This is a genomic window from Hymenobacter plasmatis, from assembly GCF_020711255.1.
Lineage (GTDB): Bacteria > Bacteroidota > Bacteroidia > Cytophagales > Hymenobacteraceae > Hymenobacter.
The window spans coordinates 56937-114607 of the sequence record NZ_JAJFAW010000017.1 but is presented as its reverse complement, the minus strand read 5'-3'; the positions used below and the strand labels follow the sequence as shown (position 1 = coordinate 114607).

The 57671-nt window shown below is 62.0% G+C and carries 46 protein-coding genes (2 of these 46 cut by a window edge); 14 read left to right on the top strand and 32 right to left on the bottom strand.

Annotation, left to right across the window (positions count from 1 at the left end; all coding sequences use genetic code 11):
* From LJ738_RS13565 to LJ738_RS13550, 4 genes are all read right to left on the bottom strand, one after another.
* Positions 1–1538, bottom strand: the 5' portion of a protein-coding gene (locus tag LJ738_RS13565) for a DHA2 family efflux MFS transporter permease subunit (protein WP_227786942.1). Its footprint begins 34 nt before the window's first position; 1538 of the gene's 1572 nt are visible here — the first part of the coding sequence; the start codon lies at positions 1536–1538; its stop codon lies off the left edge, out of view.
* Positions 1539–1651: 113 nt separating this feature from the next.
* Complete coding sequence (locus LJ738_RS13560; protein ID WP_227786940.1) at positions 1652–2767, bottom strand: HlyD family secretion protein; 1116 nt, start codon at positions 2765–2767, stop codon at positions 1652–1654.
* Positions 2768–2835: 68 nt separating this feature from the next.
* Positions 2836–3285 (bottom strand): universal stress protein, encoded by a 450-nt coding sequence (locus LJ738_RS13555; protein ID WP_227786938.1) that lies wholly within the window; start codon positions 3283–3285, stop codon positions 2836–2838.
* 151 nt (positions 3286–3436) lie between these two features.
* Positions 3437–4771: a TolC family protein gene (locus LJ738_RS13550; RefSeq protein ID WP_227786936.1), complete on the bottom strand. Its 1335-nt coding sequence runs from the start codon at positions 4769–4771 to the stop codon at positions 3437–3439.
* Between the two features lie 257 nt (positions 4772–5028).
* Between LJ738_RS13550 and LJ738_RS13545 the strand changes: the two genes are divergently transcribed.
* Together LJ738_RS13545 and LJ738_RS13540 are read left to right on the top strand one after the other, a co-directional pair.
* Positions 5029–7158, top strand: a complete 2130-nt coding sequence (locus tag LJ738_RS13545; protein ID WP_227786934.1) for a sigma-54-dependent Fis family transcriptional regulator — start codon at positions 5029–5031, stop codon at positions 7156–7158.
* A 444-nt stretch (positions 7159–7602) separates the two neighbouring features.
* Complete coding sequence (locus LJ738_RS13540) at positions 7603–8502, top strand: KGG domain-containing protein (RefSeq protein WP_227786932.1); 900 nt, start codon at positions 7603–7605, stop codon at positions 8500–8502.
* A gap of 186 nt (positions 8503–8688) precedes the next feature.
* On the opposite strand, the gene LJ738_RS13535 is transcribed toward LJ738_RS13540, so the two are convergent.
* From LJ738_RS13535 to LJ738_RS13485, 11 genes are all read right to left on the bottom strand, one after another.
* Complete coding sequence (locus LJ738_RS13535; RefSeq protein WP_227786931.1) at positions 8689–9108, bottom strand: DoxX family protein; 420 nt, start codon at positions 9106–9108, stop codon at positions 8689–8691.
* 122 nt (positions 9109–9230) lie between these two features.
* Positions 9231–9473: a hypothetical protein gene (locus LJ738_RS13530; RefSeq protein ID WP_227786929.1), complete on the bottom strand. Its 243-nt coding sequence runs from the start codon at positions 9471–9473 to the stop codon at positions 9231–9233.
* Between the two features lie 48 nt (positions 9474–9521).
* Positions 9522–12407 carry a DNA polymerase I gene (gene polA / locus LJ738_RS13525; protein WP_227786927.1) on the bottom strand — a complete coding sequence of 962 codons (2886 nt, stop codon included), beginning with the start codon at positions 12405–12407 and terminating at the stop codon, positions 9522–9524.
* Between the two features lie 246 nt (positions 12408–12653).
* Complete coding sequence (locus LJ738_RS13520; RefSeq protein WP_227786925.1) at positions 12654–15080, bottom strand: MSCRAMM family protein; 2427 nt, start codon at positions 15078–15080, stop codon at positions 12654–12656.
* 33 nt (positions 15081–15113) lie between these two features.
* Positions 15114–16316, bottom strand: a complete 1203-nt coding sequence (locus tag LJ738_RS13515) for a DUF4249 domain-containing protein (protein WP_227786924.1) — start codon at positions 16314–16316, stop codon at positions 15114–15116.
* Between the two features lie 15 nt (positions 16317–16331).
* Entirely contained in the window at positions 16332–17498 is a 1167-nt protein-coding gene (locus tag LJ738_RS13510; protein ID WP_227786923.1) for a DUF4249 domain-containing protein, read from the bottom strand.
* A gap of 59 nt (positions 17499–17557) precedes the next feature.
* Positions 17558–18742: a DUF4249 domain-containing protein gene (locus LJ738_RS13505; protein WP_227786921.1), complete on the bottom strand. Its 1185-nt coding sequence runs from the start codon at positions 18740–18742 to the stop codon at positions 17558–17560.
* Entirely contained in the window at positions 18743–21511 is a 2769-nt protein-coding gene (locus LJ738_RS13500; protein WP_227786919.1) for a TonB-dependent receptor, read from the bottom strand.
* 60 nt (positions 21512–21571) lie between these two features.
* On the bottom strand, positions 21572–22273 hold the full coding sequence (locus LJ738_RS13495; RefSeq protein ID WP_227786917.1) for a hypothetical protein: 702 nt from the start codon (positions 22271–22273) through the stop codon (positions 21572–21574).
* Positions 22274–22734: 461 nt separating this feature from the next.
* Positions 22735–23454: a LytR/AlgR family response regulator transcription factor gene (locus tag LJ738_RS13490; protein WP_227786915.1), complete on the bottom strand. Its 720-nt coding sequence runs from the start codon at positions 23452–23454 to the stop codon at positions 22735–22737.
* Positions 23455–23527: 73 nt separating this feature from the next.
* A complete protein-coding gene (locus LJ738_RS13485; protein WP_227786913.1) occupies positions 23528–24907 on the bottom strand; it encodes an FAD-dependent oxidoreductase in 1380 nt (459 codons plus the stop codon).
* Positions 24908–25211: 304 nt separating this feature from the next.
* On the opposite strand from LJ738_RS13485, the gene LJ738_RS13480 reads away from it, so the two are divergent.
* The 3 genes from LJ738_RS13480 (at position 25212) to LJ738_RS13470 (ending at position 28285) form a co-directional block, all read left to right on the top strand.
* A complete protein-coding gene (locus tag LJ738_RS13480; RefSeq protein ID WP_227786912.1) occupies positions 25212–25373 on the top strand; it encodes a hypothetical protein in 162 nt (53 codons plus the stop codon).
* 116 nt (positions 25374–25489) lie between these two features.
* Positions 25490–25666 (top strand): carboxypeptidase-like regulatory domain-containing protein, encoded by a 177-nt coding sequence (locus LJ738_RS13475; RefSeq protein WP_227786910.1) that lies wholly within the window; start codon positions 25490–25492, stop codon positions 25664–25666.
* 45 nt (positions 25667–25711) lie between these two features.
* On the top strand, positions 25712–28285 hold the full coding sequence (locus LJ738_RS13470) for a TonB-dependent receptor plug domain-containing protein (protein WP_227786909.1): 2574 nt from the start codon (positions 25712–25714) through the stop codon (positions 28283–28285).
* Positions 28286–28356: 71 nt separating this feature from the next.
* On the opposite strand, the gene LJ738_RS13465 is transcribed toward LJ738_RS13470, so the two are convergent.
* The 7 genes from LJ738_RS13465 to LJ738_RS13435 all read right to left on the bottom strand — a co-directional run bounded on the left by LJ738_RS13465 (position 28357) and on the right by LJ738_RS13435 (position 35668).
* Positions 28357–28950 (bottom strand): alpha-ketoglutarate-dependent dioxygenase AlkB family protein, encoded by a 594-nt coding sequence (locus tag LJ738_RS13465; RefSeq protein WP_227786908.1) that lies wholly within the window; start codon positions 28948–28950, stop codon positions 28357–28359.
* 59 nt (positions 28951–29009) lie between these two features.
* Positions 29010–29693 carry a hypothetical protein gene (locus LJ738_RS13460; RefSeq protein ID WP_227786907.1) on the bottom strand — a complete coding sequence of 228 codons (684 nt, stop codon included), beginning with the start codon at positions 29691–29693 and terminating at the stop codon, positions 29010–29012.
* An 86-nt stretch (positions 29694–29779) separates the two neighbouring features.
* Positions 29780–31060: a kynureninase gene (kynU, locus tag LJ738_RS13455; protein WP_227786906.1), complete on the bottom strand. Its 1281-nt coding sequence runs from the start codon at positions 31058–31060 to the stop codon at positions 29780–29782.
* A gap of 71 nt (positions 31061–31131) precedes the next feature.
* Positions 31132–32166, bottom strand: a complete 1035-nt coding sequence (locus LJ738_RS13450; protein WP_227786905.1) for an amidohydrolase family protein — start codon at positions 32164–32166, stop codon at positions 31132–31134.
* 29 nt (positions 32167–32195) lie between these two features.
* Positions 32196–33497, bottom strand: coding sequence for a glycosyltransferase family protein (locus LJ738_RS13445; protein WP_227786904.1), 1302 nt, complete (start codon positions 33495–33497; stop codon positions 32196–32198).
* Positions 33498–33508: 11 nt separating this feature from the next.
* Positions 33509–34039 carry a 3-hydroxyanthranilate 3,4-dioxygenase gene (locus LJ738_RS13440; RefSeq protein WP_227786903.1) on the bottom strand — a complete coding sequence of 177 codons (531 nt, stop codon included), beginning with the start codon at positions 34037–34039 and terminating at the stop codon, positions 33509–33511.
* A gap of 60 nt (positions 34040–34099) precedes the next feature.
* Complete coding sequence (locus tag LJ738_RS13435; protein WP_227786902.1) at positions 34100–35668, bottom strand: hypothetical protein; 1569 nt, start codon at positions 35666–35668, stop codon at positions 34100–34102.
* A 236-nt stretch (positions 35669–35904) separates the two neighbouring features.
* Between LJ738_RS13435 and LJ738_RS13430 the strand changes: the two genes are divergently transcribed.
* Complete coding sequence (locus tag LJ738_RS13430; protein WP_227786900.1) at positions 35905–36696, top strand: SDR family oxidoreductase; 792 nt, start codon at positions 35905–35907, stop codon at positions 36694–36696.
* A gap of 86 nt (positions 36697–36782) precedes the next feature.
* The gene (locus tag LJ738_RS13425) at positions 36783–37508 is read left to right on the top strand and encodes a glycosyltransferase family 2 protein (protein ID WP_227786890.1); all 726 of its coding nucleotides are present in this window, start codon (positions 36783–36785) and stop codon (positions 37506–37508) included.
* A 12-nt stretch (positions 37509–37520) separates the two neighbouring features.
* Here LJ738_RS13425 and LJ738_RS13420 read toward each other — a convergent pair whose 3' ends face one another.
* From LJ738_RS13420 to LJ738_RS13380, 9 genes are all read right to left on the bottom strand, one after another.
* Positions 37521–39371, bottom strand: coding sequence for a hypothetical protein (locus LJ738_RS13420; RefSeq protein ID WP_227786889.1), 1851 nt, complete (start codon positions 39369–39371; stop codon positions 37521–37523).
* 84 nt (positions 39372–39455) lie between these two features.
* Positions 39456–40001, bottom strand: coding sequence for a carbohydrate binding domain-containing protein (locus LJ738_RS13415; RefSeq protein ID WP_227786887.1), 546 nt, complete (start codon positions 39999–40001; stop codon positions 39456–39458).
* 70 nt (positions 40002–40071) lie between these two features.
* Positions 40072–41481 carry a hypothetical protein gene (locus tag LJ738_RS13410; RefSeq protein ID WP_227786885.1) on the bottom strand — a complete coding sequence of 470 codons (1410 nt, stop codon included), beginning with the start codon at positions 41479–41481 and terminating at the stop codon, positions 40072–40074.
* Positions 41482–41508: 27 nt separating this feature from the next.
* Complete coding sequence (locus tag LJ738_RS13405; RefSeq protein ID WP_227786884.1) at positions 41509–42846, bottom strand: hypothetical protein; 1338 nt, start codon at positions 42844–42846, stop codon at positions 41509–41511.
* 10 nt (positions 42847–42856) lie between these two features.
* Positions 42857–43444 (bottom strand): hypothetical protein, encoded by a 588-nt coding sequence (locus LJ738_RS13400; protein ID WP_227786882.1) that lies wholly within the window; start codon positions 43442–43444, stop codon positions 42857–42859.
* Positions 43445–43594: 150 nt separating this feature from the next.
* Positions 43595–44953: a glycoside hydrolase family 16 protein gene (locus tag LJ738_RS13395; RefSeq protein WP_227786881.1), complete on the bottom strand. Its 1359-nt coding sequence runs from the start codon at positions 44951–44953 to the stop codon at positions 43595–43597.
* A gap of 20 nt (positions 44954–44973) precedes the next feature.
* Complete coding sequence (locus tag LJ738_RS13390) at positions 44974–46569, bottom strand: hypothetical protein (RefSeq protein ID WP_227786878.1); 1596 nt, start codon at positions 46567–46569, stop codon at positions 44974–44976.
* Positions 46570–46714: 145 nt separating this feature from the next.
* Entirely contained in the window at positions 46715–47524 is an 810-nt protein-coding gene (locus LJ738_RS13385) for a dolichyl-phosphate beta-glucosyltransferase (RefSeq protein WP_227786877.1), read from the bottom strand.
* A 103-nt stretch (positions 47525–47627) separates the two neighbouring features.
* On the bottom strand, positions 47628–48353 hold the full coding sequence (locus LJ738_RS13380; protein WP_227786875.1) for a class I SAM-dependent methyltransferase: 726 nt from the start codon (positions 48351–48353) through the stop codon (positions 47628–47630).
* A 268-nt stretch (positions 48354–48621) separates the two neighbouring features.
* Here LJ738_RS13380 and LJ738_RS13375 point away from each other — a divergent pair, with 268 nt between their 5' ends.
* The 7 genes from LJ738_RS13375 to rfbA all read left to right on the top strand — a co-directional run bounded on the left by LJ738_RS13375 (position 48622) and on the right by rfbA (position 56480).
* Positions 48622–50064: an aldehyde dehydrogenase gene (locus LJ738_RS13375; RefSeq protein WP_227786874.1), complete on the top strand. Its 1443-nt coding sequence runs from the start codon at positions 48622–48624 to the stop codon at positions 50062–50064.
* 94 nt (positions 50065–50158) lie between these two features.
* A complete protein-coding gene (locus LJ738_RS13370; protein WP_227786872.1) occupies positions 50159–50785 on the top strand; it encodes an acyltransferase in 627 nt (208 codons plus the stop codon).
* A 4-nt stretch (positions 50786–50789) separates the two neighbouring features.
* Positions 50790–52085 carry a nucleotide sugar dehydrogenase gene (locus LJ738_RS13365; RefSeq protein ID WP_068190618.1) on the top strand — a complete coding sequence of 432 codons (1296 nt, stop codon included), beginning with the start codon at positions 50790–50792 and terminating at the stop codon, positions 52083–52085.
* A gap of 56 nt (positions 52086–52141) precedes the next feature.
* Positions 52142–53176: a UDP-glucose 4-epimerase GalE gene (gene galE / locus LJ738_RS13360; protein WP_227786870.1), complete on the top strand. Its 1035-nt coding sequence runs from the start codon at positions 52142–52144 to the stop codon at positions 53174–53176.
* A 129-nt stretch (positions 53177–53305) separates the two neighbouring features.
* Positions 53306–54361 (top strand): dTDP-glucose 4,6-dehydratase, encoded by a 1056-nt coding sequence (gene rfbB / locus LJ738_RS13355; RefSeq protein ID WP_227786869.1) that lies wholly within the window; start codon positions 53306–53308, stop codon positions 54359–54361.
* A 97-nt stretch (positions 54362–54458) separates the two neighbouring features.
* The gene (locus LJ738_RS13350) at positions 54459–55466 is read left to right on the top strand and encodes an SDR family oxidoreductase (protein WP_227786867.1); all 1008 of its coding nucleotides are present in this window, start codon (positions 54459–54461) and stop codon (positions 55464–55466) included.
* 135 nt (positions 55467–55601) lie between these two features.
* Complete coding sequence (gene rfbA, locus LJ738_RS13345) at positions 55602–56480, top strand: glucose-1-phosphate thymidylyltransferase RfbA (protein WP_227786865.1); 879 nt, start codon at positions 55602–55604, stop codon at positions 56478–56480.
* Between the two features lie 86 nt (positions 56481–56566).
* Here the strand turns inward: rfbA and LJ738_RS13340 are convergent, their stop codons facing one another.
* On the bottom strand, positions 56567–57671 hold the 3' portion of the coding sequence (locus LJ738_RS13340) for an NAD(P)/FAD-dependent oxidoreductase (protein WP_227786864.1). Its footprint extends 554 nt past the window's final position; only the last 1105 of its 1659 coding nucleotides appear in the window; its start codon lies off the right edge, out of view; the stop codon is at positions 56567–56569.

The window sequence follows — 57671 nt, the reverse complement described above, 5'->3', positions numbered from 1 at the left end:
GGCTTGTTGCGCTTGATGAGAAACACCAGCGGCAGGCAGCCCAGGAAGAAGAACCCCAGGCCCGAAAACACCTGGGCGTAGGTGATAATGGATACCTGCTTCATCAAAATGCCTTCCAGCGCGGCGTAGGCCTGCTGGCGGGCCTGCTCCAGTGGGAAGCCGCGCGACATAAAGTTCTGGGTGAAGGCCTGGATGCGCTGCACCGTGGCGGGGTCGTAAAGCGAGATGTGCGGCAGCAGCCCCACCCGGTTTTGGGCAATGCTGCGCTCCAGGTACGTACCCACGATGGCCACGCCAAACGAGCCGCCGAGCTGGCGAATCATGCCGGTAAGGCCCGCGGCCTGGCCTGCATCTTTGCCCTGCAGGCCGGCCAGGCTCATGGTGGTGATGGGCAGGAAAATCAGGCCCAGGCCCACGCCGCGCACGATAAGCGGCCAGAAAAAGTCACTTTCGCCGGCTGTGGGCGAGATGCGCGAGGCTATCCAGAACGTGAAGAAGAAGAAGATGGTGAAGCCTACCGGAATCATGAACTTCTGCGGCACGCCGTTTTGCAGCGCCTTGCCGATAATGGGCATCATGAAACCCGAGGCCAGAGCGCCCGGCAGCAGCAGGTAGCCCGTTTGGGCGGCCGAGAAGCCCAGAATCCGCTGCGTGAAGATGGGGAACACAAACACCGACGCGAACAGGCCAAAGCCCAGTACAAACGACAGGAACGCGCCCACGGCCAGGTTGCGGCTCTTGCCCAGCACGCGCAGGTCCACGATGGGCTGCTTGGCCGTGAGCTCGCGCCAGATAAAGCCCACGATGCCGATAACCGACAGCGCGGTGAAGAACATGATGTACGTGCTGTCGAACCAGTCCTCGGTTTCGCCTTGCTCTAGCACCAGCTGCAGCGAGCCTACGCCCAGAATCAGGAGGCCAATACCGGCCCAGTCAATCTCCCGCAGCGGCCGCGGAATGGCGTTTTTGATGCGCTCGGGGTCGCGGATGAACAGCAGGGTAAAGATGGCGGCCAGGATGCCCACCGGCACGTTCACGTAGAAAATCCAGGGCCAGTCGTAGTTGTCCACGATGTAGCCGCCGAGCGTGGGGCCGATGGTGGGGCCGATAATCACGCCCATGCCAAACAGGGCCTGGCCCAGCGGCAACTGCTTGGGCGGGAACGTATCGATGAGAATAGACTGCGACGTCGCCATCAAGGCGCCGCCGCCAATGCCCTGGATGAAGCGAAATGCCACCAGCTCCCAAATGTTGGTGCTTTGGCCGCAGGCCATCGAGGCGATGGTGAAGATGAGCACCGACACGAAGTAGTAGTTGCGCCGCCCAAACTGCTCGGCCAGAAAGCCGGTCATCGGGATGACAATAACGTTGGCGATGCCGTAGGAGGCCACCACCCAGCTCACTTCCTGCTGCGTAGCCGAGAGATTGCCCATCATCTGGGTCAGGGCCACGTTCACAATGCTGGTGTCAATCAACTCCAGCAAGCAGCAGAGAACCACCGTGATGACGATAATCCACTTGGTAAATCCGGTTTCCATTCTTTTCTATCATTATAGCTTTCCTGTCCTGCTGGCGGAGGAAGCATCTTATCGCCGCTGAACGAATCCGGCGTGAGAAGATGCTTCCTTCGTCAGCAGGACAGGAAGCCTGTTTACTTCACCTGCACGGTGGCATTTACGCTCATGCCGGCGCGCAGCGGGTGCTGGGGGTCCACTTTGTCGATGGCAATTTTCACGGGCACGCGCTGGGTTACTTTCACGAAGTTGCCGCTGGCGTTGTCGGGGGGCAGCAGCGCAAAGCGGGCACCGGTAGCGGCCGACAGCGACTCGACGTGGCCCTGGAACTCCTCGTGAGGGTAAGCATCTACTTCAAGTTTCACGGGCTGGCCCACTTTCATGTCTTCCAGCTGGGTTTCCTTGAAGTTGGCGATAACCCAGGTTTTCTCGCTGGCTACCAAGCCCATGAGCTGCTGGCCGGGGGATACTACCTGGCCGGGTTGCACATTTTTCTTGCTCACAATACCGTTGCCAGGGGCCACGATGGTGGTGTAGCTCAGCTGCAGCTTGGCGTTGTCGAGGTCGGCTTGGCGCTGCTTCACCACGGCCTGCGCCACGGCAATCTGCTGCTGGGCCGCCGCTACTTGCTGGCGGGCCACGCCCACCTGCTCGGAAGCGGTGGCGCGCTGGGCGCTGGTGGCGCGCAGGTTGGCTTGCACGGCATCGTACTCGCTCTGCGGAATGATATCCTGCTTGCGCAGAAAGGTGCTGCGCTTGAGGTCCTTCTGCAGCTTGGCCTGGTTGGCCTCGCTTACGCCGATGCTGGTTTGGGCGGAGCGCACGTTGGCGCTAGCCGTAGCCACGCCGGCACGAGCGGCGGCCACCTGTGCCCGAGCAGCTGCCAAGGCCGCTTCAGCGGCGTTCACGCGCTGTTGGTAGTCGGCAGCGTCCAGGGTCACCAGCACGTCGCCTTTTTTCACGGGTTGGTTGTCTTCCACCTTCACCTCGAGCACCGGCCCGCCCACGCGGGGCAGAATCGGGTACACGTCGCCTTCTACCTGGGCGTCGTCGGTGCTTTCGTGGGCTTTGGCGTACTGGTAGCGGGTCCAGCCGTAGTAGGCGCCGCCCAGCAGTATCAGCGCCAGCACAATCATAATAAGCGGGTTGCGCCGCTTGGGCTCCTCCATGGGCACGCCGGTGTCGGTAGTGGTCGCGTTGGGGTACGGAGCGGGGTCGTTTTGCACAGCGGGAGTAATTTCAGTCTGGGCCATCTTGGTAAGTATCAGGTGTCGGTGTTGAAGGAAAAGGGGAGGCAGAAGCGCGGGCGGGCAGCAGGCCCTTATTTCCCGTTTTCTGGTTGGTGAGAGGCGCGCACCAGCAGGGTGGCGCACGGGGCGGTGCGCAGCACGATTTCGGCGGTGCTACCCATCAGGAAGCGCGTCAGGCCCGTTTGGCCGTGCGCTCCGATAACAATTAAGTCGGCTTTCTGCCGGCTGGCTTCGGCTATAATTTCGGAGGCGGCTTCGCCCTGCACAATGCCGGTGTGCACGTGGGCCGCGCCGGCCTGCTCGGCATCGGCCCGAAAGCCCGTCAGCCGCTCAATGCAGGGCACGGGGCTGGCCGAAGCCGGGGCGCCAGGCAACCGGCCCGCCAGGTCTTCCTGCGGCTCGCACACGTGCAGCAGCCGCAGCTCGGCCCCGGTAGCCACGGCCAAGGCCGCTGCATACGCCACCAGCCCCGACGACGCAGCCGAGAAATCGAGCGGACAAAGGATGGTGGAGAGGTTCATTGCTGGGTGGGGTATTGGATGTAATCGGGGAGGATGTCATGCTGAGCTTGTCGAAGCATCTCGCGTGCAGCAGTAATCAACTTTGCTCAACGAAGCGGGCGAGATGCTTCGACAAGCTCAGCATGACGGGTTTTTTAGCTCAATTCAGCGTTTATTGCCAAATCTGCTCGCCGGTGGCGCGCTTGAGCTGGAACTGACCGAGGGTGTAGTTGTAAATGGCCTGGGCGCGGGCGAGGCGGGCCTGGGCCAGCTGGGTTTCAGCGTCGAGTACGTCGAGGTTGGTGCCTACATCGTAGCGGTAGCGGGCCCGGGCGCGGGTGAGAGCGTCGGTGGCTTGCGCTATTTGCCGCTCGGCGTTGTCGTAGCGGGCTTGGCTGAATTCCATGTTGTTGGCCGCTTGGCGCACATCGGCGCGGATTTGCTCCTGCGTGTCCTGCGTGCGGGCCACTGCGCTGCGGGCGTTGGCGAGGGCCTCCACGCGCTGGTTCTTGTTCTTATTGCCGTCGTAGATAGGAACTGACAGCTGCACCACGCCCACCGTGTTGGGTTTGATTTGGTTGAGCTCGGGCAGGTAGCCGTTTTTGGCACCTACCTGCGCCCCTATGCCCAGGCTGGGCATGTTGCTGCGCTCTACGAGGCGCTGCTGCAGGGTGGCGGTATTCTCAGCATCGCGGGCCAGCTTGATTTCCGGCCGGTTCTCGTACGCCTTGGTCAATTCGGCATCCACATTCACCGACTGGGGCTGAAAGGCCAGGCGGCCCTTCACCGGAATGTCGGCCTGCGTGGGCTTGTGCAGCAAGCGCGCCAGCTGCACCTGCTGGTTGCGGAGCTGGTTTTGCAGGTCAATTTTCGTGTTTTGGGCCTGCGTGATGCGCACGTCGGTCGTGGTCACGTCGAAGCGCGTGCTCACGCCGCCCTGCACCCGCTTCTCCATCTCGTTGCGGTGGGCCTGCAGCGAAGCAATCTGGGCATCCTGCACCTTAATGCTCTCACGCATAAACAGGATGTTGTAGTACACCTGCGCGGCGTTGAAAGCCAGGTCGCGCCGGGCCACGTTCACGTTGTCCTGCGCGGTTTGCACCTGCGACTCGGCCACCTTTACCGTCGCGGCGCTTTTGCCAAAGTCGAGCAGCAGGTACTGGGCCGTGATGTGGGCGTCGTAGTTATTGTTAGGCGCCAGCTGCAGCGTTTCGCCGCCAAAGGGCAGCTTCACTACGGGGTCGATGCGGGTGTAAGTGGCGGTGCCGGTAATCTGGGGCAAGAAACCGGTGCGCGTCTGGGCCAGGCGGCCGCTGGCCGCGTTGGCCAGCTCGGTGAGCGAGGTCACGCCCGGATTGGCTTCGAGCACGGAGCGGAGGGTGCCGTCCAGCGTCAGCGAATCAGAAATGACATCGGCGGCCGGGGCAGTCTGCGCAGCGGCCGAGCCAGCGCTCAGCAAAGCCAGCGCAAAGACAACGGCTGCTGGTGATGAAAAAGGAGAAGACATAAGAAAGTGCAGGTGTGTATCGCTGCCCCCCTTACCTAATGCTGTGCCAATGGGTATTGATGAGGTGTTTGAGCTTTAATAAGTCTGTAAATTAATAATAATGAATCGCTTGCGGTTTTATCTGCTTCCGGGTAAACAATGCGGCTACAAGGCTGTCTTCCTGAAATATTAGGAATTACTGTAAATTTGTTCCTGTTATTTCAGGAAAATGAGGTATTCACAAGTGCTTTAGCCAAGCAAGCTCCCTGCTCATACCCATGCCCGACCAAGACGAATCGCTGCTGCTAAACCTCAACGAAGCCATCGCGACCATGCGCGATAAGGACTCGTTGTTCAAGGTGGTCACCACCAAGTTGCGGCTGATTTTCCCTTTCGACCTCATCGGCATCAACGTGTTCGACGCCGAGCTGAAGACCAAGCGCCTGTTTCTGCGCGACTACTACGGGGCCGAGGACCCGCAGCCCGCCGTGCCGGGCAGCATGGCCAATTTCACGCCCATTGCCAATTCCCCCATCGAGCAACTGGTGGCCGACCCCCGCGTGCGGCAACTCACGCTGCAAGACTACATGGGCGCCTACCCCGACTACGAGCCGTTTGCGCGGATGCGGCAGCAGGATATTGGGCAGCTCACAGCCGTGCCGCTGCGCATCGGGGGCCACCTCACGGGCTTTCTCACGCTGGCCTCGCGCCGGGCACCCAACCTCACGCCGGCCGACGAAAAGCTACTGGAAAAAATCGGCTCGCTCATCGCCGTGGCCGTGGCCAACACGCTGGCGTTTGAGGAAGTGGCCCGCCGCGAGCAGCAGCGCACCCTGCAGCTCAACATCAACAATGCCCTGCTCAGCATCAAGCAGCGCGAGCCCTTGTTTCGGGCCGTGGCCGAGGAATTGAGCCGTGTGGTGCCGTTCGAGTACTTCGGCATTCGGGTGCAGCGGGCCGAGCAAGGCGAGGTATTTCAGGCCTTTGCCGAGTTCTCGCGCCCGGCGCCCGGCGCTCCGCTCGAAGCCCGCGACCCCGACCGTGACCAGGACGAAGGCCTGCGCGATAGTGAAAGCATCTACCGGCAAAGCACCGACTTGTTGCAGGCCGCGGCCGTGTACTCCGGCCCCGAGTTTAAGGCCCTGGCCGTGCGCTACCCGCGCCTGCGCTACGTGTACGAGCACTATCACACCCGCGCGCTGCTGGTGGCGCCCATCTGGCAGCGGCCCGACGGCGCGGCCGTACTCACGCTGTCGGCCGCCGAGCCCGACGCGTTCCAGCCCGAGGACCTGGCCACGGTGCTGGCCCTAGTGCCCCAGATTGGGCTGGCGCTCGAAAACCTCTTCGCCTTCGAGCAGATTGAGCAGCTCAAGGCCCAGGTAGAACAGGAGCGGACCTACCTGGTGGACGAAATCAACACCTCGGCTCGCTTCGGAGCCGACTCGGGTGCGTTCATCGGCAGTGGGCCGGCCCTGCAGCAAACCCTGCGGCGCATCGGCCAGGTGGCCCCGACGGATACGACGGTGCTGATATCGGGCGAAACCGGCACCGGCAAGGAGCTGGTGGCCCGCGAGCTGCACAACGCCTCGCCCCGGCACGCCCGCGCCCTCATCAAGCTCAACTGCGCGGCCCTGCCAGCCCAACTCATCGAAAGTGAGCTGTTTGGCCATGAGAAAGGCGCTTTCACGGGCGCAGTGGAGCGGCGCATCGGCAAATTTGAGCTGGCCAACGGCGGCAGCATTTTCCTCGACGAAATCGGCGAACTGCCCCTCGACCTGCAAGCCAAATTGCTGCGTGTGCTGCAGGAGCGGGAATTCGAGCGCCTGGGCGGCACCAAGGTGCTGCACTCCGATGCCCGCGTGATTGCGGCCACCAACCGCGTGCTGGCCGACGAAGTAGCCGCCGGTCGCTTCCGGGCCGATTTGTACTACCGGCTCAACGTATTTCCCATTGAGCTGGCCCCGCTGCGCGAGCGGCGCGAAGACATTGAGCCGCTGCTGCGCCACTTCGTACAGCGACTGAGCAAGCGCCTAGGCAAGCCCGTGCGCCAGGTGCGCCCCGCCGACCTAGCCGCCCTGCAGGCCTATAGCTGGCCTGGCAACATCCGCGAGCTGGAGCACGTGCTCGAGCAGGCCATCATCGTCAGCCAGGGGCCGTTTCTGGAGTTTGCGGGCTTTGCCGCCGCGCCGCTGGTGGCCGGGGCGGTGGCTGGAGCCTCGCCGGCTTCCGCGCCTATCAAAACCTTGCGCGAGCAGGAGCGAGACCATATTTTGGCGGCCCTGCAGCGCACCGGCGGCCGGGTGAGCGGGGCGCAAGGAGCGGCCTTGCTGCTCGATATCAACCCCAAAACACTGGAAGCCCGCATGAAAAAACTGGGTATTCGGCGCACGGTGGGCCTGGAGAGCTAGCGGGGCACTTGTGCCGGTGCTCTCGTCTTACTGTACAGATAGCCTTATGCACTGGAAGCGGCTTAGGCGCCAAGGGCTGCTACTTGACGAGGCTGTTAGCCTTTGCTTACTGTAGACACCAATGCCTCCGCGTGCCGTTTGTGCAGTAGCCTGTGCACAGCTCCGGCTCCCGTTAACCTTAAAAAGCGCGCCTTCTCAAAACGGATTTTACTGTTGACTAACCGTTCTCGGTACGGTAAAAAAGTAAAAAAAAATTGCGGTGGGACAGCCCGGCGTTATCGCCTTTTATCTCGCTGATTCTGTAAATGCGATGCCTAAATCGGGGCTATGCTTTCCTTGCTAAGGGCTGAGGCTAGCAGGACCTCGGCCATAACTGCCTAAATAACAATGCGTAACTTGATGGAGTCATTCCCATCCATTTATCATTCTCATTTATTCAACGTTATGGCAAACAGAGGAAATTCCAGCCAACACGAGGAAGCTGGCCGTAAAGGCGGCCTAGCCAGCCACAGCCACCGCCAAGCTGCCAGCCACCACAGCGAGGCGGCCCGCCATCACCATGCGGCCGCCGACAGCTACGACGAAGGCAACACCGAGCGCAGCGCCATGCACGCCCAGATGGCCCGTGGCCATGCCAGGGAGGCCCGTTCACAAAGCAAGCAAGCCAACCGCAGCTACGTGAGTGCCCACGGCGTCGGGCGCGGCTTTGCCGGCATGGACCCCGAGCGGCAACGCGAGATTGCATCGATGGGCGGCCGGGCCAGCCAGGGTGGTAACCGCGACTACGACGAGCGCGACGAAGACCAGCGGGGCAGTGGCCGCGGTTTTGCCAGCATGGACCGCGACCGGCAGCGGGAAATCTCGGCCATGGGCGGCCGCGCTAGTCAGGGCGGTAACCGCGACTATGACGAGCGCGAGAACGACAATCGGGACCGCGACCGGGACTACGACGAGCGCGACGAAGACCAACGCGGTAGTGGCCGCGGTTTTGCCAGCATGGACCGCGACCGGCAACGCGAGATTTCGTCGATGGGCGGCCGGGCTAGCCGCGGCGGCAACCGCGACTACGACGAGCGCGACGAAGACCAGCGGGGCGGCCGCGGCTTCGCGAGCATGGACCCCGAGCGTCAGCGCGAAATCGCCGCCATGGGCGGCCGCGCCAGCCACGGCGGCCGGGAGAATGAGCGGCGGGGCAGCACCCGCGTCCGTGACCGCGAGGAAGAGCAGCGGGGCAACGGCCGGGGCTTCGCCGGCATGGACCCCGAGCGCCAGCGCGAGATTGCAGCTATGGGCGGCCGCGCCAGCCACGGCGGCCGTGGCTCCGACCAAGGCGATGGCCAGTAGAATGCTGCCGGCTAGCTAGGACTGCTGCCTACTGCTGCGGGGTCTTGCGAGCATGGAAAAGCCCGGAACGTCTGACGTTCCGGGCTTTTGTGTTTTGAAAGTAGCTATGGAAACAAGATGGTTTTTAAGCGCTGCTTATAAGTGTGGTCCAAGCGGCTCTACTCTACAAGGCGTACCACAAGGGGCTTACTTTTTCCGTTGCAGGGCCTGCAAGGCGCCGGTAGACCACAGGGCCCAGCCCATCAGTACGGGCTGGAAAAACAAGCGGCCCAACCGCTTGGCATCGGTGTCGAGGCCAAAGGCGGAAATATGGTGGGTGTATTGGTGCACGTTGCCGGGAAACACTGCCGCGTAAAACGCAGCTAGGCCCAGACCCATTGCGACCCGGCGCCGCTTTACGAGCAGCAGCGCCAGCCCCAGCCCAATCTCGGCCACCCCCGATAGCAGCACCACGGTGTCTTTGTTCAGCGGTACAAAATCGGGCACTTGGGCCTGAAAATCCTGCCGGGCAAAGGTGAGGTGCCCCGTGCCGGCCACTACCATAAAGGAGCCCAGCAGCCCGCGGGCCACGTTTTGCCAAGTTGTCGTGTGCGTTTGGTTGAGCATGGCTTTCTGAGTGGTTAGTCGAAAGCTTGGCTATACGGTGGGCAGGCGAGTGCGGACAGTAAAAGGGAATGGTGGCTAAGGCGTCTCGGCTACCCGATGGCCGGGCAAGCATACCATTGCAGTTACGAAAACGCCTCGCTGTAATACTGCATATTCCACAGGGGAATATAGGTCTTAGCGAACTCACTCTTCCCAATCACGTACTTGGCCAGCAGTCGCTTTCCAACGATAGTGGGATGGTAGACAAACACGTAAAGCATGAGCAAAACCGTGAACACGGTAGCGTCTATCAAGCCCAATTTGCTCAGTAGAGCAAGAATCAGCAAAGGCGCTACCAGGAGCGAGTAGAAGGAGAAGGTTTTCATGCCGCCAAGGTAGTGGAAGTAACTGAAGTTGTGAGTATTCAGCTCAATTTAATGGGCCTCCAGCCAGTTATTGCCGGTGCCCACTTCCACTTCCAGCGGCACGCCGCGGGGCAGCAGCAGCGCATGGGTCATCAGCTCCTTGATTTTGGGCGTGATGTATTCCACTTCCTCTTTCACGGCATCGAACACCAATTCGTCGTGCACCTGCAGAATCATACGGGTCTGGAGCTTCTCCTCGCGCAGCCAGTGGTAGATGTTAATCATGGCCATCTTGATGATGTCGGCGGCCGTGCCCTGGATGGGGGCGTTGATGGCGTTGCGCTCGGTGTAGCCGCGCAGCGTGGCGTTGCGCGAGTTGATGTCGCGCAGGTAGCGGCGGCGCTTGAGCAGGGTTTCGGCGTATTCCAGCTCGCGGGCCTTGTTGATGCTCTCGTCCATGAACTGCTTCACCGACGGAAACTCCTGGAAGTACGTCTCGATGATGTCGGTGGCTTCCTTCCGGCCAATGCCGATGCGTTGAGCCAAACCAAAGGCCGAAATGCCGTAGATAATGCCGAAGTTGACGGTTTTGGCCTTGCGCCGCATGTCGCTGTCCACTTCCTCAATCGGCACTTTGAAGACCTTGCTGGCCGTGCTGGCGTGAATGTCGAGCCCCTGGCGGAAGGCCTCAATCATGGTTTTGTCGCCCGAGAAGTCGGCCATGATGCGCAGCTCCACTTGCGAGTAGTCGGCCGCGAGCAGCACGTGGTTTTCGTCGCGCGGCACGAAGGCCTTGCGGATTTCCCGGCCCTTTTCCGTGCGGATGGGAATGTTCTGCAGGTTGGGGTTAGTGCTGCTCAGGCGGCCGGTGGCCGTCACGGCCTGGTTGAAGTTGGTGTGCACGCGGCCATCGGCCACGCACACCAGTTGGGGCAGCGCCTCCACGTAGGTCGAGCGCAGCTTGGTGAGCTGGCGGTACTCCAGAATCAGGGCCACGATGGGGTTGTCGGCAGCCAGCAAACTCAGGATTTCCTCGCCGGTGGCGTACTGGCCGGTCTTGGTTTTCTTGATTTTGCCGCCGCCAATCTGCATTTTGTCAAACAGCACCTCGCCCAACTGCTTCGGCGAGCCGATGTTGAACTCCTGCCCGGCTTCGCGGAAAATCTGGGTTTCGAGCTCCGAAATGTAGCCTTGCAGCTCGGCCGAGTACTCGTTCATGGCGTTGGAATCAATCCGCACGCCCTCGTACTCGATGCTGGAGAGCACCGGCACCAGCGGGTTTTCCACGTCGTTGAGCAAGCCGAGCAGGCCCAGGTCCTGCAGCATGGGCTCAAACACGTGTTTGAGCTGTAGGGTCACGTCGGCGTCTTCGCAGGCGTAGTCCTTTACCTCTGCGGGCGGGATGTCGGCCATGGTTTTCTGCTTCTTGCCCTTGGGCCCAATCAGCTCAAGAATGGACACTGGCGAGTAGTGCAGGTAGGTTTCGGCCAGCACGTCCATGTTGTGGCGCATGTCGGGCTCGATGAGGTAATGCGCCAGCATGGTGTCGAACAGCTTGCCGCTCACTTCCACGTTGTAGTGCCGCAGAATCGTGAGGTCGTACTTCACGTTCTGCCCAATTTTCAGAATGTGTTCAGCCTCGAAAAACGGGCAGAATTCGTCCACAATGGCCTGGGCGGCTTGCTCATCATCCGTAGGCACGGGCACGTAGTAGGCCTCGCCCGGCAGCCAGCAGAAGCTCAGGCCCACGAGCCGCGCCGTCATGATGTCGAGCCCGGTGGTTTCGGTGTCGAAGCTGACTTCGGTTTGCTGCAACAGGAAGCCCAGCAGCATCTTCCGCAGCTCCGGGGTGTCAATCAAATGGTACTGGTAGGGCACGTCTTCCAGGCGCTTGCGCGGGCCGCTGGGCGCGCCGTAGCGGCCGGTTTCGCCTTCCTCAGCGGCGATGGCCACGGCTTCGTCGCCGGGGTTGGCAAAGAGCGAGGCCTGGCCGGCCGCCACCCGCGGGCGCCGGGCGCCGGTAGTTCCCGGCTTGGCCACGCTGGCCGGGGTGCGGGGCGGGCCGCCGCTGAGCACGCGGGCCGCCAGCTGCCGGAATTCCAGCTCGTCGAACAGTTCGCGCAGCTTGGCTTCGTCGGGGGCATCCAGCACAAGCGCGTCCGGCTCGAAGGGCAGCGGCACGTTCACGTGGATGGTAGCCAGCTCCTTGCTCATCAGACCCTGCTCGGCAAAGTTGCGCACGTTTTCTTGCTGCTTGCCTTTGAGCTCATCCACATGGGCCAGCAGGTTTTCCACCGAACCATACTTCTGAATCAGCGTCTTGGCCGTTTTCTCGCCGATGCCCGGAATGCCGGGAATGTTGTCGCTGGCGTCGCCCTGCAAGCCCAGAATGTCAATCACTTGCTCCACCCGCTCAATTTCGAAGCGGGCCAGCACGTGGTCCACGTCCAGAATCTCGGCTGCGTTGCCCATGAAAGCCGGGCGGTAGATTTTGATGTGCTCCGTCACCAGCTGGCAGTAGTCCTTGTCGGGCGTCATCATGTACACCTCAAAGCCCTGGGCCTCGGCCCGCTGCGCCAGCGTGCCAATCACGTCATCGGCCTCGAAGCCGTCCAGCATCAGCACCGGAATATGGAAGGCCTGAATGATTTTCTTGATGTAGGGAATGGCGATGCCGATGTCTTCGGGCATGGCCTGGCGCTGGGCCTTGTAGGCAGCAAACTGGTCGTGGCGAAACGTCTTCTTCGGGCCATCGAAGCACACGCCAATGTGGGTGGGCTTCTCCTTTTGCAGCACCTCCACCAGCGTGTTGGTGAAGCCGAGCACGGCGCCCGTGTTCATGCCCTTGGAGTTGATGCGCGGGTTTTTGCTGAACGCAAAGTGCGAGCGGTAAATCAGCGCAAAGGCGTCGAGCAGGAAGAGCTTTTTGGCAGGAGCGGCGGGTTGTTCAGGCATAGTGCGAAGGTACGGGCGGCGGCTGTAGAAGGGTACAGCTTATCGAAACCGAACGGATGAAAAGCGTCCGGCCGCGCGTTGCTTTTATGCAGTAGCACGTCATGTTGAGCAGCACGAAGCATCCGGTTGGCTTGCTAATCCAATCGTCCGTTATGCTGACGCAGGAAGCATCTTATCAGGTTAGCTCAATTCGTTCGAACGTGATAAGATGCTTCGCAGGCTCAGCATGACAGACGATTGATTTGCTTACAGTACCGGTTTCACCTCCAGCACGAAGCTGGTGCTGCCCGATAGCCCGGAAGAAGCAAGGCCCTGCAACACCACTAGGTAGCGCCCGGCCTGGTCGCCGGTGTAGAAATACTGCGTGTTGGGCTGAGATGCCGTCGTGTTGATGTTCGGATTCCAGTAGAGCAGGTTGCGCAGGTCGGGCAGGCGGCTTTGCTTTTCCTGGGGCGTATCGTAGCGCGGGGCGTAGAACTCCCGCTGCCGCTGCACGCCTTCGTACTGCTGCACCAATACCCGCGGGTCGAGTGAGAAGCCTTCCAGGTCGCCTTTGTAGGTGGTGAAGCTCACGATGCCGTCGTAAACGGCCAGTCCCTGAAAATAATGGCCATCGATAACGTCCAGCTTCCGAATCTTGAGCGGGTTCATGGCCATGATTTTGTTCATGTTGAACACCGGCACGCCATCCAACAGCACCAAGGGGTTGTCCTCGAAAACCGTTTTGTTCAGCTTGTCTACCACCTGCAGGTGAAAGCCATCCTTCCGGATGCGCACCACCACGCCGGGCACGTACTCGCGCAGTACCTCCTCCATCACCTTAAACCGGGTGTACTTGTCGAGCAAATACGTTTCGTTGGGCTTGCCGAAAAACGGCAGGCTGTCGACGGGCTGCGCGGCAAAGCGGCTGCGGTACTTGCCCGAAAACACGTTCTGCACCTGGGCCTGCAGGTTGCGCTTGGCGTAGTCGTTTTGGAAGCGCGCCGTGAGGCCAAACGAGGGCAGCGGCGCGCCGGAATACTGCGCGGAGAACGGGTCGAAAATGGTGAGCTGGCCGGTGCTGTCCTGCTTGGGGTCGGTTTGCACCACGATTTCCTGCGCGCCCACAAAATTGTTCAGCTCAAACTGCACCCGGCCGTCGGCGTCGCTCTGCGAGTTGCTGAGCTGGGTGATGCGGCTCGGCGACGACAGGAACGTCATCACGCCCGGCTTGGGCTGGTTGGTGCCGGGCCGGGTGAGGCGCCCCCGAACAAGCAGGCCGTTGGGCTCCGGTAGGAACTCGAATGGCTTGGGCGAAGCGGCCAGCACGTCTTCCCACCGAAACCGGCTCCAGCCCTGCGTAAGCATCAGGTTATCGGCCGCTTCGGCGGCCTCCGGGCTGGTGGTCGTGAAGTAATAGTCTGGATTTTCTACGGTGCCCTTCAGGTCCGACGTGAGCCAGAGCGAACGGTCGATGGCGGGTGGCAGCGCGGTATTGAGCGAATCGAGCCGGTAGACGGCCATGGATAAGCTGGCCGGCAGCGGGGTTTGCTGGTCGGCGGCGGCTATCTGCACGCTTACTTTATCGCGGGTGGTGTACTGCGCCTTATCGGGTTGAGCTGAAATGGCGAGCCGGTGCTGGGGCGCCTGGAAATACAGCCGCTCGCACAGCGGCTGCTGAGCCGCATTAAACAGCGTGAAGTGCGAAACACCCTCCAGCAGCTGGGCTTTGCTCACCACAAACGAGGCCTGGCCGTTGACCAGCTGCGCCTGCAGGGCCACGGGCGCTTTTTGGCGGGAGTGGGCCAGCAGAAACACGGTTTCGGGCTGGGAGTTAGTGGCGTTCACCGTCACGGTGAGTTGGTCGGGGCTCGTGTTTTCCAGGCGCAGCACGTAGCCTTGCGCGTACACCCGGGGCAGCTTGCGGCGGATAGCCGGCGCCTTGCCCGGCGCAACCACCGCCGTGTAGACTTCCTGGTCCGACGCGGGCGTGAACGCGAAGCTGCCCATGCCCAGCCGGAGCGTTTTGAACGTGGCCACCACGGCCCCGCTTTGGTTCAGCACCTTGCCATCGGCGGCGATGCCTTTGCCGGACTTGTCGGTGATTTTAAAGGCCACTTTGCTGCGGAGGCCCTTCACAAGGTTGCCGCCTTCCGGGAAAAACTGGGCCTCGTACGTGGCCGAATCCTTGCTCCCCGCTCCTGAGGCCGTGAGCGTGTTAATCACCGTGATGGCGCTGTGGAAGTAGCCTTCGGGCCCGAAGTTTTTCATCCAACTGGTGTAGGCCCGCACCGTGTAGCTGCCGGCCGCCAGCGAAGCCGGCAGCAGAAAGGAGCCCTGGCCGGAGGCGTTTTTCAAGGCCACTTTGGTTTGCAGCACGGGCTGGTGCTCGGCATCCAGCACCTCCACGTAGGCCACGCTGCTCAGGGCCAGGGTCCGGGAGTAGGTGCCCTCCACCGCATAAACTTTAAACCACATGGTTTCGCCGCTCAGGTACACGGGCCGGTCCAGGTGCAGGAAAAGTTTTTCGTGGGGGCCGCGCTGCTGGTAGGCGGTGAGCTTCCCGGCCAGACTGCCTGCGGCATCGGCTTGGGCGGCTGCACTGCCGGCGCCGGCCACCCAGAGCAAAAACAGCAGCCCCAGCAGCTGAGTGGGGCGGGCACCTACCGAAGCCCAGCGTAAAAATGCAGCCATGTTGAAGCAGCGCATAAGATTGACTTAGAATAATTAAGGCCAGAAAGACGGCTTCGCCACTGTGCCCCGCAGGCGGCAATCGAGGCAATTGGGCACGGCGACGAAAATGCCGATTTCTCCGGTAAGCGGGTGCTTGCCTTCTACCACAGGCAGGTAGTCGAACTTGCCCAAAACCCTTTCCTGTATCTGTGCAATGGTTTCACCGGGCACATCATAGCTAACGAATTCTGGGGGAATACATTTCTCGTATCCAGAGAGCGGGTCGGTACCGGCTGGCAGGTCGGCGCGGGCAATGAAAATGCGTTTTTCCGTGACCGTATGGGCGCCCACAAAGCCCAGAACCGGCTCGGCTGGGTTGCTCACACAGTGCACGTTGCCGGTAAGTTGAGCTGGCTGCGGGTCGAAGAGCGTGCCGATGCTTTCCGTGTTTTTGCGCAGCAGGTCCCAGTAAGCGTATTCCTCCTTCGTCAGGGCATATTGACGCACCAGGATGCTGTAGCGAGTGAACAGACGCTCCGTATTGGCCGGCAGCACCCGCAAGCGGTGTTCGGCCACCACATCCTGCGCCAAGGACGTGGTTTTGTCGATTTGAACCGTTTTGGCGATATCGGTGCCCCAGCAAACCCGGGGCAGGGGCACTGCCCGAAATCGCAGTGCGTGATTGGTGTATTCCAGTCCGGTATCGTAGGCGGGCCTGATTTCCCAGGTTTCGTCGTAGTCCCAGCGGTAGTATTGGGTGCTGTTTGTGGCGTCGTGGGCACTGACCAAAACCCTGAATTCGGAGTTCTCGAATTTCCAGGTGATGGCATCAATGGGCGGGGTGAGCTTGTCCGGCACAAAGTCCGAAGCGTACTCTTTGCCCCCCGCAGTGGTTAGGTGCAGGCGGTATTTCTTGGCCGGGTTCAGGGCCAGCGCGGCCGAGGAGTAGGTGCCTGCCGGCGCCTCGCGCAGGGTGTAGCGCGGGCCGTTCTCTTCTTCTACGTACGCCGTGGCCTTGGTCTCGGGCGGTGGAGCCAACGCCGAGCCGATGGCGTAGGTGCGTGAAAGCTTGATGGAACTGATGCCTTGCGGGTTGATAAAGCCATCCACGACCAAGTAGCTCGGCGGCGCCTTGATGGCGGCCGGCAGGTACGGGTCGGTGCAGCCCGACAGCAATAGCACGGCCAGCCAGCCCAGGCAGGCGCACAGCCCAACGGGAACCGAATGGTTAGAAAGTGCTAGGTTGGTGCGAAGCATGGAGCTGGAAAAAGATTACCAGAAGCTGGGCTTCACGGCCGAGCCCCGCGTGCGGCAATCGACACAATCGCGCGGGGCGGCGTCGTACCCAACCACGTCATTGGCCGAACCATACACCTCGCCAACCGGCAGGTAATCGGGTTGGCTGAAAGCTATTTCCATTATCTCGGCCGGACTGGGAGGCATGAAAATCTTTGGGTACAAGTCAATGAAGTCCGGAGGCACGCATTTCTCGTAGCCCGAGAGTACGCTCATGGTCCGGGGCAGGTCGGCACGGGCAATGAAGAGGCGCTTTTCCATCACGGAGTGTGCTCCGACAAAGCCCAGAACCGGCTCGGCGGGGTTGCTCAGGCAGTGCACGTTGCCGGTAAGTTGAGCTGGCTGCGGGTCGAAGAGTGTGCCGATGCTTTCTGTATTTTTGCGCAGCAGGTCCCAGTAAGCGTATTCCTCCTTGGTAAGAGCCAGCTGGCGCGCCAAGATGCTGTAGCGGGTGAACAGGCGCTCCGTGTTGGCCGGCAGCACCCGCAAGCGGTGGTTGGATACCACGTCTTGGGTCAGGGACGTGGTCTTGTCAATTTGCACGGTTTTAGAGCCTTCAGTTCCCCAGCACGCGCTTGGAAAGGGCACGGCTCGCGCTTTCATCGCATGGTTGATGTACTCGAGCGAAGTACTATAAGCCGGCCTTATTTCCCAGGTTTCCTCGAACTCCCAGCGGTAGTAGCGCGTGGCGTTGGTGGCATCGTGGGCATCGACCAGAATGTTGAGCTCCGCATTATCAACCCGCCAACTCAAGTTGTCGATGGGCGGGGTGAGCTTGGCGGGCACATAGTCCGAGGCGTATTCCTTGCCGGCTTGCGTGTTGAGGTGCAGGCGGTATTTTTTGGTCGGATTCAAGGCCAGCGCGGCCGAGGTGTAGGTGCCCACCGGCGCCTCGCGCAGCACGTAGCGCGGGCCGCCATCTTCCTCGATGTACACCGTGGCTTTGGCCTCCACGGGCGGGGCTTTGGCCGAGGCAATGGCGTAGGCCTGCGTAAGCTTGACGGTGCTCACGCCTTGGATATTGATAAAGCCATCCACGACCAGGTAGCTCGGCGGGGTTTTAATAATATCCGGCAGGTACGGGTCGGTGCAGCCCGACAGCAATAGCACGGCCAGCCAGCCCAGGCAGGCATACAGCCTCATCGGAAGCTGATGTTTAGATAATTCTGAGAGGGCAGGAAGCATTGAAAGGAGAAAAACGATTACCAGAAGCTGGGCTTCACCGCTGAGCCCCGCGTGCGGCAGTCAACGCAGTCGCGCGGCTTGGCCAACACATATTGTCCGCTGTTATCCTGCTCTATCGTGATGGGCAAATACGCTGGCGAGCCAAACATTGCCTCCAGCACTTCTGCCGGTTTGGGCGGTGGAAAGACTCCCTTGGGCGGCAACCGCACCGTATCGGGGGGGAGGCACTGCTCGTAGCCAGAGAGCAGGTCCCGGGCATTGGGCAGCTCGGCGCGGGCGATGAAGAGGCGCTTTTCGGTGGTCGAGTGGGCGCCCACGAAGCCCAGAACTGGCTCGGCGGGGTTGCTCACACAGTGCACGTTGCCGGTAAGTTGAGCTGGCTGCGGGTCGAAAAGCGTGCCAATGCTTTCTGTGTTTTTGCGCAGCAACTCCCAGTAGGCGTATTCCTCTTTCGTCAAGGCGTGCTGCCGCGCTAAAATGCTGTAGCGCGTGTAGAGGCGCTCGGAATTGGAGGCTAGGGCCTTGACCCGAAAGTCCGCTACGACGTCCTGAGTTAAAGCCGTGGTTTTGCTTATAAACACCGAAGAAGGACGTTCAAAGCCCCAGCACAAGCGAGGAAACGGTGTCCTGATGTAAATGAGGAGGGGTTTAACGTACTCGTGGGTGGGCTGGTAAGGAGGGGTGATTTCCCAGGTTTCCTCGGTTTCCCAGCGGTAGTACTGCGTGCTCTTGGTGTCGTCGTGGGCATTCACGTAAATATTGACCCCATCAGGGGCAGCGCGCCACGTCAGGGCATCAATGGGCGGCGTGATTTTCACGGGCACAAAGTCGGACACGTACTCCTTGCCAGCCAATGTATTGAGGTGCAGGCGGTACTTGCGGGCTGGGTTCAGCGTGAGGGCGGCCGAGGCATAGGTGCCCTTGGAGCTGCCTTCCACCAGCAACAAGCGCGTGCCGGCATCGTCCTCGATGTACGCCGTGGCCTTGGTTTCGGCCGGCGGAGCGGTGGCCGAAGCAATGGCGTAGGTGCGCGAGAGCTTAATGCTGCTGATGCCCTGCGGGTTGATAGAGCCATCCACTACCAAGTAGCTGGGTGGGGTCTTGATAATGTCCGGCAGGTACGGGTCGGTGCAGCCCGCCAGGCAAAGCAGCCCAACGCACCAATACACGACCCGCAAGTGGGAGGAAAAGCGCGGGAGCATCTAGAACTTGAAGTTGTAAGTAACCGTGGGAATGGGCTCACCAAAAATGGACAGCTGGTAGCCCTTGATTTGCCCGTTCACCGACTTGAAGTAGATGGAGTAGGGGTTGCGGCGGCCGGTGAGGTTGTACACGCCCACCGTCCAGGAGCTGTGGGCCAGCTTCTTTACCTTGTGGCCGCCCTCGATGTTGAGGGCCAGGTCCATGCGGTAGTAGTCGGGCACGCGGTAGGCGTTGCGGTCGGAGTAGAACACGCGCAGCGAGTTGCCCACGTAGTACTTGGCCAGCGGCAGCGTAATGGGGCGCCCGGTGCTGTAGTTCAGGTTCAGGGAGGTGCTGAAGCGGTGGCTGAAGCGGTAGTTGCCCACCAGCGTAAAATCGTGGGGCTTGTCGAAGTTGCTGGGGTAATAGCGCCCGCCGTTTATCATGTCGGCCGGGGTACCGGCGTTCACCTGCACCAAGGAGCGGGAGTAGGTGTAGCTCACCCAGCCGTTGAGCTTGCCGGTGAGCTTCTTCACGAAGAATTCGGTGCCGTAAGCCTGGCCCTGGGCGTTGATGATGTCGGTTTCGATGTGGTGGTTGAGCACCAGCGTGGCGCCGCTTTTGTAGTCCACGAAGTCGCGCAAGGACTTGTAGTAGGTTTCCACCGACGCTTCAATCGTGTTGTTCTTGAAGTTGCGGTAGTAGCCCACCGACACCTGGTCGCCGACCTGGGGCCGGATGTTGGCGTCGCTCAGCTTCCAGATATCGGCTGGCGATACCGATGCCGTGTTGGTGAGCTGGTGAATGTACTGGCGGGTGCGGGTGTAGCTGGCCTTCACCGACGACCGGTCATTAAGCGAGTACCGCATCGACACGCGGTATTCCGGGCCGTGGTACGTGGCCAGCACCTTGCCGGCGGCGTAGCGCACCGTGTCGGTGAGGGAGGCTTCCGTGCGCGACTCGCCGGGGGTGTACTGGTACACATCGCGCGGCCCCAGCGCCTGAAACAAGGAGTAGCGCAAGCCCACCGAAAGCGAAAAGCGAGGCGTGATGTCGAACCGGTCCGAAGCGTACAACGCGCTTTCCAGCGCTTTTTCCGGGGCCAGCACGTCGGGCTTCACCAGCGAGGCGTCGCCGCGCGGCAGGAAGCTGCCGGGAGCAATGTTGTAGAGCTGCGAGCTGCCCCCGAAGTCGATGGTGTGCCGCGAATTGGGGAAGTAGCTGAAGTCGGCCCGCAGGTTGCTTTGCGTAATGGCATACTTGAGCTGCGAGGCCGTCTTCTCGTTGCTGTCGCTGGTGATGTCGTAGTCGTAGTGGCTGATGGTGCCGGTGAGCACGCCGTACAGCTGGTTGTTGAAGTTGTGCCGCCACTTCAGGCTGGCGTTTTGGTTGGTGTAGTGGTAGGTGGTGTCGCTGGCCAGCCGAAACCGGTCGGTGCTGTAATAGCCCGTGGCGTACACCGAGTTCTTCTCGTTGATTTCGTGGCTGACGTGGGCCGTGACGTCGTAGAACGACGCCGCGCTTTGCTTGAAGTTCTTGTCGGACAGCTGGTGCAGCAGCCAGTCGGAGTAGCTGGCCCGGCCGCTGATGATGAAGGAGCTGCGGTCTTTGAGCAGTGGCCCTTCCAGCGTGAGGCGGCTGGTGAGCGGCCCAATGCCGCCCGAGCCTGCCAGCTTCTTCTTGTTGCCCTCGCGCGTGGTGATGTCGAGCACCGACGATAAACGCCCGCCGTACTTGGCCGGAATGGCGCTTTTGTACAGCTCCACGCCCTGCAGAATGTCGGGGTTGAAGGCCGAGAAAAAGCCGAACAGGTGGGACGGGTTGTAAATGGTGGCGTCGTTGAACAGAATCAGGTTCTGGTCGGTGGCGCCGCCGCGCACGTTCAGGCCGGTGCTGCCCTCGCCCACGGTTTTCACGCCGGGCAGGGTCATCACCACCCGCAAGATGTCGGTTTCGCCAAAGGCCGTGGGCACCTGCCGCATGGTCTTGATATCAAGCTTCTCCAGGCCCATCTGCATGCCCGATACGTTCTTGTCTTTCTCGGCTTCCACCACCACTTCCTTGAGCTGCACCACGTCTTCTTCCACCTCAATTTCCAGCTTGCCATTGCCGCGCAGCACCACCTGGCGCTTGGTGTTTTTGATGCCCACGCCGCGCACTTTCAGGTCGTAGCGGCCCACCGGCAGCGTGAGCGAGTAGTACCCAAACTGGTCGGTGCTGGCCCCGATGTTCGGCGACTCTGAGTAGATGGAGGCGCCAATCACGGGCTCGCCTGTTTTCTGGTCGCGGATGTGACCGGCCAGCGTGGCCTTGCTGCCCGCCTCGCCGCCGGCTCCCACTTCGTACACCTTGTATTCGGATGCACTCACCAGCCGGGAGCGGCCGGTGGGCCCGGCCGCCACGGGCTCCTCGGCCTGGACTACCGTGGCAGTGGCCGCCTTGGGCTGAAAGAAGTCGCCGGGCAGGGCCGGGTTGATGATGCCGGCTGAAGACACAAATACACGGTTCTCGTCGTCGATAGCGAAGTGAAACGCCGTGTTCTGCAGGGCCTGCTCCAGCACCGCGCGCACCGGCTGGTTCTGCACCTGAAGCGTCACAAAGAGGCTGTCAACGGCCTTGGAATCAAAGTAGAACCGGTAGTTGGTCTGGGCCTCCAGCTGGCTCACGAACTGCTCGAAACGCATGTGGGCAAAGGTGCCGCTTACTGCTTTTTCTGCCTGCTGCCCGTAGCCGGTGAAGCCCAGCAGCATGAAAACCAAAAGGAAAACCGATGAATAAGCGTACTTCATGAACGGAACGGCGGCAAAAGGAAGGCGAAAGGCGGCGCAGGCGCGGGCAGCGCGCCGGGGCTACTGCGGCAGGCTGCAGTAGTACCGGGTTAGCTGGACAATGGAGGCTTCCAAAGGCAGCTTATTGAGCGTCTGCTTATTCTGCTGAATAAACTTCTGCATCTCTTTATTCTTGTCGGCGAATAGCCGCAGGGCGTTGCTCTTCCGCTTGATGGCGTAGTAGCTGCCCCCTTTCTGCATAAACAGCCGGTCGGTAGCCGTAAACTCCACGGCGATGTTGGGCGTCACGATGCGCTCCTGCAAGCGCTTGGCGCGCTTAGCCAGCACCTGCACGCTGCTATCCACCAGCACTTCGTAGAAGCCCGTGCGAATAACCCGGCTCGAAGCACTATCGGCCACCAGCCGCCGGAAGCGGTGGTTGTTGAGGGTGAAGTACTCCAGCTTCTCGGGAATGAGCCGGAGCAGCAGCGGGCTGGTGGGCTGCGATAGCACCACTTGGTCGAGCACCACATCGTACGCCAGCTGCAGGTTGCCAAATGCCTGGCCGTTGTAATACACGCTCCCGCTTTGCTTGTCCGGCCACAAGAAAAACTGGTGCCCCGTGCGCGGCTGGTAACGCTTGGCATAGTCCACATATTCAGGCCCGTTGTAAAGCTGCGGGAGCCCGGCAAAAGAGGCGGTGTACTGTTGTTGAGCTGCGTTGATGGCAGACGCCAACTCCGGCGCCGATTGGCTGAACGCAGGCCGCCCGAGCGCGAGCATACCCAGCATGGCAAGAAGCGTGGTACCGAGTATCTTCATCAGGGGTAGATGCGCCAGTTTTCGTGGATTAACTGAGCGCAGGCTTATTTAGTATCAGGCGAAGATAAGGCAATGAATATAATGAATACTAGGTTAGTTTGCAGACTTCAGCTACTGGATTTTATGATTTCAAACGGCCCGATTGCAAAGGCCCACCTCAGCCCAATAAGGCAAATGGCCCCGCACTGTCTTGTTTTTTAGCTCAACTCCAGCCCAACCTCCGCCAGCAATTAGTGTCTACAATTAGTAGAACAGTGTAGAGACGCCACACTTGGCGTCTCGTCGTTGAACGATGGTTAGAGCGGATTGCTAACGGCGCGGACGATGAGACGCCAAGTGTGGCGTCTCTACACTGTTCTGACATCCCGATAATAAACTTGAACAGCTTCCCAACTGCAGGCAATGGGAAAAGCCCGCCGCGCTTAAATGCGCTGCAAGCCCTTGTAAAACGCTTCCTGGTACGACTTGCCGATGGGCACAAAGTGGCCGCCGCGCAGGTTGGCCGTGTTGTCTTCGATGGACTCGATGTGCTGGGTATTGAGCAGGTAGCTGCGGTGCACCCGAATGAAATTGGGGAAGGTGCTCAGGCGGGTTTCCAAGGCCTTTAGCGTAGTGTACACGATGTACTTGTGCTTGGATGTCACGATGTTGACGTAGTCGGACAGCGCCTCCACGTACAGCACGTCGTCGAAGTTGATGCGCACCATGCGGCTATTCACCTTCACAAACAAGTCCGTGTTGGCGGGGCTGTCGGCGGCCGCAGGGGCGGCAGGGGCGGGGCTGGTGGCCCGGCGCGACTGCACCCGCTCCACGGCCTGCGTAAAGCGCCCAAACTCGAAGGGCTTTACCAGGTAGTCGGTCACGCGCAGCTCAAACGCATCCACGGCAAAGTCCTGGCGGCCGGTGGTGATGATGACCTCCGGCGGGTCGGTGAGCACCCGCAGCAGGTCCAGGCCGCTGAGGTGGGGCATCTCAATATCCAGAAACAACACGTCTACCTTGTGGCCCTCCCGGAAGTAAGCCAGCCCGGCAATGCCATCCGCCAACGATACCTCCAGCTTGAGGTTGGGGGAGAGCTCGATGTAGTGCTCGAGAGTCAGACGATTAATCTCGTCATCATCAATGATGGCGCATGTTAACATAGGAAGGAAAGAAGAGCGAGTAGAACACAAATATGGCAGCCGTTGAGTTAACTCTTGGCCATACTGTTAAGGTTTAATTCTGGGCGGCCATTTCCTGCCGCACCAGCTCCTGCACGGCGGGCTGGTCGAAGTCGGCTTCGGTTTGAATATGCGGCATGAGGCGGGCCATGATGGCATCCTGGCGCTGGCCGGCGGCCCAGGCCTCGGCGTAGGGCGTGTGTGAAAACGTAACCTGCGAATACAGCGGCGTCCAGCGGCCGGGGTACTGGCTCGAAATCCGGGCCTCAATCTTCTTCTGCAGCAGAAAGCGCGGGTCGGCCACGCGGTCGCGCATTTCGGTGAAGTTGTACAGCGCCAGGTCGGCCATGGCGTCGGTGTTGGGCTTGCGCTGCGCCTGAAACTCGTTGAAAATGGTGGGCCAGGCCGCATCGCCGTACTGGTCGAGCAGGGCATTGAGCACGCTGCAGTCTTCGAAGCCGGCGTTCATGCCCTGCCCGTAAAACGGCACAATGGCGTGCGACGCATCGCCGAGCAGCAGCACGTCATCGTCGTACTTCCACGGAAAGCAGCGAATGGTGACCAGCGAGCCGGTGGGGTGTTCAAAAAACTCCTGCGTGAGCGCCGGCATCAGCGGCACGGCATCGGCAAACACGCGGGTGAAAAAGGCCGTCACGTCGGCCGGCGTTTGCAGGGCGGCGAAGCTCTCGGGCCCTTCGTAGGGGAAAAACAGCGTGCAGTTGAACGAGCCGTCGAGGTTGGGCAGCGCTATCATCAGGTACTGCCCGCGGGGCCAGATGTGGAGGGCGTTTTTCTCGAGCTGCCACGTGCCCTGCGGGCCGGCTTCGATGGTGAGCTCCTTGTAGCCGTACTCCAGGTAGTCCTGTGAGTAATCGTAGCGGTCGGTTTTCTGCAGGGCGCTGCGCACCGCCGAAAACGCACCGTCGGTACCAAACAGGCGGCTGTAGGGCTCTGTGTGCTCCTGCTGCGTGGCCGTGTCGAGCAGGTGCAGCTGCTGCGCCTTCAGGTCGATGCCCAGGCACTGCTGGCCGAAGTGCAGGCGCACGTTGGGCTGGGCCTCGGCCAGGTCGAGCAGGCGGCGGTTGAGGTGGCCGCGGTTGACGGAGTAGATGGCCTGGTCGGCCTGGCCGTAGGGCTGCCGGGTGAGGTTGCCCTGCACGTCGTGCATCACCCGGCCGGTCATCGGAATGCCCACCTGGCGAATGTCATCGGCCACGCCCACGCCCTCCAGGGCCCGCCAGCCGCGGTCCGACAAGGCCAGGTTGATGGAGCGGCCTTCCTGAAATCCGGCCCGGCGCGGGTCGGCGCGGCGCTCAAATACCTGCACCGGGTGCCCGCGCCGCGCCAGGTACAACGACAGCAGGGAGCCCACCAGGCCCGCCCCCATCACGGTAAGCGGTTCGGCGGTGGGCAACGAGGGGGCAACAGCAGACATAAGCAAGGAAAAGTTGGGACAGCGAAGCTACTACGCGCACTGCGCCCGGGCTGTTGAATGTTAAGACAATTGCATATTCAAGTGCCTAAGAAAAGCGCTGCCATTTTGTTCGTCGCGCACGCAGCCTTGTTTGTCGAGTGCATGGCAGTTTTTGGCGGAAATGGCACGAATGAAGCAACCGTACGTTGACCTTTGACGAATTGGGATTAAATAAAGTATAGCCATGACACATTTTCGGTTCCGTTTCAAGCGGATGGGGTACATGCGGTGGCGCTTACGCACCGGGAACCGCCAAGCTATTGCGGTGGCAGCTGCTTATCCCGTTTCCACCACAGCGCCGTGGTGGCGCACGGTGCCGGTAGTGGTAGCGTTTGGGCCCGAAAGCAAGGTGATGGAAGTCGGCGGCCTGATGATGTGCAAGGGCGACGCCCCGCAGTTGGGCGGGCATCCAGATATTAGATACTAACTATTTATTAATTAGAAATTTATCAAGTCGATAAAGCGGCGGTTAGAACAATAATAGATGGGGATATGCGGGAATAAAAAGGTAGTTTTGCAGCCTACTTTTTTAAAATTCCCCCAATGCGCCACATTTACATTCTTTTATTTCTATGTCTTTTACTGCCGCTTGGTAGCCGGGCCCAGGGCCCGCAAACCATCAGCGGCACGGTGCAAACCGAAGCCGGAACGGCCCTGCCCGGGGCAACGGTCATTATCAAGGGTACCTACACCGGGGGCAGCTGCAACGAAGAAGGATAGTTTCAGATTAAAGCGGATTTTTCGAAGGGGCCGCTGGTTTTGTCTGTGTCATTTATCGGCTACGAAACCCAAGAGCTGCCGCTCACTGAGCCCGACAACGCCCTGACCGTCACGCTCCGGCCCAGCGCCGTGCTCGACCAAGTGGTAGTGGCGGCTTCCCGCGTGGAAGAAAACATTGGCCAGGTGCCCGTAACGGTGGAAAAGCTCAACCAGCGCCAGGTAGAGCAAATCACCACCCCCGACCTGGTGGCTGGCCTGGGCCGCTTCAAGGGCATCGACATCAGCAGCTCCAGCCTGCTCACCACCAGCTTCAGTACCCGGGGCTTTAACTCTTCCCGCTCGGAGCGCGTGATTCAGCTGGCCGATTACATGGATACCCAGGTGCCCAGCCTGAGCAGCAACTTCGGCAACCTGCTGGGCATGCCGGTGCTCGACGTGGCCAGCGTAGAAATTGTGCACGGCCCGGCCTCGGCTCTCTATGGCGCCAACGCCTTCAACGGCGTGCTGCTCACCAACTCCAAAGACCCTTTCAAAGACCCCGGCCTCACGGTGCGCCTGCGCGGTGGCAACCGCAACCTGCTGGATGGCCAGCTGCGCTACGCCGTGAAAATCGGCGAACGCGTGGCCTTCAAAATTTCGGGCGGCGCCACCGTGGCCGATGATTTCTTTGCCGAAAACCAAGACGCTACTTCCTCACTGATTGAGCCGGCCAACAACCCCGCCGGCTCCGTGGCCGGCTACGATGCCGTGAGCCGCTACGGCGACGTGGGCGCCATCACCTTTGGGCAGGTGCTCATCAACCCCGCTACCGGCGCGCCCTACCGCGATGGCAACGGCAACTCCATTCCGACCCCGACCGCGCTGGTCGGCAAAACCTTGTTTTTGCCCGGCTACACCGAGCGCGAACTCGTGGCCGGCGACAACAAAACCCATTCGTACAAAGTGGCGCCCAGCCTGGCCGTGCTGCTGAGCAACTCGGTGAAGGCCACCATCGACTACAAGTACACCGAGGCGAGCACCACGTACCAGAGTGCCAGCCGCTACCGCTTTCTGAACGGCGGCGCCCATCAGGGCCGCGTGCAGGTAGAAGGCCGCAATTGGTTTGTACGGGCCTTCACCACCCAGGACTTCTCCGGCGCACGCGACCCCCTAAAGACCGGCTCCTACAATCTGGGCTTCCTGGGCGGCTTCCTGCAAAACCAGCTCATTCCCGGCTCCACCTCTACTACTTACGCCCAGCGCTACGTGGGCACATACCTGGGCACTCTGGCGGCCCGGCTGGCCGGGGGCCAGGCGCCCGATGCGTCGGTACAGGCGGCCATTGGCGCCGCGGCGCCTACGCTGCTGCAGCCCGGCACTGCCGAGTTTGATGCCGCCCGCAACCAGATTATCCACGACCCCACACCGGGCAAAGGCGCCCGCCTTATCATTCGCTCCATCCTCAACGAAGGCAGCGGGCAGTACACCTACCGCAACAACTTCGCCGACCTGACGATGGGCGCCGCCTACCGCCAGTTTTTGCTGGGCTCCGACGGCAGCTTGTTTGAAGACAAAAAGGACGGCGACCGCATCGTGAACTACGAGTACGGCGCATATGCCCAGGCCAGCAAAACCCTGCTCGACGACCACCTGAAGCTCGCCGCCGCCGGCCGCGTCGACCGGTTTCAGAACTTCGGCACGGCGTTTTCGCCTCGCGCCTCGGCGGTGTATTCGATGGGGGCCGACAAGCAGCAGAACTTCCGCCTCAGCTTCAGCCGCGCCTTCCGGGCTCCTACCCAAAACGACCAGTACATCCGCCTCGATGTGGGCCGCGCCATTTTGCTGGGCAACGTGCGCGGCGGCTTCGAGGGCTACAGCACCGCCCTGGGCGCCAAGCTGAGCGCCGACCCCGGCATCCTGGCGCCGAGCCGCAGCGCCGACCTGGCCGCCTACCGCTACAGCAGCGCCGGCCTGAAGCTGGAAGAAGTAAACAGCACCGAAGTGGGCTACCGCGCCCAGTTCGGCAAGAACGTGTACGTCGACGTTGATTACTTCTACAATACCTACAACAACTTCATTGCCACCCAGAACTTTATCGGCAACATCGACGGCAGCCAGCCCACCACGGCCCAGATTGGCGCCGCGGCCGGTGGGCGCTTCCAGAACAGTGCCCTCAACACGCGCGTGATTCAGATTGCCAGCAACGTCGACCAGCGCGTGCAAAGCCACGGCGCGGGCCTGACGCTGGCCTACGCCGTAGCTCCGGCCCTGACGCTGAACGGCAACTACAGCTACAATGACCTCATCACAAAAGAATTCAAGGCCGGCACGCAGTCGTTCTTCAACACCCCCCGCCACAAGTTCAACCTGGGCTTCGACGGCCAGGCGCTGGACCGCAAGTTGAGCTACAACGTGAACTACCGCTGGGTTGCGGCTTTCCTGTACGAGTCGACTTTCGCCACTGGCACCGTGCCTCAGGCCCAGACCGTGGACGCGCAAGTGGGCTACACCCTCAAGAGTCTGCACACCACCCTGCAGGCAGGTGCCACCAACTTGTTCGATGCCCCCAACCTGCAGGTATACGGCGCGCCCAGCATCGGCCGCATCGGCTACGTTGGGCTGCTGTTTGACATCAAATAGTTAATCCCTGCGCTTCACAAAAAGCCCCGGCCTGATTGCAGGCCGGGGCTTTTTGTTTGTTGAGCCAGAGGTCAAGCGGCCTCTACCCAGCGAAAGGTCAGGTTGAGCCGGGGGCCTAGCGGGCGGGCCGTTTTGGGCAAAGCATGCTGCCAGTGCCGCTGGGTGGCTCCCCGCATGAGCAGCAGGCTGCCGCTGTGCAGGTCCAGGCCCAGGGGTGCATGTGCCAGCCCGGCGCGCGGCCGCAAGCGGAAGCGCCGGGTAGCGCCCAGGCTAAGCGAGGCAATAACCGGGGCGGGGCCCAGCTCCGGCTCATCGTCGGCGTGCCAGCCCATGCTGTCGCGGCCGTCGCGGTAGTAATTCAGCAGCACGCTGTTGAAAGTTGAGCTGGTGGCGGCCTCGATGCGCTGGCGCAGGCAGAGCAGGACGGGCGTCCAGGGCCGCGGCTCCCAGCTCAGGCCCGAGTAGGTGTAGCGGGCCGCGGGGTCGCCGTACCAGGCCGTGAGCCGGGGCTGCGGCACTTCCTGCCCAAATAGCCTGATGGCGCGCTGCTCCCAGGTCACCTCCGCCGTGAGCTGGGTGAGCAAGGTATCGGCTTCCGCCGTCGGCAAAAAAGCGGGGTCAAACAGCAGGTCGGCCTGGGGCAGGAGCAAGGGCAGCAGGGCCATGGGCAAGAGGCAAAAAGCGTTGGAAACCGCTGGGTGATTAGACGGTTTTATAGCGCCGGCTACTTGGGCATCATTTTCTCCAGCTGCTCGCGTACTTCCTTGGGCTGCTTCTGCATCAGGTAGTTATTGAGCTTTTGAATGCCAAACAACAGCGCAAAACACACCAGCAGGGGCGGGAGCCAGCTGCGGTTGCGGTAGCTCACCGCGCCCACGTAGCGGGGCCAGAACCACAGCACATAAGCCAGAATAGCGGGCAGGTTGAACAGGGGCCCGTACCACGCGCTCAGGCCGTAGCGGGGCAGCGCCCACTGCAGCGCCAGCGCACCGGCCAGCATGTAGGCCCCAATGAAGAGCAGCAGCCCGAGCAGGGCGCGCTTGCGGTCCAGCCGCCACAGGTTGATGGCCAGCAGCGTGCCGCCGGCCAGCAGGGTGAAGGGCAGCGAAAACAGCACAATGGTAATCGGCGAATACAGCGCCGGGCCGGTGGGCGCCGCGCTGGGGTCGGCGGCCACGGCGGCTTGCTCGCGCTCGGCCTCGGCGGCTTCCTCGAGGGCGCGTTGCGCGGCCGCGGCCTCTTCCAGGCCAGGGCGCAGGGCAGCTTCTTCGGGGGCAGGCTGCCCGCGGCGGCGTAGTTCATCGAAGGCCGCTAACACGGCGGCTTCGCGGTACTGGACATGGCCGGTCACGTATTCGCGCAGGGCCGCGTCGGTCTTGAGCAGCATCTTGGCGGCGTAATCTTCCATAGCAATTGAGGAATTAGGAAAGTAGAAGGGGTGTGGGTGGGGCATCGAGCAAGGGGCGGAAGAAGCTGTTCTTCCGGCCTCTTTCTTCATTCCTCAGTGAAGAAGCGCGCCAACGCCTCGCCCACCCGGCTTACATCCTCAAACGAATTATAGAGCGGCACGGGTGCCAGACGAATGACGTTGGGCTCCCGCCAATCGGCGATGATGCCCCAGCCGGCCAGGTAGTCGAACAGCTCGCGGCCCCGCAGGTGCACCAGCACCGAGAGCTGGCAGCCGCGCTGGGCGGGGTCCGTGGGGGTGATAATTTCCAGCTGGGTGGTGGGCAGCCCCAGCCCGCGGATAAGGGTTTCGAGGTAGCCGGTGAGCTGCTCGCTCTTGCGGCGCAGGGCGGCCATGCCCCCAGCGCGCTCCACGATATCCATGCTGGCCCGGTGAATGGCCATTGGGAAAATCTGGGCATTGGAGAGCTGCCAGCCCGCCGCGCCGGGCATGGGCCGGAAGCCTTTTTTCATCTGAAACCTATCGGAGGGGTCGTGGCCCCACCAGCCGGCCAGCCGCACCAAATCGGGTCGCTGGGCAAACCGCTCGTGCACATACACGCCCGACGTGCCGCCGGGGCCCGAGTTCAGGTACTTGTAGGAGCACCAGCAGGCAAAATCCACGTCCCAGTCGTGCAGGTGCAGCTCCAGGTTGCCGGCCGCGTGGGCCAGGTCGAAGCCCACCAGCGCGCCCACCGCGTGGCCGGCCCGCGTGATGGCGGCCATGTCGAAGGCCTGCCCGGTGTAGTAGTTCACGCCCCCGATGAGCACGGTGGCCAGCGAGGCACCCAGCTCCTGAATGGTGGCTTCAATGTCGGCGGTGCGCAGGGTATGCTCGCCGGGCCGGGGCACCAGCTCCACTATCACGTCGGCGGGGTCGAGGCCGTGCAGGCGGGCCTGGCTCTCTATGGCGTACTGGTCGGACGGAAAGGCGCCGCCTTCCATCAAAATCTTGTAGCGCGTGGCCGTGGGGCGATAAAACGACACCAGCAGCAGGTGCAGGTTGACCGTGAGGCTGTTCATCACCACCACCTCAATGGGCCGGGCGCCCACCAGGTGGGCCGATGCCGTAGTCAGCGTTTCGTGGTAGTGCATCCAGGGCGAGGTGCCGTGGAAGTGGCCTTCCACGCCCAGCCGTTCCCAGGCCTCAAACTCCTGCTCTACCGCGGCGCGGGCCGCCTTGGGCTGCAGGCCCAGTGAGTTGCCGCAGAAGTAGGCGCACGGCCGGCCATCGGGGCCGGGCGGAAGGTGAAACTCCTGGCGGAAAGCCGCTAGCGGGTCGTTGGTGTCGAGTTGGGCAGCGGAGATAGGAGCGGGGGCGTAGGTCATGAAGGCGCAAATATCGGCGGTAGGCAGCGCGCCCCGTTGCGGCCGGCCGGAAAGATTCGGGCAATGGCCGCCTACCGGCCGGCCAGCAGAGAGGGTGCCGTGATAAATCGCTCCTGGGCCAGCCCCAGCCAGTCCAGCGCGTTCTGGCCCAGCATCTGCGCCTTGATGTCATCCGAAAACGGCATAGACTTGATGAGCTGGCCGGGTTCCAGCTCGCCCAGCGGGAAGGGATAGTCCGAGCCCAACGTGATTTTGTCGGCCCCGAGGGTCTTTACCAAGTAGTCGAGCATCAGCGGGTCGTGCACCAGGGAGTCGACCCAAAACTTGCCCAGGTAGTTGCGCGGGTTGTGGGGGTTGTCCACGGCGCAGAGGTCGGGCCGCACCTGCCAGCCGTGCTCGATGCGCCCGATGGTGCTGGCAAACGAGCCCCCGCCGTGGGCCACCGCCACGCGCAGCCGGGGCAGCCGCTCCAGCACCCCGCCAAAGATGAGCGAGCAAAGCGCCAACGTGCTTTCGGCAGGCATGCCCACCAGCCAGGGCAGCCAGTACTTGGGCATTTTCTGCTGGGCCATCATGTCCCAAGGGTGCACAAATACGCAGGCGCCCAACTCCTGGGCGGCGGCAAAGACTTCGAATAGCTCCGGCTGGTCGAGGTTCCAGTCGTTCACGTGCGAGCCGATTTGCACGCCTGCCAGCCCAATTTTCATGCAGCGCTCCAGCTCCTGGATGGCCAGCTTGGGCGCCTGCATCGGGATGGTGCCCAACCCCACGTAGCGCGTGGGGTAGCGGTGCACCACGTCGGCAATGTGGTCGTTGAGCAACTGGCTCAGGTCGAGGCAGTCGGCCGGCTTGGCCCAGTAGCTGAACATCACGGGCACGGTGCTGAGCACCTGCACCTGCACCCCAAACTGGTCGTACTCGCGCAGCCGCACGGCGGGGTCCCAGCAGTTGTCCTGCACTTCGCGGAAGAACTTGTCGTCCTGCATCATGCGGGCGCAGCAGGGCTTGTGGTGCTCCAGCCGGATGAAGCCCCCGTAGCCGTAGCGCTCGGCTAAGTCGGGCCAGCGCTCGGGCAGGATGTGGGTGTGGATGTCGATGCTCAGCACGGGGTGGGACAGGCGAGAAGTGAGGAAAACTACGGGGCGTAGGGGGTGTGGAAAAAGTTGCGTCGGTACATCTCCGGCGTGTTGTTATCGTACATCAGCAGGCCGCTGGCGTACTGCCAGGTCTGCCACAGGTTCAGGCCAATACACAGCAGCACGGCCAGGTGCAGCCCCTGGCGGCGCCAGCTCTCCCAGCGCTGGCGAGCCCGCAGCAGCAGGGCCGCCAGGGGCAGGGCCAGCAGCGGGTAAAGGCTCACCAGCGGCCGGGCACTAAAGCCGCCGCCGTACCACCAGGCCTCCCAGCTAAAGGTGACGTAGAGCAGCACCGGCAGCAGCACCAGCGCGGGCACCACCACGGCCGGCACCGCCCGCCGCGCCGCGTTCAGCCCCAGCAGCATCAGCAAGGCCAGCGGCGTGTAGAGAAACCACCCCTTGCGGAAGCTGAACAAGCCATTGAACACGTGCGGGTGCCGGAAATCGAACCGCTCCGTGCTGTAGGCGTCAACCAGCCAGTGTCCGGAAGTAGCTTTCCAGAACAGGAACTGCAAACTCAGTACGGCTGCCCCAATGGCCGCCATCAGCGCGAGCTGCCCGGCGTGGCTGGCCAGCAGCGCCCCGCGCTGGCGCAGGGCGGCTAAGGAGGTAATGCCCCAGGTAAGGGGAATGAGCACGTATAGCATTTCGGTGAAGCGGCACAGCACTGCCATTCCCAAAAACAGCCCAATGCCTGCGGCCCACCGCCAGCGGAAGGTTTCATGCCAGCGCACGGTGCAGTAGAGCGCGGCCGCCTGCCACATAAACAGCGCGCCGTGGGCCATGGGCGCATCGAAGGTGGCGTAATTATAGAAGTTGGTGCCGAGGCCTACGCCGGCCAGCGCCCAGGCCGCGGTGCGGTCGTCGAAGTAGTGCAGCAGCAGCTTGCGCACTACCCACAGGCCCAGCAGCCCATAAGCCAGCCCGGCCAGCACCATGCTTTGCTGGTAGGGCCGCGAAAACCCATCGGGCAGGTCGCTGTGCGCTTTCGCGTAGAGGTGCGCGCCCCAAAACCACGGCAGCTCGCCCACGGCCAGCCCCAGTGGATACTTGGAAATGGCGCGGCCGTTGGGCAGCGTGTAGATGCCAAGCACCGGTGTCTTTTCCGGGCCATACTTTTCCACCAGGTGCTGCAACGAATCGGCCCGGCCCAGGTCGTGGTAAATAAAAGCCGACGGCAGGTAGGCATAGTAGCCGCCGGGGTCCCAGCTGAATACTTTCAGCCGGTTCCAGGGTTGGTCCTGCACCAGGGCCGCCACGGCCAGGGCTGCCGTCAGCAGCCACACGTAGAAGGAGCGCATCGGAGGTGTGCTTAGCTGGCCACAGGCGCTGGGGCCTCCATGTAGGTGCCGCACACTTGGCAGGTGCGCTTGGCGTCGTCCTGCCAGAAAGCATTCATGATGGGCGGGAGCTGGGCCACGATGTCGGTGATGACGGCAAACTCCTCGTACAGCTTGTGGCCGCAGTTTTCGCAGTACCACTGAAAGCCGTCGAGCTCGCCGGGCTCGCGGTAGCGCTCCAGCACCAGGCCCACGGTGCCGGCCGGGCGGCGCGGCGAGTGGGGCACGTTGGGCGGCAGCAGGAAGATCTCGCCGGGCCCGATGGTGATGTCCACCGGCTGGCCGTCTTCGATGATTTTCACGGTCATCGTGCCCTCGAGTTGCCAGAACAACTCCTCGCCGGCGTCCACGTGGTAGTCTTTGCGGGCGTTGGGGCCGCCCACCACCATCACGATGAAGTCCTTGTTGTCCGTGAACACCTGCTGGTTGCCCACCGGCGGCTTTAGCAAATGGCGGTGTTCGTCAATCCACTGTTGAAAGTTGAAGGGGCGGGCAATGGGCATGGGTGGAGGGGCTGAAAAGTTGCGGGCGCCGTAAGATACGGGCAGAACCGCGTCCGGAACTCAGCGCGTCACACGGGCCACTGCCAGCCGGCGGTGCACGTAGAGCCGCGCCAGGCCGGTGCGGGAGCGGTACACAGGGCAGTAAAAGCTGTCGAGCTGGGCCAGGGCGCGGCGGCGGTTGGCGCTGGGCACGGCGGTGGTGTCGGCAAGGGCCCACAGCAGCACGTAGTCGGGGGCCGGCGAGCCGGGGCGGGGCGTCACGTCGAGGCGTTGGGGCAGGCTGTCGCGCTGGCTGAGGCGCTCCTGCCCGGCCCGCCATATCAGCGGGAAGTAGCCAGTCTGGGCTTCGTAGTTCTCGTAATCCACCAAGTTGCGTTCCACGGCCAGGTAGCCGGCGGTGTGCCCAAAGGCGTCGATGGACACGGCCGGGTCGTGGCTGGCGGGCATGTCGGGGGTTTGCGCAAACTGCAGCGGGGCCAGCGTGCTGCCGGGCTGGATGTAGGCCGCCGCCGAGCGGTATTCATCCAGCCCGGCCTGCAGCATCTGGTAGCGCCCAAAGCGAAAGCCCAGCAGCACCCCGGCCGCCCCAAACCCGCCCAGCAGTAGCACCCAGCGCACCGCCGGACGGTACGCCACGGTGGCCAGCCCGCCCAGTGCCACGAGGTAGCAGAGCAGGCCCAGCCGCGGCCGGATGACGCTGCCGCCCGCCAGTGCATCGGGCACCAGCAGGTAGCCCAGAGCCAGCAGGCCGCCGCCCGCCGCCCAGCCCCAGGCAGGCGCCAGCGCCCGGCCGCGCCAGTGCCGCCGCGCGGCGTAGCCCAGCGCCAGCAGCAGCACCAGTGCCACCAGCACCCGGTAGGGGCGCTCGGCCGGGCCCATGTAGCGCAGGGGCTCCAGCTCCAGCAGGTCGGTGGCGTAGCGCGCCAGGCCCAGGGGAGCGGGGGCGCCGTTGCCTTCGCCGCCCTTGCGCCAGAAGTACCAGCCCAGTAGCGGCAGCGTGGGCAGAAACGCCAGCAGCAGGGCGCCGGCTTGGGCAATAATTGGGGCCAGCCCCCTCCTGCCGCCGCGCGGGGGGGCAGTCAGCAGCTGCTCTAGCAGCAACAGGCCCAGCAGCAGGCCCGCCGTGAGGTAAGCCAGCGGGTGGGCCAGGTACAGCAGCGTAACCAAGCCCACGAGGCCGGCTATGTGCCGGGCCCCAGGCCGCGCCACGCCGGCCAGGTGCCGCTTCCAGTAGCCCAAGGCCAGCAGCAACACCACCATGCTCAGGCAGAAATTATAAAACCCCCACTGTAGCACCACGCTGTAGATGAGCGGAAACGCCAGCACCGCTAGAAACCCAGCAGCCGGCTGCCAGCTCTGCAGCAGGTAGCGTACCGCCAGCGGCAGGCCGGCCACGTACAGCGTCAGCACCACTTTTTCGGCTAGCCAGGGGGGCAGCACCGTGAGCAGGCCCGCCAGCAATGCGTGGCTCAGGTAATTGGGCTCGGGGTTGAGGTTGAAATCCAGCAGCACCCGAAACCGGCTCTGTGGGTCGAGCAGCATGGCTTTCAGCACCCAGGCATTGTAGAGGTGGGCCGCCCCGTCGGTGCTCACGAAATAGCGAAAGGCCCACACGGGGAGTAGGTGCAACCCCAGCAGTAACCAGAATAAGCTGCTCTCAATGCGGCGAAAAGTCCAGCGGGGTAGAAGCGTTTGCATAGCGCTGCGATGGAGTGAATTCTTTCAAAAACGCCCCGCCCGGGCAAGTTCTGGCGACCTGCGGGTTATGTTTGCCGGCTTGAGCGGGCAGTTGGTGTCAGGAAAGGAACGCTAAACTCTAATTTGCAAAAATTCCCGAATATTTCTTGTTTTATCTTTCTTAAATCATGCATACTGACCTGCTTCCTTATCGCGCCCTGGTGGGCGGCAGCACCCAAGGCATCGGCCGGGCTGTGGCCCAGGCCCTGGCCGAGCGCGGCTGCGCCATCACGCTATTGGCCCGCAACGAGGAGCGCCTGCGCGAAACGGTACTGGAGTTGCCGGCGCCCACCGGCCACCAACACGACTACCTTGTGGCCGACTTCAACGACCCCGAGCACCTGGCCCGAGTGGTGCAGGGCTACCTGGCCCAGCACCCCACGGGCTTTCACATTCTGGTGAACAATACCGGCGGCCCTGCGGGCGGGCCACTGCTGGATGCGCCGGTGGCGGCCCTGCAAGCGGCTTTTAATCAGCACGTAGTGTGCAACCATTTGCTGGCCCAGGCCGTGGTGCCGGCCATGCAGCAGGCAGGCTTTGGGCGCATCATCAACATCGTGAGCACGTCAGTAAAGGTTCCGCTGCCGGGCCTGGGCGTGAGCAACACCATCCGCGGTGCCGTGGCCAGTTGGGCTAAAACCCTGGCCAACGAGTTGGGCCCACACGGCATCACCGTCAACAACGTGCTACCCGGGGCCACGCTCACGCAGCGCCACACCTCGCTCGTGGAAAAGAAAGCTGCCCAAACCGGCCAGTCGGCCGAGGCCGTCGAAACCGAGATGCTCAAGCTCATTCCGGCCCGGCGCTTTGGGCTGCCCGAGGAGGTGGCCGCGGCCGTAGCCTTCCTGGCCTCGCCGGCCGCCGGCTACATCAACGGCACCAGCGTACCCGTCGACGGCGGCCGCACCGGTAGTCTGTAATATCCCCTTATGTAGGTAATTGTTAGCTGAACCACGGGTTGGGTCGCAAGTATTCTTACTTTTACGCTAACCTAACTGCCCCCGTTTTGGTAAAATTCGACACGCTTTCCATCGTTATTCCGGTTTACAACGAAGCCCGTACCATCCACCAGATTCTGGATTTGCTGCGCGAGCTAGAGCTGGTGAACAACATCGGCAAGGAAATTATTCTGGTCAACGACTGCTCTACCGACTGCTCCGGCGATACCATCCGGGCGTACGCGGCGCGCTACCCCGAAATGGGGCTGCGCCTGCTCGAGCATGCTGTGAACCAGGGGAAGGGCGCGGCGCTGCACACGGGCATACGCGAGGCCACCGGCGACTACGTCATCATTCAGGACGCCGACCTGGAGTACGACCCCGAGGAGTACGCCTGTTTGATGAAGCCCATCCTGAAAGGCTTTGCCGATGTGGTGTTCGGCTCGCGCTTTATGGGCGGCAACCCCCACCGCATCCTGTTCTTCTGGCACAGCATCGGCAACAACATGCTCACCTTCCTCTCGAACCTGGTGACCGACCTGAACCTGACCGATATGGAAACCTGCTACAAGATGTTCCGGCGCGACATCATTCAGGGCCTGCAGCTGCAAGAAAAGCGCTTCGGCTTTGAGCCCGAGGTGACGGCCAAAGTAGCCCGCGTACCCAACGTGCGTATCTACGAAGTGGGCATCAGCTACTACGGCCGCACCTACGCCGAGGGGAAAAAGATAGGCTGGCGCGACGGCTTCCGGGCTATCTACTGCATCCTCAAGTACGGGCTGCTGGGCGCCTAAGCGGGGCCCGCGCTACCACCCGTCCTTGGGGGATAGGGCTTCGGCCCGGATATCGTCGAGGTAGCAGGGCGAGCCGTTCTCGTTGAGCACAAATACTTTGAGCACGTCGTCGGGCTGGGCATCGGGGGGCAGCGGCACATCCAGCCACACGGGCGTCCACCGGTGGCTGATGCTGAGGGCGTTCTGTAGGCGGGCATTTTCCCACTGCACCGTTTTGCCCTGGCGCTCCAGGCTCACCACCAGCTTCTGGCCCCAGGCGCCGTATTCGGAATTCACCATCACGCTGCCGCGCACCCACTGCCCGGCGTGGAGCTGGGCGTCGCGCAGGCGTACGTTGATGGTCGGGCTGTAGGGGCGGGCCGGGTCGGTGCGGTACGACTGCCGGCTGTTGTAGCCCGCGTCGGCGGTGATGCCCGTTTCGGTGGCCACGGGCTGGTCGTCCAGGGTAAGGCGGGCCAGCTCGCGGCGGGTGTAGGCCTCAATGCCGCCCGGCAGGCGGTGCTTGGTATCGAACAGGTTGAGCTGGTCTTGGGTGGGGCGCGGGGTGTCGAAAATGGCGGCGTAGTAGTGCCGGTTCATATTCTCGCCGTCCATGATGCCGTTCATGTACTGCCAGTGCTGCACCAGGTTCAGGTTCACGAGCAGCACGCAGGCGATGAGGGCCGCGCCGCGCAGGGAGGCCCGGCCGGGTTGGGGTTCGCCCAGCCAGGCCAGCAGGTAGGCCAGCGGCAAAGCCAGCGCGGCGTACGACTGCACCAGGGCCCGCTGCCCAAAGCTGCCGCCGTACCACCAGATGTCCCAGGCCGACACTACCCACAGGTTCACCAGAAAATACACCAGCACCGGCATACCCACCGCCCGGTTGCGCCGCCAGAGTACGGCCAGGCCCAGCAACGCCAGAGCCATCAGCGGCGTGTATATGAGCCAGCCCTTGCGAAAGCTAAACAGCACCTGCCAGGTGTGGGGCTTTAGAAAGCTGAAGCCCTGCTCCTCGTAGCTGTACACGAAAAAATGCCCGCTGGCCCATTTCCAGTACAGCAGCTGGGGCAGCACGCCCAGCAACCCAAAGCCCAGCAGCAGGGCCACGTCGCCCCAGCGCCCGCGCAGCAAGGCCAATTTCTGGCGCGCTGCTGCTACCGACGTCACGCCCCAGAGTACTGGCAGCAGCCCGGCCACCAGGTCCGACGGCCGCACAATCACCAGCAACCCCAGCGTGAGGCCAATGGCCGCCGCCAGCCAGCGTTGCGGCCGCTCGTGCCAGCGCACCGTAAGCCAGAGCAGCAGCGCATACAGCGTAAAGCCATAATTGTGGGCCATGGCTCCATCGATGGCCGAGTACTGTAGGTAGTTGGTGCCCAGTACAATAAGGCCGAGTGTAATGGCTGCCACCACATCGGATACGTAGCGAAGCAGTACGCGCCGGAGCAGGCCCAGCGCCAGCAGCGAATACAGCAGGCTGCCAAAGGCAATGGCTATCTGGTACGGGGCCGAAAAGCCGTCTTGCGCGTAGTGCCAGTGCCCGGCGGCCCAGTGGCCCAGCCAGAAGAAGGGCGTATTGAGAATGGCCACGCCAATGGGGTACTTCATCACCATGGCTCCAGCCGGGCCATCGGGCGCCGGAAAAGCCTGGTAGAAAGACCCCGTGGGCTGGTACTCCCGCATGATGTCGGGGATGAAGGCCAGCCGTGACAAGTCGTGGTAAATGAACTGCGCCGGCAGGTACAGGTAGTGGCCCATGGCATCCCAGGTGAGGACGGCCGTGACGTTGTGTGTTTCGAAATAGGGCGCCCACAGTCGTACCTGCACTAGCAGCAGAAACAACACCAGGACCACAGCCAGCGAAAGCGGCGCACGAAGCTTCATGGAATTACGCAAAAACAGGCCCGCGGCTGTAGGCAGCCGCGGGCCAAGACCAGTGTGATGCAACGGCTGGCGCCCGCCGCGGGGCTATTCGAGGATGCTGATGCGAATGTCGTCGGCGTAGACGGCCTGGGTGGCCATACCGCGCCACAAAAACACTTTGAGGTGGTTGGCCGACGTGATGTTGTCGGGCAGTACCATGTCCTTGCTCACCTGCACCCAGGTATTGTATTTTTTCACCACTTCGGCCAAGCCAATGCCCTCGCCGCTAACGGACTTGTTGCCTTGGGCCGGGTCGGTGATTTGGATGCCCAGCGAGCCGTTGCCCTTGGGGCTTTGCAGGTAGACCCAGGCGCTGAGGCGAATTTTCTTGAACTTCTGGGGGCTAAGCTGGCCCAGCGAATTCTCGTAAGTCAGGCTGAACTCGCGGGCAGGGTCGATGTAAATGGAATAGGTGCCGGAGTGGGCTTGCTCGCGGGAAAGCGCGGCGGGGTCGACGCCCCAGCCTGCCGTGCTTTCGAAATCGTTCTCCGTGACCAGGGTGCCCTCGGAAGTGTTCTTTTTGGTGTCGTCGCCGCAGGCCGCAACGGCGGTCGCAGTGGCCAACAAGGCCAGTAGGGTAGTGAATTTCATAAGAAGACAGGTGCTAAACAAGCCAAAGGTATACACGAGCTTGCAATGCCCGTCATCGGTCCGAAATCATTTATTCGGGGGTGAAAACGGGCTCAGGAGCCGGCGCGCGCCGGGCCGCCCACCACGTGAGGAGCATTTCGGTGGCCAGCACCAGCACCACAAACGGCAGGAGCCAGGCGGTGCGGGCCTGCAGGCGGTCGAGCACATTGGCCAGGGCGCCGGTTACCAAGGCATTGGCCACGATGCCCAGGCCCAGCACCGTGAGCAGCAGGGCCGTAGGCGCGCCAGCCCACCGGCGCACCATGGGGCTGCTCAGCCCCAGCAGCCCTGCCAGCAGGGCCAGCACGTAGGCTAGGTATACTCGCTCGTTGAGGCTGGTAAACGACAGTAGGTTATGATTTTGCATCGAGGACAGGTACTCCTTGAGCTCGTAGGTGCGGAATTCGCCCACCTTCCAGTAGGGGTTGGTATTTTCCCGAAACGGCGTGAGGCCATCGCCCAGCCCCACGTGGGTGAGCTGGCGGAGCGTGGCTTGGGCGGCTTCCGACGCTAGGTAAGGGTAGTAGCGCGGCGAGCGGGCTATTTGGCCGATAATGTGCTGGTACTCGGGGCGCGTGGCGTTCCAGCCGCCGGCCAGGTTCAGGGGGCTGTTGGCGTCCCACATAAACGTAATGGCGTCGTTGGGCAGCTTGTCGCGGTAGGCGCACAGGGCGTAGTTGCCGGTGGCGCATTCGCGGTCGAGGAACCGCTCCAGAATGCCGGACTCGTTGAGCCGGGCCATGAGAAACGCCGGCGAAGCGCGCGACAGCGTGAACCCTCCACCGAAGGCCAGGTGCAAGGTGGGCAGCGCCAGCCACCCCGCCAGCACCACGGCCGTGGCCAGCTGCCAGTCGCGCCGGCGCAGCAAGCCCCGCGAAAACCAGCCCCCTCGCCACGCTCCCAGGCCAAACCCGAAAACGACCAGGCTAAAGGTGAGCAGGTTAGACGTGTGCATCAGGCCGGCCAGCAGCGCCAGGGCCAGCCAGGCGGCGCGCTCCAGGCCCGAGCGGGTGCGGCCGAGCAAAACCAGTGCCAGCGCCATCAGCCCAATCGGCGTGAAAATATCGGGCATGAGCTGGCTGCTGAACCACGACACGCCCGTGGCCCAAACCCCCAGCGTGAGCAGGGCCAGCTGCGCCGCCGGGTGCGCGACCCGGGGCGCAAACTCGCGGATGTAGCGCAGCATCAACCCGCCGAGTATCAGGCACTGAAAAAAGACAACGAACCACAGCGAAAAGCCCAGCGCGGCAGCCCTTGCAAACAGCCCGTAGGTAATGGGCCGGTCGTCGGGTACGGTGAGATTCAGGGCGCTGTTGAGGTAGGTGCCGGTGTCGGACGTGACCAGGGGAAAGCCGTTGTAGAGGCCCGCGTACAACAGTACCAGGCTGGCCAGCAACAACCAAAGCAGACGGGACCAGCGAAAATAAAGAGTCAAGGCCATGTGGTACAGAAGGAGAAAACGCCAAAGCTAGACCGGCGCCTGCGCTACCGGCGCCGGCCGCCACCAGCTCCCACCTACCGCCAGCACCAGAAAAGCCGAGGTGAACAGCGTGAGCGAAAACAGGTAGGCATAGGGAATCTGCAGGAACAGGTAAAAGACCGTGAGGTAGAGCTGCAGCGCCACCAGCGCCAGCAGGCGGTAGTCGAGGCGGTGGCGCAGGCGCCAGTACAGCGCCGCCCCGGCCAGCACGGTGGCGCTACCGGCCAGCAGGTGGATGCGCTGCAGCCAGGTAATCTTGTGGAGCAGGTCGCCGGGGGCATAGCTGTAAAACCAGGAGGCCATGCCCAGGCCGTTGAAAATATGGTCGGGGTTGCCGCCGGGGCCGTCGGAGCGGCTCCACTCGCCCACCGTGGCAATGCGGTATTCGTTCAGCGCGTGGGTAAAGATGGTCCAGTCCTTCGACAGGAAAGGGACCACGTACAGCCCCACGATGCCTAGCAGCGTGAGGCCCGCCACCACCAGCGCGTGCCGCCGGCCCGCCTCCCGCCACAGCACCCAGATATAGAATGGCACCCACAACACCACCGAGTAGCGCGACAGCAAGCACAGCACTAGGGCCGCCGCCTGCGCCAGGGCCGAGCGCGACAATACGCTGGCCGCCAGCACACAGTAATACGCAATAATGGTCGGCTCCAGCACCTGTGCGTAGATGAAGGGGTCGTGTTTAAGGATGCGAACCAGCACAAAAGCCGGCAACAACGCCTTCAGCGCAAACTCCAGCCACCCGATGCGCTGCTGCGCCAGGGCCACCTGCCACGCCCCAAAGCCCAGCAGCAGCAGCAAGCCCAGGCTCCACCACCGGTAGTCGAGCCCCAGCTCGTCGGGCAGCACGTAGGGCAGCCACTGCAAAGGCAAATGGTTGGGAAATAACGGGTAAGGCAGATTGGTGATGTAGCGGTACACAACTTCCCCGCTCCGGAAGCGGCCCACGTAGTTCTGTACGATGGGAATAACGTCGGAATAGCGGACGTCAACGGGGCTGTTTACAATGTTGGGCGCCTGGTAGTAGAGTACCCAGGCCCCGCCCAGTAGCAGGGCCAGCCCACCCCAGACCAGGCGGTTGGCGCTGCGGGCCGGAGAAAGCGCCTCCGGCGCCGGCCGGTGCAAAAAATGCAGCACTGCAAACAAACTGAGCAGAAGCGCCGCGCCCGCCAGCAGCAGCGGCTGCAGGTAGGGGCTGAAATGCCCACGCAGGTCTGTAAACAGGCTTACCTGAGCCCAGAAGGCGGCATACGCCCCCAGTTGCCAAACAATGGGGCGAATGGACCGCCAGCGACTTACTAAGGAAGGGGAAGGACTAAGCACAGCGCGAAAGCTACCATTCGCGGGCTTTCACCCGAATGTCGTCGAGGTACACCGGGCCCGGGTTCGTGCCCCGTTTCAGGTACAGGCGCAGGTGCGTGCTGCCGGGTAGCCCCCCGGGCAGGTGGAAAATGTGCTGCACCCGCGTCCACCGCTTAAAGTCGCTGACCTGTGACAGCAAGGGCAGCTGCTCCGTGTAAAGCGGCGCGGTGCTGCCTTCCGCCACGGCTTCTACTTGCAGGGCGGCGTCGGCTTTCTCATGGGGCAGGTACACCCAGGCCTCTACTTCCACGGCTTGCAGCGTGTGCACACTGGCTTCGTACAGCGGCAGGTCGAACATAAGACCCGTGGCGTGGGTCGAGTCCACGAGCACGGCGTAGCGGCCGGAGTGGGCATGGTCGCGGGTGAGGGTCGAGCGGTCGGCGCCGCCCCAGCCGGCCACGGCTTCAAAATCGTTGCGGGTCACGTCGTCGCCTATCCAGGTGCCATCGGCGGGGTCGTGGCGGCTACATGCTGCCCCTCCCGCGGCCAGTATTATCCAGCCCAACCCCGTGAGAGCGACAGCCAGCCCCTTTTTCTTAGACAGTAACAGGTAGCGCATTATTGGCAAGGGCAAGCGAGGATTGATAAGCCAGGGGAAGAGCCAGCTCAACTTCTGTAAAAAAGCAAAAGCCGAACGGCGGGGCCGGGGTAGGGCCATTGTTGAGGTCAAAGTACGGTACGAATAGGCCCGGTTGGGCTGGCCCCCGGTCTAGGGACCGGCTGGGGCCGCCAGCCAGGCCGAATCCGGGGTCAGGGTGGGGAAGTCGACGATATAAAGCGGGTGCCAGACGGCTGGGCCCGGGGTTTTCAGCAGCCGTAGCTGCAGCCGGTACGCGCCCGGGGGGAGCCACTCCGGCCAGCGCGGGCGCCACGGCTGGCCCGCCGGCGCGGTGCCCGCCAGCAGCACCTGCCCGCACCCGTCGGTAAGGGCCCAGGCCAGGTCGGCCGTTCCGCCAAAGTTGAGCTGGGTGGCGGGGGCCTCGCGCAGGCGCGGCACCAGCCACGGCGTGCGCCAGCCCATGGCGGTGGGCAGGGCCTGCCAGCCGCTGCAGGGCGGGTTATTGTTGTCGGTAAGGTTGAGCCGGAGGCGGCCAAGCGAGTCGGGGGCCAGCGTCCAGGTTTGCAGGCCGGGTGGCGGCACGAAGCCCCGGGGCTCCCACCGGGGCATGGCCCCGTAGCCCACGGGCGGCTGGCGGTAGTCACCCACCGCAAAGCTGAACGCCGGCGGGTGGCGGGGCTGCCACACCCGGATGTAATCGACGGCCAGGGTGTCGTGCGCGGGCGAAGCCCAGTTCCACATGGCCAGGTTCACAATCAGGTTGAGCGGGCAGCCCAACGTGCGAAAGCGGGTTTCGCGCCGAATGGGCACGCCATCGAAGTAAAACGTGAGCTGGCCCGGCTCCCAGCGAAGGGTGTAGGTATGGAAATACGTGGAAAAATGCCCCGGTACGGTGGAGTAAAAAAGGCATTGGCAGGCCTGCGCCTGGGCCAGCGCCGGCCGCCAGTATCCGTTGGCATGGGCCACGGCGTTGTTGCCGAAGCCGCCGTCGGCAGCCTCAAAAATGTCGAATTCATCGTGCCCGGCCAGCCAGAACGCCGGAAACGCCCCGTAGCCCTTGGGCAACCGGCAGCGCACTTCGAACATGCCGTAGCCGAAGCCGCCCGGCGTGGGCGGGCACGGCGCCAGCCGCAGCGAGTCGAGCCCCGGTAGCAGGCTGTGCAGCATGCCCGCCGTGTAGCGCAGCTGCCGCACCTCCGAGCCCAGCTGGTAGCGCCGGGGCTGCGCCAGCCGGGTTGCCGTGAGGTACAGCAGCCCGCCGCGGGTGTGAACCTCCGTGCCCGTATAGTACTCGGTTTCGGCATTGCCCACAATGTTGCGGCCCCAGGGGTAGGCAAAGCCCCAGCGCGGCGCCAGCAGGGTGCTGTCGCCATCCTTATTGAATTCCTCGGCCCACAGCAGCTTGTAATCGGCGTAGTTGGGTGGGCCCTGGGCGCGGGCTGGGGCCGCCCGGCTAGTGAGCAAGGCCACCAGCAACCAGTACTTACCCCAGCGTTGCCAGTGGCTCAAATGCTTAAAGGAAGCAGCCGTTACCATCGCAACCGGAACACCGAATGCATGCGCCGGCCGTCGGCCCGGATTTGGTATACCTCGTTGGGGTAGGGGTACGGCTCGGGGTGCCAGCGGTAGCTGGTGATGTAGTAATCGGCGGCCTCGGGGCTATCTACTATCACCAGCCGGTCGCGCAGGGGGCTGGGCAGCATTTCGCGGGCCATGGCCGTGGGACTGGGCGGCGGCGCATACACTGCAATGGACGGCCGCGGGTCGTGGGTGGCGATGTACTGCAGGTCTTCCTGATAGCCCAGGCCCCAATAATCCATCTCGAACCGCTCGGCCACGTGGCGGCCGGCCAGCAGGTTGAAGTACACGTTCTGGTAGGGATGGTCGCGTACCATTTGCACAGCCACTGCCAGCATCCCGAGGGCGGTGGCGGCGCGCACGGCCTGGGGCCAGTAGGCCCAGCGGGGCCGCCATTGCGCGGCGGCCACCCACCCGCGCACAGCCAGCAACAGAAAGGGCGGATAAACAAAATAGAGCTGCCGCCAGCCATCGTAAAGCACCGAGTGCAGCACAATGACGGCCAGCAGCGGGCCCAGGCACAGCGCCAGAAACAGCACGTCCTGCATCTGCTCTTCGCCGGCCCACAGGCGCCAGCGCTGGCGCACCATCTCGCCCACAACCAGCCCCATGCCCAGCAGGCCCGCGCCCAGGTACAGCAGCGGCGTGGTGAGGGCAATCCAGACCGGGGCGTAGTGCCAGGGCAGCTCCGTGGCCATCGTCATGTCGCCCATATACAGCACCGAGCCGCCCCACCGGAAAGCACTCATATTATGAAAAGCCGCCAGGAAATTCTCGAGCGGGTTGGACCACAAATACGGCCAGAACAAAACCACCAGGCCGCTCGTCAGCACGCCGTACGCAGCGCCGGCCCCCAGCACGCGCGGCCATTTCAGCTCACCGAGCAGGCCGCGCCATGCCAGCATGCCCACCGTGGCCAGGGGCAGCAGAATGCCCATGATGCGCACGTCGATGGTGATGGCGCAGGCCAGTGCATGCCAGAAGATGCGGCCCGCGGTGGGCCGCAGCAGCAGCCGAACGCCGGTGTTTGTGGCGATGATGAAGAAGGCCAAGAACACGGCGTCCTTGTCGTTGTAGAAAAAGTCGGCAAAGAGCCGCGGCGAGAGCAGCAGCCACAGCGCCGCCAGCAGCCCAACCCGCCAGTCGGCAAAGCGTCGCCGCGCCAGTTGGTACAGGGCGATGAGCCCGCCGAAACACACCAGAAATGTGCACAAATGCCGCAGCAGGAACTTATGGCGGATGTCGTTGTAGCCCAGCAGGCGCTCCAGCAACGACACCGGCGTTTCGAAGGCTACCCCGTAGTCGCAGTCGAAATATTCCATCAGCGGCGTCTGGTAGCGGTCAAAATCGTGGTCGGCCGCTACCCAGGCCGGCGCGATTTTTTGGGCCACGTGCTTGAGCGATACCATGCCGGTGTCGCGCTGCTGATTTTCGTCCATCGAAAACCCGTAGTCGCGATAAAGCAGTAAGCCCATCACCAGCACCGCCGCAAAAAAGGCTGGCACCACCCACCGTTGGATAGGAGAAGAACGGGAAAAGTCGGGCATGAAGTTGATAGAAAGCGAGCCGGAAGGCGGGGATAGGAAGCTGCCTTTTATAAAGGTTGGGCTAAAAATAAATCAGCACCGCGCCGCGGGAAGGCAGGATGCGGTGCCGCAAGCTCCGGCCCAGCGCAAGCAGCACGTGTTGGCTTTATTCGATGGTGGACAAAGGGTCGTTAGTTGTTATTGCCGCGGGCCGGGCCATGGCCTCGCGCGTGCCGCGCAATGCGTTGTCGTAGTGGCCCTCCTGCGCGCGGCGGCGCAGTTGCCGCAACTCGCGAAACCCATCGAGGCCGTTAAGTAAGCCCACCTTGCTGCCGGTGGCGTCGTTCCAGCGCACTGGCTGTTCGCAAAGGCGCAGCCCGGCGCGGTGGGCGAGGTACAGCAGCTCAACGTCGAAGCCAAACCGGTCGAGGGTGGCGCCGGCTACGATGGGGCGGCATACCCCCAGCCGGAAGGCTTTAAAGCCGCACTGCGTATCCGCGTAAGGCAGCCCAGTGGCCAGCCGCATTACCAGATTGAAAAACCGGCCGCTTTGCTCCCGCAGCCACGGCTGGTGCACCCCAATGAGGCTGCGGTCCAAGGCCCGGGACCCAAATACCACATCGAACTCCCCCGCCAGAATCGGCGTCAGCAATAAGGGCAAGTCCGTAACCGGCGTCGACAAGTCGGCATCCGAGAACAGCGCAACGGTGCCCTCGGCGGCCAGCAAGCCCTGGCGTACGGCGTAGCCTTTGCCCCGATTGGGCGAATAGCTCACCAGGCGGCAGGGAATGTGGAAGGCGTGGGAAGCAATGATGTCCTCAACAACCTGGGCCGTGCCATCGGTCGACCCGTCGTCGACGATGATTACCTCGCTGCTGTAAGGCTGCGTCTGGAGGTAGGCGAGCACCTGTTTCAGGGTGTTGCCTATCCGTGCGGCCTCGTTGTAAGCTGGAATGACGAAGGAAAGAACGTGCAAAGGGAAGAGGAATTAATCGTCGACTAACTGCGAGGAAGTTCAAGCCGTGAAAATACTTGACTTAAATTATCCAAAGATGAACCGGAGTCCGCTCCCACGACGCTTAAATTCTTCCCTCGGCCACGCACGTGACGCCGAAGAGCTTATTGGCCGTAGTTAGCTTCATTTCGGCGCTGGTAAGGCCCAGCAGCACGCGGTTGACGGCCGGAGAAGCCGGCCGCATGTTGGAGGCGGCGTCTTGCTGCCGGAGGTTGCTCAGTTGCCGAACGGCCCATATCAGTGGGAATAAGCTGCCGTACAAGTAGTAGTTTTTGATGCTGCGGAAGTTGGCTTTCGTCAGTACCCCTCGCAGCATTGGAATGCGGTAGCGGCGGTAGTGGCCCAGAAACACGTCGTGCCCGCTCCACAGCGAGCGGAACGCGGGCACGGTTATGAAGAAGTGGTTTTCTTCTCCGACGCAGGCTGCCTTAATGGATTGCAGCATGGCCAAGTCGTCGGGAAGGTGTTCGAGGACGTCCATCAGCAGCACCAGGCCATTTTCGATGACGGGCGGAATTGCCAAAACCTTTTCGATTTTCCGTCCTTGAGTGGCCGCTATTTCAGCTGCTGAATACCCGATGTCGACCAGATATACCTTGGCAATGGCCTCTCCATAGTGCTTTTCCAGCTCCAGCGCAAAAAAACCCGAGCCGGCCCCGACGTCTACAATGGTCAACGGCTTGCCACGCCCAACCAGCTGCTTGGCGTAGTTAAACAAAGGCAGCTTTTTGCTTTGGTAATACCAATGGACGTCGGGATTGACGCCGTTTTCCAATTCTTTTAAATCCATAGGAGTAGTGACAGCCGCGTAAACTTAGTGCCTTTTGCCGCACCCAACTGGCGGGTAGCTGCCAAACAATGCTTTGGGGTAGGAGCATGCTACTATAATGTCGTAACTGCCCTAGCTAGCGCCCTCTCGGGGTCCGCCAATGCACAGCCCGTTCGTTCTGGGTTGCCCGCGCCGTGCTTGCTTTCCCAATTACATTGCAAACCCAAGGGAGAGGGGACGCTTCTGCACAAGCCCTGTTCTTCTGGGCGCTGCTTTTTGTTTATTACCCATGCTACTCATCCAGAACTACCTCAACGGCCAGCTTGTCCCACCCTTGGCTGGCCGCTACCTCGACAACATCGAGCCCGCTACCGGCCAGGTCTACGGCCAGCTGCCCAACTCCGGACCCGAGGACGTAGCCGCCGCCGTGGCCGCCGCCGAAGCCGCCCTGCCCGCCTGGCGCGCCTTGCCCGCCGAGGAGCGCGGCCGCATGCTGGTCAAAATAGCCGACCTGATTGACGCCAACCTGGAGCGGCTGGCCCAGGCCGAAAGCCAGGACAACGGCAAGCCCCTCAGCCTGGCCCGCGTGATGGACATCCCCCGCGCCGCCTCCAACTTTCACTTTTTCGGCACGGCCGCCGAGCATTTTGCCACCGAGGCACACATGCAAGAGGGCATCGCCCTCAATTACACTGTGCGCCACCCCATCGGGGTAGTGGGCTGCATCTCGCCCTGGAACCTGCCGCTGTACCTGTTCACCTGGAAGATAGCGCCGGCCCTGGCCGTGGGCTGCTGCGTGGTAGCCAAGCCGTCGGAAATCACGCCGGCCACAGCCTTTTTGCTGAGCGAGTTGTGCATGCAGGCCGGCCTGCCGCCGGGCGTGCTCAATATTATCCACGGCACTGGGCCGGGCTGCGGGCAGGCTATTGTGGAGCATCCGGACATCAAGGCCATCAGCTTCACGGGCGGCACGGCCACGGGGCGGCACCTGGCCCGCACGGCCGCGCCCATGTTCAAGAAGCTGAGTTTGGAACTAGGCGGCAAAAACCCCAACCTTGTATTTGCCGACTGCGACCTAGCCGCGGCCGTGGCCACCAGCATCCGGAGCAGCTTTTCTAATCAGGGCCAGATTTGCCTGTGCGGCTCCCGGATTTTTATTGAGCGGCCCGTGTACGAGGCCTTCAAAACCGAGTTTCTTCAGCAGCTCGAAGCCCAGAAGATTGGGGACCCGCTCGCGCCTGACACCAAACAGGGGGCCCTGGTGAGCGAAGCCCACCTGCAGAAAGTGTTGAGCTACATTGATCTGGCCCACGAAGAAGGCGGCCACCTCCTGGCCGGGGGTAAGCGCGTGACGGTGCCCGGCCGCTGCGCCGAGGGCTATTTCCTGGAGCCCACCGTCTTTGAAAACCTGCCCCACGACTGCCGCACCAACCAGGAAGAAATTTTTGGGCCAGTCGTCACCCTCACGCCGTTCGATACTGAAGAAGAGGCCATTGCCTGGGCCAACAGCACCGACTACGGCCTGTCGGCCACTATCTGGACCACCAACCTCACCCGGGCCCACCGCGTGGCCCAATCTCTGCACAGCGGCATCGTGTGGGTGAATACCTGGCTGCACCGCGACCTGCGCACGCCCTTCGGCGGTATGAAAAATTCCGGCGTCGGCCGCGAAGGCGGTTTGGAGGCGCTGCGGTTTTTTACGGAGGCCCAGAACGTGTGCGTGAAGCTCTGACCCGTGGGCAATTAGCTGTCGTATTTCCGCCGCCCGCCCGGCTAAGCCCGTCCTTCGTCTTACCTTTGCGGGCTGAAACTAGCGTTTGCCCCGAATGCCCCATCCCGCTGCTGATTACTATGCCCATCCCACCGCCGTCCTCGACGAGGGCTGCCAGATAGGCCCCGGCAGTCGCATTTGGCATTTCAGCCACGTCTGCGCCGGCGCAGACATCGGGGAGCAGTGCAATTTGGGCCAGAATGTATTTGTGGCCGACGGCGTGACCCTGGGCCGCAACGTGAAAGTGCAGAACAATGTGAGCCTCTACGGCGGCGTTGTCTGCGAAGACGACGTCTTTCTGGGGCCCTCGGTGGTGTTCACCAACGTGAAAAACCCGCGCAGCGCCGTCCCCCGCAAAGGCGCCGGGCAGTACCAAACCACCTACCTGGAGCAGGGCGTAACCGTGGGAGCCAACGCTACCATCGTTTGTGGCGTAAGGTTGGGGCGCTATGCGTTCGTGGGAGCGGGCAGCGTCGTCACGCACGACGTTCCAGCTTATGCGCTCGTATACGGCACCCCCGCCCGCCCGCAAGGCTGGATGAGTGCCTATGGCCACCGCTTGGCCTTTGATGCTAACCGCCGGGCTACCTGCCCCGAAAGTGGCGAACAGTACGAGTTGAGCGCCAATGCGGAAGCAGTGCGCCCGCTCCCGAAAAACGAAAAAAGAACCTCGAAAAATTAACTACGTGTACGACCAACTATTGCGCAAAGAGGCCACGCTGGCCGTCATCGGCCTCGGCTACGTGGGCTTGCCCATCGCCCTCGAATTCGCGAAACAACTCAAGGTCATTGGCTTTGACATCAACGCCACCCGGGTAGAACAGATGAAGCAGGGCATTGACCCGAGCGGTGAGCTGGAAAAAAAGGATTTTGAAGGCTGCGACATCACCTTCACCGATTCGCTGGAAGTGCTGCGCCAGGCCCAGTTTTACATCGTGGCCGTGCCCACGCCCATCGACGAGCACGCCCAGCCCGACCTCAAGCCGCTGCTCGGTGCCTCGTCGTCGGTGGGCAAGGTGCTGAAAAAGGGCGACTACGTGGTGTTTGAAAGTACCGTGTACCCCGGCTGTACCGAGGAAGACTGCATTCCGGTAATGGAGCGCCATTCGGGCCTGAAATTCCCCAACGACTTCAAAGTGGGCTACTCACCCGAGCGCATCAACCCCGGCGACAAGGAGCACACGCTGCGCCGCATTGTGAAGGTGGTGTCCGGCAACGATCAGGAAGCCCTCGACACCATTGCCAAAGTGTACGAGCTGGTGGTAGACGCCGGCGTGCACCGCGCCAGCAGCATCCGCGTGGCTGAGGCCGCCAAAATCATCGAAAACACCCAGCGCGACGTCAACATTGCGCTGATGAATGAGCTGTCGATGATTTTCGACCGCATGAGCATCAACACCTACGAGGTGCTGGAGGCGGCCGGCACGAAGTGGAACTTCCTGCGGTTTTCGCCCGGCCTGGTAGGCGGGCACTGCATCGGCGTCGACCCGTACTACCTCACCTACAAGGCCAAAGAGTTGGGCTACGACGCCAAGGTCATCCTGAGCGGCCGCACCACTAACGACAACATGGGAGCCTACATCGCCCGCAAAACGGTGCAGATGATGATTAAAAAAGGCAAGGACGTGGCCAAAAGCCGCGTGCTTGTGATGGGCGCCACCTTCAAGGAAAACGTGGAAGACATCCGCAACTCCAAAGTGGCCGACGTCATCCAGGAGTTGAAGAATTTCTCGGTGAACGTGGACATCGTGGACCCGCACGCCGACTCCAACGAGCTGCACCACGAATACGGCTTCCGCCTTACCCACAACGACGACGTGCGCTCGGACTACGACGCCGTTATCGTGGCCGTAAGCCACCTGCCCTACGCCTCCAAGGACGAAGCCTATTTCCAGTCTATCACCTCGGACAACGCTGTGCTGGTCGACATCAAAGGCCTGTACCGCGGCAAAATGAAGGATATCCAGTACTGGAGCCTGTAAATCAACCCGAAAGATGCTATGTGGACTTGGCTCCGCAGGGTCTAGTCCCTTAACTTATGACGACACCACGCACCAAAATTCTCGTTACTGGCGGGGCCGGCTACATCGGCTCCCACGCCGTAGTCGAGTTGTACCAGGCAGGTTATCAGCCCGTCATTGTTGATAACTTCAGCAATTCGCAGGAGTCGGCGCTGGCCGGCATCGAATCCATCCTGGGAACGACGGTGCCCATCTACCGCATCGATTGCGCGGATGAAGCCGCCCTGCGCGGAGTGTTCGCGGCCGAGCCCAATATTGCCGGGGTCATTCACTTTGCGGCCTTCAAGGCCGTGGGCGAATCAGTGCAGAAGCCGCTGGCCTATTTCAAAAACAACGTGGGCTCGATGCTGGCCCTGCTGGCGGTAATGCCCGAATTCGGGGTCGAGAATCTGGTGTTCTCCTCGTCCTGCACCGTATACGGCATCCCCGATGCGCTGCCCGTGACGGAGGCCACGCCCACCAAGCCCGCCTCGTCGCCTTATGGCCGCACCAAGCAGATGTGCGAAGACATTGTGCACGATGTCGCGGCTGCCCCGGACAACAAGCTGCGCACCATCTTGCTGCGCTACTTCAACCCGATTGGCGCGCACGAGTCGGCCAAGATTGGTGAACTGCCCTTAGGGGTGCCCAATAATCTGGTACCGTTCATTACCCAGACGGCCGCTGGCATCCGGGAGAAGCTGACCATCAATGGCAGCGACTACGATACCCCCGACGGTACCAACATTCGCGACTACATCCACGTGGTGGATTTGGCGAAGTCGCACGTGGTGGCGGTGCAGCGGCTGCTGGACCACAAGGCTACTGACACAGTGGAGACATTCAACGTGGGCACGGGCCACGGCAACTCGGTGCTGGAAGTGGTGAAAACGTTTGAGCAGGTGACTGGCCAGAAGCTCAACTACAGCATCGGCCCCCGTCGGCCTGGCGACGTGCCGGCCATCTACGCCGATGCCACCAAGGCTGCCGAAGTATTGGGCTTCCGCACCGAAACGTCGCTAGCTGATTCGTTGGCCAGCGCCTGGAAGTGGCAGCAGACACTAGCCAAGTAAATAATTAAAAAAGCCCGTCATGCTGAGCGCAGCCGAAGCATCTCTACCTCAATACTAATCCAATCGACGGAAATAGTTGCGTGGTAGAGATGCTTCGGCTGCGCTCAGCATGACAAACCATTTAAACACATGAAAATCCTCATCACCGGCGGCGCCGGTTTCATCGGCTCTCACGTCGTTCGGTTGTTCGTGACCAAGTACCCGGACTACCAGGTTGTTAACCTCGACGCCTTGACTTACGCTGGCAACTTGGAGAACCTGCGCGATATCGAAGGCGCTGCCAATTACCGTTTCATCAAGGGCGATATTGCCGACCAGGCGTTTGTCGACCAGCTGTTTGCCAATGAAGAGCCCGACGCGGTGATTCACCTGGCGGCTGAGTCGCACGTGGACCGCAGCATCACCGACCCGATGGCCTTTGTGAAAACCAATGTCATCGGCACGGTAAACCTGCTCAACGCGGCCCGCAACCTCTGGCAGCCCGGCGGCTACGACGGCCACGTATTCTACCACGTGAGCACCGACGAAGTATACGGCTCGTTGGACTTCGGCCCCGAGATGTTTACCGAAGAAACGGCCTACGACCCCCGTTCGCCTTACTCGGCTTCGAAAGCCAGCTCCGACCATTTTGTGCGCGCCTGGCACCATACCTACGGCATGCCCATTAAGTTGAGCAACTGCTCAAATAACTACGGCCCCAACCATTTCCCCGAGAAGCTGATTCCGCTGGCCATTCACCGCCTGCGCACCGGCCAGCCGGTGCCCGTGTACGGCAAAGGTGAAAACGTGCGCGACTGGCTTTTCGTGAAAGACCACGCCACGGCCATCGATGCGGTGTTCCACAAGGGCAAAAACGGCGATACGTACAACATCGGCGGCGTGAATGAGTGGCAGAACCTCAAGCTCATCGAATTGCTCTGCGATGTAGTGGACGAGAAAACCGGCCAGGAGCAAGGCACCTCGCGCAAGCTCATCAAGTTCGTAACCGACCGCGCGGGCCACGACATGCGCTATGCCATCGACTCATCCAAAATCATGAATGAGTTGGGCTGGAAACCAAGCGTGACCTTCGAGCAAGGGCTGGCGCAAACCGTGGATTGGTACCTGGCCAACGAGGAGTGGCTGAACAGTGTGACCAGCGGTGCGTATCAGGAGTATAACCAGAAGCAGTACGCGGGGCGGTAACGCTTCAGTTAACAGTTATCAGTGAGCAGTGAACAGTCTCGTTCGATAGCCTGCTGAATAACTGTTTACTGCTCACTGATAACTGTTAACTGACCTTATGTACGAAACCCCATTTCACGAGCGGCCGCTCGACAATCTTACTTTTTTGGTCACCGGTGGTGCGGGCTTTATCGGCTCCAATATTGTGGAGTACCTGCTGAAGTTCGGCGTTAAAAAGGTGCGCACGCTGGACAATTACTCCAACGGCTTCCGAAAAAACCTGGCGCTATTTGCTGGTAATCCGGCCTTGGAAATCATGGACGGTGACATCCGCGACGCGGCGGTTTGCGCCGCGGCCTGCGCCGGGGTCGATGTGGTGCTGCATGAGGCCGCTCTTGGCTCGGTGCCCCGCTCCATTAAAGACCCGGTGCTGACCAACGACGTGAACGTGGGCGGCTTTGTCCAGATGCTCACCGCCGCCAAAGACGCGGGCGTGAAGCGCTTCGTGTACGCTGCCTCATCCTCGACTTATGGTGACCACCCCGGCCTGCCCAAAGTGGAGGACCGGATTGGTAAGCCGCTTTCGCCTTACGCCGTCACCAAGTACGCCAACGAGCTGTATGCTGACGTGTTTGCCCGTACCTACGGCATGGAAATCGTCGGCTTGCGCTACTTCAATATCTTCGGCCCCCGGCAGGATCCGGGTGGGGCCTACGCAGCGGTGATTCCGCTGTTTATCGACGCCATCCTGCAAAACCAGCCGCCTACGCTCAACGGCGACGGTGGCCAGACCCGTGACTTCACCTTCGTGGAGAATTGCGTGCAGGCTAACATCCGGGCCGCGCTGGTGCAGAAGCCCGAGGCCTTGGGGCAGGTCTATAACATCGCGGTGGGCGACCGGACTTCGCTGGTGGAGATGTACGATATCCTGCGTGAAGAAGCAGGCTCCGACCTGGCGCCCAAGTTTGGCCCTGACCGAGCTGGTGACATCCGCGACTCTCTGGCGGATATTTCCAAGGCCAACAACTTGCTGGGCTACGAGCCTCAAATTCGCATTCGCGAAGGCCTGCGCCAGACCTTGGAGTGGTTCAAGGCCAACCAGGAGTTTATTGCCGAGCGCAACTAATTGTTTGTCATCTGACGAACCGAAGGTCGGCGTCAGCCAAGGAAGCATCTTATCACGGCTGCCTTTCTCAGAAATACCAATCCATGCGGTGCGAGCTTGATAAGATGTTTCGCTCTGCTCAACATGACAGTCCCTATGAAAGGAATTATTCTCGCCGGCGGCTCCGGTACCCGTTTGCACCCGCTCACGCTGGCCGTGAGCAAGCAGTTGATGCCGGTGTACGACAAGCCGATGATTTACTACCCACTGTCGATTTTGCTAATGGCTGGCATTCGGGAAGTGCTGATTATCACCACGCCCCACGACCAAGCGCAATTTCAGAAGCTGCTCGGTGACGGCAAGAACCTGGGCTGTGATTTTCAGTACGCTGTGCAGGAAGTGCCCAATGGACTGGCCCAAGCCTTTGTGATTGGTGCTGATTTTATTGGGGATGATAAAGTGGCCCTGGTGCTTGGCGATAACATCTTTTATGGCGCTGGCCTGGAAGAGCTGCTGAAGTCCAACAGCGACCCCACAGGTGGGGTGGTGTTTGCTTACCACGTGCACGACCCCGAGCGCTATGGCGTGGTGGAGTTCGACGGTGATAAGAAAGCGCTGAGCATCGAGGAGAAGCCCGCTCAGCCCAAGAGCAACTATGCGGTGCCCGGTCTGTATTTCTACGACAACGACGTTATTGAAATCGCCAAAAACTTGGAGATGAGCCCGCGTGGCGAATACGAAATCACCGATGTGAACCGCGAGTACTTGCGGCGCGGCACGCTGAAAGTAGGCATCCTCGGCCGCGGCACGGCTTGGCTCGATACTGGCACGTTTGAAAGCCTGATGCAGGCCGGTGAATTTGTGCGCGTGATTGAGCAGCGCCAGGGTTTGAAGGTGGGCGCGATAGAGGAAATTGCCTATCGCCAAGGCTTCATCGGCGCCGACCAGCTGCGGGCAATTGCGGCTCCGCTGCGCAAAAGTGGCTACGGCGATTACCTGATGCACTTGCCCGAGCAGTTGGTGATGGCCGAATAGATGACGCTTAATATAATAAAGAAGGAGGAGTGAGGAATTGGTCGTTGTGCTAATTCTTAGCTCCTCCTGCTTCGTTAAGCACAGCCTTACTCGTCCAGATACTGGTGCACGAACTTGATGGCCATGCTGCCCTCGCCTACGGCCGAGGCTACGCGGGCCATGGCTCCGGAGCGGCTGTCGCCGGCGGCGAAGATGCCGGGCACGCAAGTTTCGAGTAGGTAAGGTTCTCGCTCTTTTTTCCAGATGGTGGGGTAGCGCGGGTCGGTCACGAGGTCGCGGCCGGTGAGCAGGAAGCCTTTGCCATCGCACACCACCTGCTCGCACACCCATTCGGTGCTGGGCCGGGCCCCGATAAAGACGAATAGGGCGCGGGCGGGCCGCTTCTCTACCGTGCCGTTGATGTCGACCATCACGGCTTCGAGGTGGTCGGCGCCGCATACCTCCTTGATTTGCGAATGTGGCAGCAGCTCAATGTTGGGCGTGTTGTGAATTTGCTCAATTAGGTAAGCCGACATGCTGGCGGCCAGGCTGACCCCCCGAATGACGATGAATACCTTGCGGGCGTAGGTGGCCAGGTACATAGCGGCCTGCCCGGCCGAATTGCCGCCGCCCACGATGTACACGTCTTGCTCGTCGCAGCTGCGGGCCTCGGTGCGGGCCGCGCCGTAGTACACGCCCGCGCCGCTGAGGCGGTCCATGCCCGGCACGTCGAGGGTGCGGTAGCTCACGCCGGTAGTGAGCACCACGGCTTTGGTGTTTACTTTGCGGCCATCGCTGAGGGTGAGGACTTTGTAGCCATCCTGGATGCAGAGCTCGGCCACCTCCTGGGGCGCGAGAAACTCGGCTCCGAGGCGGACGGCCTGGGTCCAGGCGCGGAAGGCCAGCTCGGCTCCGCTCAGGCCGGTGGGAAAGCCCAGATAGTTTTCGATGCGGGAGCTGGTACCGGCCTGCCCGCCCGGCGTCTGGCGTTCGATGATGAGGGTTTTGAGGCCCTCGCTGGCGCCGTACACGGCGGCGGCCAGGCCGGAGGGGCCGGCGCCCACCACTACTACATCGTACATGTCCTGCAAAGGCTTGTTGCCGATGCCAATGTGGTCGGCCAGGGCGGCTTTGGAGGGGTTTGCCACGGCTGTGCCATCGGTGCAAATGACGATGGGCAAATCGGTTGCCTCAAAGCCCTTGGCTTTCACC

Excerpts from the sequence above, each read along its gene's own strand:
- LJ738_RS13560 (WP_227786940.1), bottom strand. The coding sequence starts at position 2,767 with ATGGCCCAGACTGAAATTACTCCCGCTGTGCAAAACGACCCCGCTCCG.
- LJ738_RS13555 (WP_227786938.1), bottom strand. The coding sequence starts at position 3,285 with ATGAACCTCTCCACCATCCTTTGTCCGCTCGATTTCTCGGCTGCGTCG.
- LJ738_RS13550 (WP_227786936.1), bottom strand. The coding sequence starts at position 4,771 with ATGTCTTCTCCTTTTTCATCACCAGCAGCCGTTGTCTTTGCGCTGGCT.
- LJ738_RS13545 (WP_227786934.1), top strand. The coding sequence starts at position 5,029 with ATGCCCGACCAAGACGAATCGCTGCTGCTAAACCTCAACGAAGCCATC.
- LJ738_RS13540 (WP_227786932.1), top strand. The coding sequence starts at position 7,603 with ATGGCAAACAGAGGAAATTCCAGCCAACACGAGGAAGCTGGCCGTAAA.
- LJ738_RS13535 (WP_227786931.1), bottom strand. The coding sequence starts at position 9,108 with ATGCTCAACCAAACGCACACGACAACTTGGCAAAACGTGGCCCGCGGG.
- LJ738_RS13530 (WP_227786929.1), bottom strand. The coding sequence starts at position 9,473 with ATGAAAACCTTCTCCTTCTACTCGCTCCTGGTAGCGCCTTTGCTGATT.
- polA (WP_227786927.1), bottom strand. The coding sequence starts at position 12,407 with ATGCCTGAACAACCCGCCGCTCCTGCCAAAAAGCTCTTCCTGCTCGAC.
- LJ738_RS13520 (WP_227786925.1), bottom strand. The coding sequence starts at position 15,080 with ATGGCTGCATTTTTACGCTGGGCTTCGGTAGGTGCCCGCCCCACTCAG.
- LJ738_RS13515 (WP_227786924.1), bottom strand. The coding sequence starts at position 16,316 with ATGCTTCGCACCAACCTAGCACTTTCTAACCATTCGGTTCCCGTTGGG.
- LJ738_RS13510 (WP_227786923.1), bottom strand. The coding sequence starts at position 17,498 with ATGAGGCTGTATGCCTGCCTGGGCTGGCTGGCCGTGCTATTGCTGTCG.
- LJ738_RS13505 (WP_227786921.1), bottom strand. The coding sequence starts at position 18,742 with ATGCTCCCGCGCTTTTCCTCCCACTTGCGGGTCGTGTATTGGTGCGTT.
- LJ738_RS13500 (WP_227786919.1), bottom strand. The coding sequence starts at position 21,511 with ATGAAGTACGCTTATTCATCGGTTTTCCTTTTGGTTTTCATGCTGCTG.
- LJ738_RS13495 (WP_227786917.1), bottom strand. The coding sequence starts at position 22,273 with ATGCTCGCGCTCGGGCGGCCTGCGTTCAGCCAATCGGCGCCGGAGTTG.
- LJ738_RS13490 (WP_227786915.1), bottom strand. The coding sequence starts at position 23,454 with ATGTTAACATGCGCCATCATTGATGATGACGAGATTAATCGTCTGACT.
- LJ738_RS13485 (WP_227786913.1), bottom strand. The coding sequence starts at position 24,907 with ATGTCTGCTGTTGCCCCCTCGTTGCCCACCGCCGAACCGCTTACCGTG.
- LJ738_RS13475 (WP_227786910.1), top strand. The coding sequence starts at position 25,490 with ATGCGCCACATTTACATTCTTTTATTTCTATGTCTTTTACTGCCGCTT.
- LJ738_RS13465 (WP_227786908.1), bottom strand. The coding sequence starts at position 28,950 with ATGGCCCTGCTGCCCTTGCTCCTGCCCCAGGCCGACCTGCTGTTTGAC.
- LJ738_RS13460 (WP_227786907.1), bottom strand. The coding sequence starts at position 29,693 with ATGGAAGATTACGCCGCCAAGATGCTGCTCAAGACCGACGCGGCCCTG.
- kynU (WP_227786906.1), bottom strand. The coding sequence starts at position 31,060 with ATGACCTACGCCCCCGCTCCTATCTCCGCTGCCCAACTCGACACCAAC.
- LJ738_RS13445 (WP_227786904.1), bottom strand. The coding sequence starts at position 33,497 with ATGCGCTCCTTCTACGTGTGGCTGCTGACGGCAGCCCTGGCCGTGGCG.
- LJ738_RS13440 (WP_227786903.1), bottom strand. The coding sequence starts at position 34,039 with ATGCCCATTGCCCGCCCCTTCAACTTTCAACAGTGGATTGACGAACAC.
- LJ738_RS13430 (WP_227786900.1), top strand. The coding sequence starts at position 35,905 with ATGCATACTGACCTGCTTCCTTATCGCGCCCTGGTGGGCGGCAGCACC.
- LJ738_RS13420 (WP_227786889.1), bottom strand. The coding sequence starts at position 39,371 with ATGAAGCTTCGTGCGCCGCTTTCGCTGGCTGTGGTCCTGGTGTTGTTT.
- LJ738_RS13415 (WP_227786887.1), bottom strand. The coding sequence starts at position 40,001 with ATGAAATTCACTACCCTACTGGCCTTGTTGGCCACTGCGACCGCCGTT.
- LJ738_RS13410 (WP_227786885.1), bottom strand. The coding sequence starts at position 41,481 with ATGGCCTTGACTCTTTATTTTCGCTGGTCCCGTCTGCTTTGGTTGTTG.
- LJ738_RS13400 (WP_227786882.1), bottom strand. The coding sequence starts at position 43,444 with ATGCGCTACCTGTTACTGTCTAAGAAAAAGGGGCTGGCTGTCGCTCTC.
- LJ738_RS13390 (WP_227786878.1), bottom strand. The coding sequence starts at position 46,569 with ATGCCCGACTTTTCCCGTTCTTCTCCTATCCAACGGTGGGTGGTGCCA.
- LJ738_RS13380 (WP_227786875.1), bottom strand. The coding sequence starts at position 48,353 with ATGGATTTAAAAGAATTGGAAAACGGCGTCAATCCCGACGTCCATTGG.
- LJ738_RS13375 (WP_227786874.1), top strand. The coding sequence starts at position 48,622 with ATGCTACTCATCCAGAACTACCTCAACGGCCAGCTTGTCCCACCCTTG.
- LJ738_RS13370 (WP_227786872.1), top strand. The coding sequence starts at position 50,159 with ATGCCCCATCCCGCTGCTGATTACTATGCCCATCCCACCGCCGTCCTC.
- galE (WP_227786870.1), top strand. The coding sequence starts at position 52,142 with ATGACGACACCACGCACCAAAATTCTCGTTACTGGCGGGGCCGGCTAC.
- rfbB (WP_227786869.1), top strand. The coding sequence starts at position 53,306 with ATGAAAATCCTCATCACCGGCGGCGCCGGTTTCATCGGCTCTCACGTC.
- LJ738_RS13350 (WP_227786867.1), top strand. The coding sequence starts at position 54,459 with ATGTACGAAACCCCATTTCACGAGCGGCCGCTCGACAATCTTACTTTT.
- rfbA (WP_227786865.1), top strand. The coding sequence starts at position 55,602 with ATGAAAGGAATTATTCTCGCCGGCGGCTCCGGTACCCGTTTGCACCCG.